Origin of the sequence: Janthinobacterium sp. Mn2066, assembly GCF_049319705.1 — a bacterium.
In the GTDB taxonomy this organism is placed as follows: domain Bacteria; phylum Pseudomonadota; class Gammaproteobacteria; order Burkholderiales; family Burkholderiaceae_D; genus Janthinobacterium.
Map to the genome: position 1 here is coordinate 228,889 of NZ_JBMOUF010000009.1, position 48,920 is coordinate 277,808.

39 protein-coding genes (1 of these 39 running past the window's edge) are annotated in these 48,920 nt (G+C 60.2%); 23 read left to right on the top strand and 16 right to left on the bottom strand.

What is annotated here, in order from left to right; all coding sequences use genetic code 11:
* Positions 1-536, top strand: partial view of a methionine synthase gene (locus ACL9RI_RS19175; protein WP_422728088.1) — the 3' portion only. 493 nt of this gene lie to the left of the window's left edge; the window shows 536 of its 1,029 coding nt (coding positions 494-1,029); the start codon falls outside the window, past its left edge; the stop codon is at positions 534-536.
* A 93-nt stretch (positions 537-629) separates the two neighbouring features.
* Here ACL9RI_RS19175 and ACL9RI_RS19180 read toward each other — a convergent pair whose 3' ends face one another.
* On the bottom strand, positions 630-2,834 hold the full coding sequence (locus tag ACL9RI_RS19180) for an OsmC domain/YcaO domain-containing protein (protein WP_422728089.1): 2,205 nt from the start codon (positions 2,832-2,834) through the stop codon (positions 630-632).
* A 207-nt stretch (positions 2,835-3,041) separates the two neighbouring features.
* Between ACL9RI_RS19180 and ACL9RI_RS19185 the strand changes: the two genes are divergently transcribed.
* The 5 genes from ACL9RI_RS19185 to ACL9RI_RS19205 all read left to right on the top strand — a co-directional run bounded on the left by ACL9RI_RS19185 (position 3,042) and on the right by ACL9RI_RS19205 (position 7,530).
* Complete coding sequence (locus tag ACL9RI_RS19185; protein ID WP_422728090.1) at positions 3,042-3,452, top strand: DUF2141 domain-containing protein; 411 nt, start codon at positions 3,042-3,044, stop codon at positions 3,450-3,452.
* 12 nt (positions 3,453-3,464) lie between these two features.
* Entirely contained in the window at positions 3,465-4,934 is a 1,470-nt protein-coding gene (locus ACL9RI_RS19190; protein ID WP_422728091.1) for a carotenoid oxygenase family protein, read from the top strand.
* Between the two features lie 57 nt (positions 4,935-4,991).
* A complete protein-coding gene (locus ACL9RI_RS19195; protein WP_422728092.1) occupies positions 4,992-6,146 on the top strand; it encodes a sensor histidine kinase in 1,155 nt (384 codons plus the stop codon).
* Between the two features lie 4 nt (positions 6,147-6,150).
* Positions 6,151-6,918 carry a LytR/AlgR family response regulator transcription factor gene (locus ACL9RI_RS19200; protein WP_422728093.1) on the top strand — a complete coding sequence of 256 codons (768 nt, stop codon included), beginning with the start codon at positions 6,151-6,153 and terminating at the stop codon, positions 6,916-6,918.
* Between the two features lie 309 nt (positions 6,919-7,227).
* Positions 7,228-7,530: a helix-turn-helix domain-containing protein gene (locus tag ACL9RI_RS19205; RefSeq protein ID WP_422728094.1), complete on the top strand. Its 303-nt coding sequence runs from the start codon at positions 7,228-7,230 to the stop codon at positions 7,528-7,530.
* Between the two features lie 14 nt (positions 7,531-7,544).
* Here the strand turns inward: ACL9RI_RS19205 and ACL9RI_RS19210 are convergent, their stop codons facing one another.
* From ACL9RI_RS19210 to ACL9RI_RS19220, 3 genes are all read right to left on the bottom strand, one after another.
* On the bottom strand, positions 7,545-7,889 hold the full coding sequence (locus ACL9RI_RS19210) for an immunity protein Imm33 domain-containing protein (protein ID WP_422728095.1): 345 nt from the start codon (positions 7,887-7,889) through the stop codon (positions 7,545-7,547).
* 16 nt (positions 7,890-7,905) lie between these two features.
* Complete coding sequence (locus ACL9RI_RS19215) at positions 7,906-8,424, bottom strand: phospholipase D family protein (RefSeq protein ID WP_422728096.1); 519 nt, start codon at positions 8,422-8,424, stop codon at positions 7,906-7,908.
* A 106-nt stretch (positions 8,425-8,530) separates the two neighbouring features.
* Positions 8,531-9,451, bottom strand: a complete 921-nt coding sequence (locus ACL9RI_RS19220) for a LysR substrate-binding domain-containing protein (protein ID WP_422728097.1) — start codon at positions 9,449-9,451, stop codon at positions 8,531-8,533.
* A gap of 104 nt (positions 9,452-9,555) precedes the next feature.
* Between ACL9RI_RS19220 and ACL9RI_RS19225 the strand changes: the two genes are divergently transcribed.
* Together ACL9RI_RS19225 and ACL9RI_RS19230 are read left to right on the top strand one after the other, a co-directional pair.
* Positions 9,556-10,191: an NAD(P)H oxidoreductase gene (locus ACL9RI_RS19225; protein ID WP_422728098.1), complete on the top strand. Its 636-nt coding sequence runs from the start codon at positions 9,556-9,558 to the stop codon at positions 10,189-10,191.
* A gap of 97 nt (positions 10,192-10,288) precedes the next feature.
* A complete protein-coding gene (locus ACL9RI_RS19230) occupies positions 10,289-12,739 on the top strand; it encodes a DUF3772 domain-containing protein (protein ID WP_422728099.1) in 2,451 nt (816 codons plus the stop codon).
* A gap of 6 nt (positions 12,740-12,745) precedes the next feature.
* On the opposite strand, the gene ACL9RI_RS19235 is transcribed toward ACL9RI_RS19230, so the two are convergent.
* On the bottom strand, positions 12,746-13,243 hold the full coding sequence (locus ACL9RI_RS19235) for a DUF2938 domain-containing protein (protein WP_422728100.1): 498 nt from the start codon (positions 13,241-13,243) through the stop codon (positions 12,746-12,748).
* A 64-nt stretch (positions 13,244-13,307) separates the two neighbouring features.
* Here ACL9RI_RS19235 and ACL9RI_RS19240 point away from each other — a divergent pair, with 64 nt between their 5' ends.
* The 4 genes from ACL9RI_RS19240 to ACL9RI_RS19255 all read left to right on the top strand — a co-directional run bounded on the left by ACL9RI_RS19240 (position 13,308) and on the right by ACL9RI_RS19255 (position 17,958).
* Positions 13,308-13,949 (top strand): ArsR/SmtB family transcription factor, encoded by a 642-nt coding sequence (locus ACL9RI_RS19240; RefSeq protein ID WP_422728101.1) that lies wholly within the window; start codon positions 13,308-13,310, stop codon positions 13,947-13,949.
* A gap of 229 nt (positions 13,950-14,178) precedes the next feature.
* Positions 14,179-15,108, top strand: a complete 930-nt coding sequence (locus tag ACL9RI_RS19245; protein ID WP_422728132.1) for an alpha/beta fold hydrolase — start codon at positions 14,179-14,181, stop codon at positions 15,106-15,108.
* Positions 15,109-15,208: 100 nt separating this feature from the next.
* Positions 15,209-16,924 (top strand): NAD+ synthase, encoded by a 1,716-nt coding sequence (locus ACL9RI_RS19250; RefSeq protein ID WP_422728102.1) that lies wholly within the window; start codon positions 15,209-15,211, stop codon positions 16,922-16,924.
* A complete protein-coding gene (locus ACL9RI_RS19255; protein ID WP_422728103.1) occupies positions 16,921-17,958 on the top strand; it encodes a bifunctional nicotinamide-nucleotide adenylyltransferase/Nudix hydroxylase in 1,038 nt (345 codons plus the stop codon). Before ACL9RI_RS19250 ends, ACL9RI_RS19255 begins: the two co-directional genes overlap by 4 nt.
* 2 nt (positions 17,959-17,960) lie before the next feature.
* Here the strand turns inward: ACL9RI_RS19255 and ACL9RI_RS19260 are convergent, their stop codons facing one another.
* The 4 genes from ACL9RI_RS19260 to ACL9RI_RS19275 form a co-directional block, all read right to left on the bottom strand.
* Positions 17,961-18,851, bottom strand: coding sequence for a hypothetical protein (locus ACL9RI_RS19260; RefSeq protein WP_422728104.1), 891 nt, complete (start codon positions 18,849-18,851; stop codon positions 17,961-17,963).
* A gap of 161 nt (positions 18,852-19,012) precedes the next feature.
* Entirely contained in the window at positions 19,013-19,903 is an 891-nt protein-coding gene (locus ACL9RI_RS19265; protein WP_422728105.1) for an alpha/beta fold hydrolase, read from the bottom strand.
* Between the two features lie 125 nt (positions 19,904-20,028).
* On the bottom strand, positions 20,029-20,946 hold the full coding sequence (gcvA, locus tag ACL9RI_RS19270; protein WP_422728106.1) for a transcriptional regulator GcvA: 918 nt from the start codon (positions 20,944-20,946) through the stop codon (positions 20,029-20,031).
* Between the two features lie 64 nt (positions 20,947-21,010).
* The gene (locus tag ACL9RI_RS19275) at positions 21,011-21,925 is read right to left on the bottom strand and encodes a LysR family transcriptional regulator (RefSeq protein ID WP_422728107.1); all 915 of its coding nucleotides are present in this window, start codon (positions 21,923-21,925) and stop codon (positions 21,011-21,013) included.
* A 115-nt stretch (positions 21,926-22,040) separates the two neighbouring features.
* On the opposite strand from ACL9RI_RS19275, the gene ACL9RI_RS19280 reads away from it, so the two are divergent.
* Positions 22,041-23,450, top strand: coding sequence for an MFS transporter (locus tag ACL9RI_RS19280; RefSeq protein ID WP_422728108.1), 1,410 nt, complete (start codon positions 22,041-22,043; stop codon positions 23,448-23,450).
* A complete protein-coding gene (locus ACL9RI_RS19285; RefSeq protein WP_422728109.1) occupies positions 23,447-23,845 on the top strand; it encodes a DUF4440 domain-containing protein in 399 nt (132 codons plus the stop codon). The genes ACL9RI_RS19280 and ACL9RI_RS19285 overlap by 4 nt, the downstream gene beginning before the upstream one ends.
* A 16-nt stretch (positions 23,846-23,861) precedes the next feature.
* On the opposite strand, the gene ACL9RI_RS19290 is transcribed toward ACL9RI_RS19285, so the two are convergent.
* Genes ACL9RI_RS19290 through ACL9RI_RS19305 form a run of 4 tightly spaced genes read right to left on the bottom strand, consistent with a single transcriptional unit; the run spans position 23,862 to position 29,964 of the window.
* Positions 23,862-25,244, bottom strand: a complete 1,383-nt coding sequence (locus ACL9RI_RS19290) for an efflux transporter outer membrane subunit (RefSeq protein ID WP_422728110.1) — start codon at positions 25,242-25,244, stop codon at positions 23,862-23,864.
* A gap of 9 nt (positions 25,245-25,253) precedes the next feature.
* Positions 25,254-28,355, bottom strand: a complete 3,102-nt coding sequence (locus tag ACL9RI_RS19295) for a MexW/MexI family multidrug efflux RND transporter permease subunit (protein ID WP_422728111.1) — start codon at positions 28,353-28,355, stop codon at positions 25,254-25,256.
* 12 nt (positions 28,356-28,367) lie between these two features.
* Complete coding sequence (locus ACL9RI_RS19300) at positions 28,368-29,474, bottom strand: efflux RND transporter periplasmic adaptor subunit (protein ID WP_422728112.1); 1,107 nt, start codon at positions 29,472-29,474, stop codon at positions 28,368-28,370.
* A 16-nt stretch (positions 29,475-29,490) separates the two neighbouring features.
* Positions 29,491-29,964 (bottom strand): DUF2165 family protein, encoded by a 474-nt coding sequence (locus ACL9RI_RS19305; RefSeq protein WP_422728113.1) that lies wholly within the window; start codon positions 29,962-29,964, stop codon positions 29,491-29,493.
* A gap of 124 nt (positions 29,965-30,088) precedes the next feature.
* Here ACL9RI_RS19305 and ACL9RI_RS19310 point away from each other — a divergent pair, with 124 nt between their 5' ends.
* The gene (locus ACL9RI_RS19310) at positions 30,089-30,748 is read left to right on the top strand and encodes a helix-turn-helix transcriptional regulator (RefSeq protein WP_422728114.1); all 660 of its coding nucleotides are present in this window, start codon (positions 30,089-30,091) and stop codon (positions 30,746-30,748) included.
* Here the strand turns inward: ACL9RI_RS19310 and ACL9RI_RS19315 are convergent.
* Positions 30,745-32,004, bottom strand: coding sequence for an MFS transporter (locus ACL9RI_RS19315; RefSeq protein ID WP_422728115.1), 1,260 nt, complete (start codon positions 32,002-32,004; stop codon positions 30,745-30,747). The two genes, ACL9RI_RS19310 and ACL9RI_RS19315, sit on opposite strands and share 4 nt — an antisense overlap.
* Positions 32,005-32,121: 117 nt before the next feature.
* Here ACL9RI_RS19315 and ACL9RI_RS19320 point away from each other — a divergent pair, with 117 nt between their 5' ends.
* Positions 32,122-33,015, top strand: coding sequence for a LysR substrate-binding domain-containing protein (locus tag ACL9RI_RS19320; RefSeq protein ID WP_422728116.1), 894 nt, complete (start codon positions 32,122-32,124; stop codon positions 33,013-33,015).
* Here ACL9RI_RS19320 and ACL9RI_RS19325 read toward each other — a convergent pair.
* Positions 33,012-33,755: an SDR family oxidoreductase gene (locus tag ACL9RI_RS19325; RefSeq protein ID WP_422728117.1), complete on the bottom strand. Its 744-nt coding sequence runs from the start codon at positions 33,753-33,755 to the stop codon at positions 33,012-33,014. The genes ACL9RI_RS19320 and ACL9RI_RS19325 overlap by 4 nt on opposite strands.
* A gap of 138 nt (positions 33,756-33,893) precedes the next feature.
* On the opposite strand from ACL9RI_RS19325, the gene ACL9RI_RS19330 reads away from it, so the two are divergent.
* Entirely contained in the window at positions 33,894-34,793 is a 900-nt protein-coding gene (locus ACL9RI_RS19330; RefSeq protein ID WP_422728118.1) for a LysR family transcriptional regulator, read from the top strand.
* Here the strand turns inward: ACL9RI_RS19330 and ACL9RI_RS19335 are convergent.
* Positions 34,790-37,660, bottom strand: a complete 2,871-nt coding sequence (locus tag ACL9RI_RS19335) for an insulinase family protein (RefSeq protein ID WP_422728119.1) — start codon at positions 37,658-37,660, stop codon at positions 34,790-34,792. The two genes, ACL9RI_RS19330 and ACL9RI_RS19335, sit on opposite strands and share 4 nt — an antisense overlap.
* Before the next feature lie 288 nt (positions 37,661-37,948).
* Here ACL9RI_RS19335 and ACL9RI_RS19340 point away from each other — a divergent pair, with 288 nt between their 5' ends.
* The 6 genes from ACL9RI_RS19340 (at position 37,949) to ACL9RI_RS19365 (ending at position 47,411) form a co-directional block, all read left to right on the top strand.
* A complete protein-coding gene (locus ACL9RI_RS19340; protein WP_422728120.1) occupies positions 37,949-39,361 on the top strand; it encodes a HAMP domain-containing sensor histidine kinase in 1,413 nt (470 codons plus the stop codon).
* Positions 39,358-39,897, top strand: coding sequence for a hypothetical protein (locus tag ACL9RI_RS19345; RefSeq protein WP_422728121.1), 540 nt, complete (start codon positions 39,358-39,360; stop codon positions 39,895-39,897). Before ACL9RI_RS19340 ends, ACL9RI_RS19345 begins: the two co-directional genes overlap by 4 nt.
* Positions 39,894-41,261: a sigma 54-interacting transcriptional regulator gene (locus ACL9RI_RS19350; RefSeq protein ID WP_422728122.1), complete on the top strand. Its 1,368-nt coding sequence runs from the start codon at positions 39,894-39,896 to the stop codon at positions 41,259-41,261. Before ACL9RI_RS19345 ends, ACL9RI_RS19350 begins: the two co-directional genes overlap by 4 nt.
* 240 nt (positions 41,262-41,501) lie before the next feature.
* On the top strand, positions 41,502-41,861 hold the full coding sequence (locus ACL9RI_RS19355; RefSeq protein ID WP_422728123.1) for a BON domain-containing protein: 360 nt from the start codon (positions 41,502-41,504) through the stop codon (positions 41,859-41,861).
* Between the two features lie 210 nt (positions 41,862-42,071).
* Positions 42,072-43,085 (top strand): bile acid:sodium symporter family protein, encoded by a 1,014-nt coding sequence (locus tag ACL9RI_RS19360; RefSeq protein ID WP_422728124.1) that lies wholly within the window; start codon positions 42,072-42,074, stop codon positions 43,083-43,085.
* 303 nt (positions 43,086-43,388) lie between these two features.
* On the top strand, positions 43,389-47,411 hold the full coding sequence (locus ACL9RI_RS19365; protein WP_422728125.1) for an RHS repeat-associated core domain-containing protein: 4,023 nt from the start codon (positions 43,389-43,391) through the stop codon (positions 47,409-47,411).
* Positions 47,412-48,920: the final 1,509 nt, after the last annotated feature.

The following is a 48,920-nucleotide window of genomic DNA, read 5'->3' on the forward strand; positions in this document are numbered from 1 at the left end:
GCGAACTGGAAGCGGCCGGCGTCGATATCATCCAGTTTGACGAACCCGCATTCAATGTCTTCTTTGATGAAGTGAATGACTGGGGCGTTGCCAGCCTGGAACGGGCGATTGAAGGCCTGAAATGCGAAACCGCCGTACATATTTGCTATGGTTACGGCATCAAAGCCAATACGGACTGGAAAAATACGCTGGGCTCCGAGTGGCGTCAATATGAGGAATCGTTCCCCAAGCTGCAGCAATCGAATATCGATATCATCTCGCTGGAATGCCACAATTCGCATGTGCCGATCGACCTGATTGAACTGATTCGCGGCAAAAAAGTGATGGTCGGCGCGATTGACGTGGCCAGCAATATCATTGAAACGCCAGAGGAAGTCGCCAACACCCTGCGCAAGGCGCTGCAGTTTGTCGATGCCGACAAGCTCTACCCTTCCACCAACTGTGGCATGGCGCCGCTGGCGCGCGCCGTTGCAAGAGGCAAATTGCATGCCCTGAGTGCCGGCGCAGAAATCATCCGCAGGGAACTGTCGGCCTGATAGGTGCGAGGGGCAGTACTGCTCCCCCGGCATCAAATATGCATTTTCGCCGGGGGAACTCCCTCATTGCCGATCCGGCGCTAGCCCGTCAGCCTAGCTGGCTTTAGCCGCCGCCCTCGCCCGCGCCGCATGCAATTTCTTGTAGCTGTCGAGCAGGCGTTGGTGGCGTTCCAGGCCTTCCAGTGTCATGCTGGTGGGCGTCAGGCCGAAGAAGCGCACGCTGCCATCGACGGAGCCTGTCACGGCGTCCATGCGCGCATCGCCATACATGCGGCGGAAGTTGACGATGTAGTCGTCCAGTTCCAGTTCGTCGTCGAGCAGCACTTCCAGCACCACGTTCATGGCTTGATAGAACAGGCGGCGCTCGACCGTGTTGTCGTTGTATTGCAGGAAGGCGCCGACCAGCTCATGCGCTTCTTCGAATTGCTGCAAGGCCAGCTGGATCAGCAGTTTCAGTTCCAGCACGGTGAGCTGGCCCCATTCCGTATTTTCATCAAATTCGATGCCGATCAGGGTGGCGATGTCGCCGTATTCGTCCAGCTCGCTATTTTCCAGGCGGTCGAGCAAGGCTTCCAGGCTGGCATTGTCCAGGCGGTGCAAGTTCAAGATGTCGGAGCGGAACAGCAAGGCTTTGTTGGTGTTGTCCCAGATCAAATCTTCGACGGGATACACTTCCGAATAACCGGGCACCAGGATGCGGCAGGCGGTCGCGCCCAGCTGGTCGTATACGGCCGTGTAGACTTCCTTGCCCATGTCGGCGAGGATGCCGAACAGGGTGGCGGCTTCTTCGGCATTCGAGTTTTCTCCCTGGCCGGAAAAATCCCATTCGACAAAATCGTAGTCCGCCCTGGCACTGAAGAAGCGCCACGAGACGATGCCGCTCGAATCGATGAAGTGTTCGACGAAGTTATTCGGTTCGGTGACGGCTTCGCTGGCAAAGGTGGGTTGCGGCAAGTCGTTCAAGCCTTCGAAGCTGCGGCCTTGCAGCAATTCCGTCAGGCTGCGTTCCAGCGCCACTTCGAAACTTGGGTGCGCGCCGAACGAGGCGAATACGCCGCCCGTGCGCGGGTTCATCAGGGTGACGCACATCACGGGGTAAATGCCGCCCAGCGAGGCATCTTTGACCAGCACGGGGAAGCCCTGCTCTTCCAGTCCGGCGATACCGGCCAGGATGCCTGGGTATTTCGCCAGTACTTCCTGCGGTACGTCGGGCAAGGCGATTTCGCCTTCGAGGATTTCGCGTTTCACTGCCCGTTCGAAAATTTCCGACAGACATTGCACCTGCGCTTCGGCCAGCGTATTGCCGGCGCTCATGCCATTGCTGACGTACAGGTTTTCGATCAGGTTCGATGGGAAATACACGGTCGCGCCATCGGACTGGCGCACATACGGCAGCGAGCAGATGCCACGTTCTGTATTGCCGGAATTGGTGTCGATCAGGTGCGAAGCACGCAGCTCGCCATCGGGGTTGTAGATGTCCAGGCAGTAGTCATCGAGTATCTCTTTCGGCAGTGCATCCTTGCGGCCAGGCTTGAACCAGCGTTCGTTCGGGTAATGCACGAACTCGGCGTTGGCGATGTCTTCACCCCAGTACGCACCGGCATAAAAATGGTTGTTGCTGATGCGCTCGATATACTCGCCCAGGGCCGACGCCAGCGCGCTTTCCTTGGTCGAGCCCTTGCCATTGGTAAAGCACATCGGCGAGTGCGCATCGCGGATATGCAGCGACCAGACGTTGGGGATGATGTTGCGCCACGAAGCGATTTCGATCTTGATGCCCAGGCCAGCCAGCAGGCCCGACATATTGGCGATGGTTTGTTCCAGCGGCAGGTCTTTGCCAGCGATAAAAGTGCTGGCGCCAGGCGCAGCATTCAGGGTCAGCAAGGCTTGCGCATCGGCGTCCAGGTTGTCCACTTCTTCGATCACGAACTCGGGGCCCGTCTGCACCACTTTTTTCACCGTGCAACGGTCGATCGAGCGCAGGATGCCCTGGCGGTCCTTGGCCGAGATATCGGCTGGCAACTCGACCTGGATCTTGAAGATTTGCTGGTAGCGGTTTTCCGGATCGACGATATTGTTTTGCGACAAACGGATATGTTCGGTCGGAATATTGCGTGTTTCGCAATATAACTTCACAAAATAAGCCGCGCACAAGGCCGATGACGCCAGAAAGTAATCGAAGGGACCCGGCGCCGAACCATCGCCCTTGTAGCGGATGGGCTGATCGGCGATGACCGTGAAATCATCGAACTTGGCTTCAAGACGAAGCTTATCGAGGAAGTTGACCTTAATTTCCATGAGAGTAATCCAAAATAGTGCCAAAAATGAGTTAGCCGCCATTATCCGTTCTTTTGGCGGACAGCGGTTCGAATGATCAATTCACGAACGCCACAGGCGATTCGCGCCGTCTGGAAGTTGTTTCGTCTCAAGCCCAAGCACCGCCCTGGTTTGCGCGGCAAGATGTGTTTATCGCAATGTGCGATGCCATCACCGAGAGGAGTTGCCGTGAAACTGCTATCTGTATTTGCCGCCGCGCTGGCCATCAGTAACCTGGCCCAGGCCGCCGACCTGAATGTCGAAGTCGCTGGCCTGAAGCAGGCCAAGGGCAAGGTATTCGTTGCCGTGTATAACCGTGCCGAAGACTTCCTGAAGCAGCCCATGCGCACGGCAACTGCCGATGCGCAGCCAGGCAAAGTGACGCTGTTGATCGCCGGCTTGCCGCCTGGCGACTATGCACTCAGCGTTTTCCACGATGAAAACGCCAATGGCAAGCTCGACACGAACCTGATCGGCATGCCTGTCGAGCCTTATGGATTCAGCAACGATGCGTCCGGCAACTATGGACCACCGAGCTTCAAGCAGTCGCTTTTGCATGTGCCTGAAGCCGGTGCCACGGCCACGGTCAATCTGCGCTGACGGGGGCCTGCCATGCAACGACGTGATTTTCTGCGTGGAGCAGCTGTGGGTGGTGCAATGCTGGCTTTGCCGGGATGGGCATATGCCGACGTCACCAGGGATAGCTATTGGAAGAAGCTGTCCGGCCAGCCGCGCCTGGCGGCATTGCAGGGGTGTGCGACTGATAGTCTGAGTGGCACGGCCAGCATCACAGGGCGCTGGCCGACAGAAATCAAAGGCACGTTTTATCGCAATGGTCCGGCACGGTTCGAGCTTGGCGGCGAGCGTTATCAGCACTGGTTCGATGGCGATGGCATGCTTCACGCCTGGTCCATCGATGCCGGCCAGGTCCGGCACGCAGCGAGTTTTGTACGTACGCAAAAATATGTGGAAGAGTCGGCTGCCGGCCAGTTTCTGTATCCCGCCTTTGCTACCGACATCATGCGCCGGCCGGTGCGCAACAACGATACGGTCAATACCGCCAATACCAATGCCGTGCCGCATGCAGGCAAGCTGTATGCGTTGTGGGAAGCCGGCTCGGCAACGGAGATGGATCCAGCCAGCCTGGCCACGCGCGGTATCCGCACCTGGCGCGATGATCTTGCCGCCCTGCCCTTTTCTGCCCATCCAAAAATCACGCCCGATGGCGTGTTGTGGAATTTCGGCGTGGTGCCCGGCGCCAACAAGCTGGCCTTATGGCGTATCGATGCCGATGGCAGCCTGGGCAAGTTCGGCATGATCCAGGTGCCGCAACTGGCCATGGTGCATGATTTCGTCGTCACGGCGCGCTATATGGTGTTCCTGGTGCCGCCCTTTGACATGCGAAGCGAGCCGCCTGGCAGTTATCTGGACATGCATGTGTGGAATAGTCAGCGGCCGCTGCGCGCAGTGGTGGTCAATCGCAACGATTTCACCCTGCAACGCATCCTGGAAATGCCTGCCGGTATGGTCTTCCATTTAGGCAATGGCTGGGACGAGGGCGATATATTGCGCCTGGATGCCTGCATGGCAGCCGACAATAGCACTCTGCTGTCCTTGAAGGGCGTGATGCGCGGCGAGTATGGACACGCATCGCGCGCGGACAGCGTGCTGCTCACGCTGGACTTGAAGCGGGGCATGGTAGGCAGCGAAATACTGTTGCGCGGAACCGAATTTCCCCGCGTCGCCAGCGCAGACGTCGGTAGCCGCTACCGTCAGCTGTTTGTGACCACCAGCCACAGCACGCAAGAGTTCGGCATGAGCGGCGTGGCGAGTATCGATGTCGACAGTGGCCGGGTAGACCGCTATGAATATGGTTCTGACTGGATCGTGGAAGAGCATATACCGCTGCCCAAAGCCTCGGCTCAGGGCCAGTGGCTGGTTGGCGTGGCTTACCATGTGCGTCAGAAACAAACCGTGCTGGCTGTATTTGATGGCGAGCAATTGTCGCAAGGCCCGGTGGCGCGGGCGCGTTTGCCCTATGCGGCGCCGCTGTGTTTTCACGGTAATTTTTTGGCGGCCTGAGTTGACCATGCACGCCTTGTTTCGCTTGCCGACCTGCCGCATAATTGATTATTCATCATGAAACCAAGTTCTACCGTGGCCAGCGACCATCCGCTTGAACTGATTCCTTTTTTTCGCCGCTGGCAGCGGGGACTGCTGCGTGATTTGATCTATACCCTGGTCTTGGGCATGGGCTTTTGCCTGCTGTTTTTTGGTTTGTATGCCTATAACTTGCCGCGCCACCGGCTACTTCCGCAACTGTGGAATGATTTCGTGATTGCGACAGCGATTGCCTACAGCATTCACGGCCTGTATGCGCTCGGCAATATGGTGCTAGCACCATGGTTAAATACCATGCGCGGTTGGCCACGTGCCGCTTATCACGTGGCCTTGCCTACGGTCGGCGTGTTTAGCGGTTACTTTATCGGCATCTTGCTGCTTAATCCGGCTGCCTTGCGTCACGTCATCTTTACGCCAGGAATTATTTTAAGCTTCGCGATTGTGTCGGTGCTGATCTCGGTAGTACTGCTGTTTCTGTACTGGATGCGTGAGCGCGAACTGCTGGCCAGGGAACATCTGGCGGCTGAGCAGCGGCGGACGCTGGAAGCCAATGGCCGCGCGCTGGAAGCGCAACTGCGCATGTTGCAGGCGCAGATAGAGCCGCATTTTTTGTATAACACCCTGGCCAATGCCGTGGGCCTGATCCAGCCTGCACCGGAGCGTGCGCGTTTGTTGCTGGAACGCCTGATCGATTACCTGCGCGTCACCCTGGCGGCCAGCCGCGATAGCAACGCACCCTTGCAAAGGGAAATCGACGCCATCACTGCCTATCTGGAATTGATGAAGCTGCGCATGGGTGAGCGCCTGCGCTATCGCATCGCTTTAATGGATGAGGTTACCAGCCTGCCTTTGCCACCGATGCTGCTGCAACCTATCGTGGAGAATGCAATCAGTCATGGCCTGGAGCCGAAAATTGACGGCGGGGAAATCGTGCTGACGGCGAACATTGAACCGGGGTACTTGCATATCCTGATCAGCGATACGGGTGTGGGTTTCCGTGCGAGCATATCGGGCAAGCTGGGCGGTGGCGTGGGCTTGTCTAATCTGCGCGAACGGATGCTGGCCTTGTACGGCAAGGATGGCAAGCTGAACATCACCACGAATGCGGCGGGCGGTGTCAGCGTGAGCTTGTTTATTCCACTTTATCCACATCCCCTTGCTGAAAGCGTGTAGCAATATGGTGACTGCACTGATCGCCGACGACGAAGCCGTGCTCGTCGATTTTCTCAAGGATGAACTGGCGGTACTGTGGCCAGAGCTGAATATCGTTGGCGTGGCCAGCAATGGGATTGAGGCTTTGCGGCTGATAGACGAATTGTCGCCTGCTATCGCTTTTCTCGATATCCGCATGCCGGGCTTGAGCGGGCTGGAAGTGGCACAACGCCTGCAAACGTTGACCGCTGCGCCGCGCGTGGTGTTCGTCACCGCGCATGACCAGTATGCGGTCGATGCGTTTGAGCGTGAAGCGCTCGATTACCTGCTCAAGCCGCCAACGCGCGAACGTCTTGCCCGTGCCGTGGAAAGGCTCAAGCGGCAACTGGCGGGCAGCGAGGTTGCACCGCCCGCTGCCGATCTGCTGGCCAGGCTAGCCGCTGCACTACCCGCGCCCGCGGCGACGCCCGCGCTGGACTGGATACTGGCGGCGCACGGCAATGAAACGCGCATGATTGCTCTCGATGAAGTAATTTACTTTGAAGCCACCGACAAATATGTATCGGTATTTACGGAAGACGGCGTGTCGCTGATCCGCACGCCGCTAGCGGAATTAATTGATGGACTCGATGCCCGGCAATTCTGGCAAGTCCATCGTGGCACGGTGGTGGCGGTCAAGTATGTGGCGGGCACCAAGCGCGATTTCCGTGGCCGCACCTTGATCAAGCTCAAGCGGCGGTCTGAGGAGTTGCTCGTCAGCCGTGCTTATCTGCATTTGTTTAAGCAGCGATAAGGGACGCTTATCGTGTGGCTTGATACTGGCAGAGCTTGATTAAATTTAAATACGATCAGGATAGCGCCCTTAAATACACATTAAACCATCATAAATGTACGCTTTACTTATCTTAAATGTGATATTGAACTGTGTTTATGGCTACAGAATGCACACTACAAGTTTTTATCGATAGCGCTTGGCGTGATATGGCAAGGTCAAGCCTATGCACAGGAAAGCGTTGCTTCCGTTTGTGGGTTGAGCCAGTTTGGCGAGGTCCCTAGTACGCCTGACGATTGAGAATAATTTGCAGCAGTTAAGGAAGCTCTGATGGACAAACGTTATGCCACTTTGACTGCCTCAGAGCAAAACCAGTTGCGTCGCGAGTTGATGGAGCGGCTGGCGGCTACGCCAGAGTTGCCGATTCCCCAGGTGATACGCGATATCCACAAGACCTTGCGTTTCACGATACCCGAATATGCAAAGATCTGCGGTGTTTCCGCACGTACCTTGCAAGATATCGAGCGCGGCGTCTCCAGTCCCACGCTCGATACGGTAGACAAGCTGCTGCGGCCGATGGGCATGCGGGCCGGCGCCGTATTGGCGGTGCAGCCGCCTAAAAGCGCGGCCTGAGTTCAGCGGGCCGATCAGCCTTCCCGCGGACCGTTCAAGAACTGCTCGTCAAACCAGACATCTTCATAATCCGGCGCCAGGATCACGCACCATCCTGGCGGCAAGGCCAGGTAGGGCAGGATGCTGGGGCAAACTTCTTGCAGGTGCGCCGTGTGCAAGGACTGATAAAAATCGGAATCGGCCGAGTAATCGCCGCCGTAGATATACCAGCCGCAGGTGCCGTTTTCCGGCGGTATCCGGGTCGCATACAGCGGCAGTTTATCCAGCGTAGCGAGGGCGATGCCGACCTTCTGTTCCGGCTCGGGCGGCAGGTATTCCGTTTCAAAGCGTTGGCAGATAGCGCGTTGCTTGTCAGACATAATCATGGGCTCGATTTCAGCGGGAGGCATAATTGACGCCCTTGCCCCAGCGGTCTTCCCAGTGTTGCAGAAACGATGCCGCCAGCGTCGGCTGGTTCCATAGCACGATCACATTTTCGCTATTCGAGGTGGCTGCGTCCCTGCTGTAATTGAAGCTGCCATTTTGCACTGTACGCTGATCGGCAACGATGTATTTATCGTGGTGCATGGCGTACACGGCGATGGTCCTGACGGGGATGCCGGCTTGCACCAGCGAATTGAGCGCGGCCATGCTGTTGCTGCGCTGGTTGCGCTTGGCATCGACCAGCACCTTGATATCCACACCGCGTTTTTTTGCATCGAGCAAGGCGGCCACGATGGCGGGCGAATTGAACGAATAGGCGGCCAGGCGGATGCTGGAAACGGAAGTGTTGATCACCTTCAATACCAATGCTTCGGCGCCATCATCGGGGGAAAACGCATGTTCTATCGACGCCGCGTCTATCGCTGTGGTGACTTCGCGCGCATTGGCCGCCTGCGCGGACCATGCGGGCAAGGCCGTTGCCGCCGCAACGCACAGCGTGAAGCAACTTAGTAGTTTTCTGATGGACATCAGCATGGCCCGTGCAGGTAAGAAGATGCAGGAATTATAAGCTGAAGCTTCAGGCTGGCTGCGGTAGCGAGGCAGAACGATTCTGCTTGTCGCGTAAAAAATCCAGGAAGGCGCGGAAGCCGAACGATGGGTTGCGGATGCGGGGGTAATACAGGAAGAAGCCCGATTTTGATGGTAGCCAGTCTTCCAGCACCAGCGCCAGGCGGCCGTCGGCCACATGTTCGCGGATTTGCTCATGGTACAGATAAGCCAGGCCGCCGCCGTGCAGCACCACGTCATGCAGCACGTCCATGTCGTCCACGGAAAAGCGTGCATTGACGCCGATTTCCAGTGCTTGCCCGTCTTGCTCGAACTCCCAGGCATACGGCCGTTCCTGGGTGGGAAAGCGGTAGGCCACACAGTCGTGTTCCAGCAAGTCGTGCGGATGCCGGGGCGGTGCATGGTCGCGGAAGTACGCTGGCGCACCGGCCACGGCAAAGCGGACCTTGCCCGACAGCGGCACGGCCACCATGCTGTCGGACACGAACTCTCCCAGGCGCACGCCGGCGTCAAAACTGTCTTCCACCAGGTTGGCCAGGCGGTCTTCGGCGTGGATTTCAATCCGCATGCACGGGTGCAGCCGCAGGAATTCAGCCACCAGCGGCGCCAGCGCCAGGCGCGCACCCTGGCGTGCGGCACTGATGCGCAAGGTGCCCACGGCCTGGTCGCGAAACGGCTGCACCGATTCCACGGCGTGGTCGATCTGGCTGATCACCGTGTCCAGCTGCGCATGCAATTGTCTGCCCGCTTCCGTCAGCGAGACGCTGCGCGTGGTGCGGTTGACCAGCTTGAGCCCCAGCCGCGATTCCAGCTGGCACAAGGCATGGCTGACGGCCGAGGGCGAGACGCCCAGCTCGACGCTGGCCTGCTTGAAACTGCGGTGCCGGGCGATGGAGACAAAGGTGGCCAGGTCGGCGAGGCTGGGTTTCATTGTTGAGTATCATTCATGTATGAAAACAAATTATCGGTCTTATCAATACAATCCTCAAGCGCTATTCTGCAGCTTCTCCGTGATTGCATTGAAAGGAAAGCACTATGTCATCCACCCAAGATAGCCCGAAAAAAAAGTCCCGCGCCTACCTGATCTGGACCCATCCGCGCGCCGATTCGCTCACTGCTCAAGTGGTGGCCGGCATCAAGCAAGAGTTGCAGCACCGTGATGTGGAGGTGCAGGAACTCGACCTGTACCGTCACGGCTTCAATCCCGTGCTGGGTGTCGAGGACGAGCCGGATTGGAGCAACCCTGACAAGCGCTACAGCGGGGAAGTGATGGAACTGGCCGCTGCGCTGCAGGGTTCGGATTTCGGCATCGTCGTGTTTCCCCTGTGGTGGTACGGCATGCCGGCCATGCTCAAGGGATATCTGGACCGCGTCTGGAACTATGGCCTGACGTATGGCGCCGGGCGTACCTTGCCGTTTTCAAAATTGCGCTGGATCACCCTGGTCGGTGGTGGGCAGCAAGAATTCGAAGGCTGGGGCAATCCTGACAATATGCGCCATTTGCTCAATGGTTCGATTGCCGGCTATGGCGGCGTCAAGGATGCCGAGATCGAATTTATCTACAACACCATCGGACCGGAAGAAGGTGTCGATGCTGCCGAGCATTATGCTGCACTGATCGCCCAGGCCCGCACGGCCATGGCGCGCATGCTGGCGCCAGTTGAAGACTAGGGACTAGAGAGTCTGGAAAGATTGCCGCACGAAAATCTCTATCGTGTGAGACAGGAGTGCGCTAGTCTCTCGCTTATTGATCTGGCGATAGAACTGCATGATTTCTTTCCGTACCCCCCCTTCCCACTCCCCTGGTGCGCGCTGCCTCTGGCGCGGCGCGCTGCTGCCCCTGATGTTGTCGCTGCTGCTGGCCTTGGCGGCCCCGCCTGGCTGGGCGCAGCCGACGGATGACGCCGCCTCGGCCGACCAGAGTCTCGATGTCTTGCGCAAGCAGATTACGACGATCCAGAAAACCCTCGATGGCGATGCCGACGTGCCCGATGCGGCCCTGTCGCAAATGAAGGCCGATGCACTGGCGGCCAGCGCCGAGGCCGATAAGCTGGCCGCCTCGCTGGCGCCCGACCTGGCCAGCGTGAAGGCGCGCCTGGCCGAGCTGGGCACGCCGGCGGCGGGCACCAAGGATGCGCCCGACGTGGCGGCGCAGCGCAGCCAGCTGGACAAGGCCAGCAGCGCACTCGATGCGCAGGTGAAACTGGCGCGGCTGCTGTCGGTCGAGGCCACGCAGGCATCGGAGCAAGTATCGACCGTGCGCCGCGCGCAATTGCAGGCGCGCCTGGGCGAGCGCACGGCGTCGATACTGGCCGGTTCTTTCTGGAAACAGCTGCACGGGGAATTGCCGCAGAATTTGCAGCGTTTGCAAACCCTGGGCAAGGAATTGAGCGATGCGGCACGCCAGACGCCGCTGTCCGCCTGGGGCGGCATCCTGGCCGGCATGGCGCTGGTGATCGCTGCCAGCCTGTGGACTTCGCGTTATCTGCTGGTGGTGACGGCCACCCGCGTGCCGCATGGCCGCCTGCGCCGCTCGCTGCATGCGCTGGCCGTGATTTTACTGGCACTGGCCACGCCAGGCCTGATCGCCGAATTGCTGGCGCTGGGCTTGCGCTGGGATGACAACCTGTCCGACAAGACGAACGCCTTCTTGAGCAGCCTGATCGGCATTATCTGTTTTGCCGGTTTCACGGCTGGGCTGGGCCACGCGCTGCTGTCCGCCAAGCGCGCTTCGTGGCGCCTGTTGCCGCTGTCCGATGCGCTGGCGCTGCGCATGCGCCGCTATCCGGGCGTGTTTGCCTTCGTGGTGGTGATCGTCTGGGCCACGGAACGCATCACCATCGTCATCAATGCCGGGCTGTCGACGGCGGTGGCCGTCAATTGCATCGTGGCCCTGCTGCTGGGCCTGACGGTGGCGTTCGGCTTGCTGCGCGCCGAGCGCTGCTGGCGCCGCGTGCAGGCGGCCGACCCCGCTGCACCCGTCACGCCGTTGTGGCTGCGCGGCGTGGTGCTGCTGTTGTGGCTGACCCTGGCAGCTAGCCTGATCAGCCTGCTGGTCGGTTATGTGGCGTTCGGCAGCTTTGTCGCCAAGCAAATCGCCTGGGTCATCGTGGTGGTTTGCAGTACCTATCTGCTGACGGTGCTGATCGACGATATCTGCATGTTGCTGGCGTCCACTCCGCCACCGCCGGACGCCGAGCATCCCGTGCTGGCCACGCCCAAGGCGCGCGACCAGGCGGCAGTGTTGTTGTCGGGCATAGGCCGCGCCATCACCGTGCTGCTGGCGCTGATGCTGTTGCTGGCGCCATTTGGCGAAGGACCGGGCGAACTGTTCCATCGCGTGGGCAAGCTGCAGGATGGCCTGGCCATCGGCGAAGTGGCGATCCGTCCTGCCGCCGTGATCCAGGCGCTGCTGGTGCTGGTGCTGGCGTATGTCGGCATCGGCCTGTTCAAGCGCTGGCTGCAAAACAGTTATTTGCCGACCACCAGCCTCGATGCGGGCATGCAAGTGTCCTTTTTGACCCTGTTCGGTTATGCCGGTGGCGTGACGGCCGTGGCGCTGGCCCTGTCGGCGGCCGGCATCGGCCTGGAACGCATCGCATGGGTGGCGTCGGCCTTGTCGGTGGGGATCGGTTTTGGCTTGCAGGCGGTGGTGCAAAACTTTGTCTCGGGCTTGATTCTGCTGGCCGAGCGGCCCGTGAAAGTGGGCGACTGGGTTTCGCTGGGCGGCGTGGAAGGCGATATCCGCCGCATCAATGTGCGCGCCACGGAAATCCAGATGGGCGACCGTTCCACGGTGATCGTGCCGAACTCGGAATTCATCACGAAAACGGTGCGTAACGTGACGCTGGCCAGCCCGCTGGGCCTGGTGCAAATCAAGCTGCCCTTGCCGCTGTCTACCGATGCGGAAGCGGCGCGCGCGCTGATCCTGGCGACCTTTGTCGATCACCCCGACATACTCGATACGCCGGCGCCCAGCGTGCAGCTGGACGGCATCGACAATAGCTATCTGACCTTCAACGCGACCGGCTACGCCGCCTCGCCGCGCTTGAGCTACGGCATCCGCAGCAGCCTGCTGTTCGAGCTGCTCAAGCGTCTGCGCGCGGCGGACATGCCGATTTCCAAGCCCAGCACCATGGTGCTCAGTACCGTGCCTGCCACCTCGGCCGTTGCGCCGGAGCCTGTGCCAGCTCCTCCCGTGCCACCTTTGACCAGCTAATTGACCCTAGCGCACGGTCGCCCACAGCGTTGCCGCCAGGTACAGGCCGATGCCGAAGGCGGCGTGCGACATCAGGCTGCGCAGGCGGGCGGCGCCCGGATGGGGCGTCTTGCTGGCGGCGATGCCGGCGCCCATGCCGGGCTGCAGGATCAAAAACGGCGCCGCCACGCTGAGCACGCCCATCAGCAGCGCCGGGACCAGGCTGGGCTGCTCCGCCCAGCCATTGCCGACCAGCGCCAGCAGGATCGCCGCAAACAGCACGCCGATGGCGTAATGGGCCGTCCAGCCCAGCACGGCTTCATCGCGCACCGGTGCGGCCTGGGCGATCGATGCATGGGTGAAAGTGCCATGCGGCAGGTGACCCAGCCAGCGGCCCACCATTGCATAGTTCAGCGAAGGCAGGCACCAGAAACGTTTTAACGCCGCCGCCCACAGATCCATCACGATGGTTGCGCCGATACCGATTGCCAGCGCATCGGCTGTCAGTTGCCATCCAGTTTGCATGTGTGATCCACCTATAACATTCAAGAGATTGCTTGAATGTTATAGGGGTGCTAGCATTGTGTCAATGAAGAATGCCGATACCGAATTGCTGACCACCCCTGCCGACTTTGCCCGTATCCTGGGCAGTCCCCCGCGCCTGCTGCTGCTCGACCATCTCCGCCAGGGAGAATATGCGGTGGAGCAATTGGTGGAATTATCAAGCCTGTCCGTGGCGAATGCTTCGCAGCATTTGCAGCAGCTGCGCAAGGCGGGTTTTGTACAGGCGCGGCGCGACGGCAAGCGCGTGCTGTACCGCCTGGGCAGCGGTCCCATCGTGCCCTTGCTCAATGCCTTGAGCCTGTATGCCCAGCATCAGCAGGGCGAAATCGAGGCCTTGAAGCGGGGCGATCATGTGGAAGCGATCGCCCGCGACGAGCTGCTCGAACGCATACGCGAAGCCAGCATCACCGTGCTCGACGTGCGTCCCGCAGATGAATTTGCCGCCGGCCATGTGCCTGGCGCGATCAATATCCCGGCTGACGAATTGCAGCGCCGCCTGGCCGAACTGCCGCCAGACCAGGATATCGCCGCGTATTGCCGCGGTCCCTATTGCGTCTTGTCCGTGCAGGCGGTGGCGGCCCTGCGCCAGCATGGCTTGACCGCGCGCCGGCTCGACAGCGGTTTTGATGGCTGGCAGGCGTCGGGCTTGCCCGTGGCACAGGCATGAATTTCGCGGAAGGTTTCACGTGGAACCTTCAGGGGAAATTGATTACATCGTGTAATACCAGTAATGCGGGAAGCGGTCTTTATCAGCCGCCAGGGTAGACGTAGAGTGACGGGTTCACATTGCACCGGGACTTCATGCAAGACCGGATCTCACTGAAACCTATCCTTGGGAATTCACCATGCACCTGCAGCAAAACACATCGTCGCCCTCTGCACGGGCGGGCCTGCGTATGTTGAACCGATTCAAGCGCGCCGTGTGCGCCAGCCTGATCGCCACTGCCGCCCTGAGCGCCAGCATGCCGGCGCTGGCCCAGCCGATTCCTTATCCGGCCAGCTTCAAGACCGAGATCGTCAACGCCGATGGCGCCAGGCTGTATGTGCGCGTCGGCGGCAGCGGACCGGCCGTCGTGCTGATCCACGGCTTTGGCGATACGGGCGACATGTGGACGCCGCTGGCGGTTGCACTGGCGAAAGACCATCGGGTGATCGTGCCGGACCTGCGCGGCATGGGCCTGTCGTCCAAGCCAGCCGGCGGCTATGACAAGAAGACGCAGGCAGGCGATATCCGCGCCATCCTCGACCAGCTGGGCGTCGACCAGGCCGAGATCGTGGGCCACGACATCGGCACCATGGTCGCGTATGCGTATGCGGCCCGCTATCCCGGCAAGACCACGAAACTGGTGGTGATCGATGGTCCCGTGCCCGGCATCCCGCCCTGGAATGACATCGTGCGCCTGCCCGTGCTGTGGCATTTTGATTTCGGCGGTAAGGATGCGCTGCGCCTGGTGCATGGCCGCGAACGCATCTACCTGGACCGTTTCTGGAATGATTTTGCTGGCGATCCCCGCAAGATCGATGAAGGCACGCGCGCGCACTATGCGAAGCTGTACGCCCGTCCGGGCGCCATGCAGGCTGCTTTCGCCCAATTCCAGTCGGTGCGCAAGGATACGGAAGACAATGCGCAATGGATGAAGACCAAGCTGGCGATGCCCGTGCTGGCCGTGGGGGCGGAGAAATCCTTTGGGGCCAGCCAGGCGATTCAGATGCGCAACGCCGCAAGCGATGTCACGGAAGTGATCATTCCCGGCGCCGGCCACTGGCTGATGGAAGAGGCGCCTGCCGAAACCGTGAAGGCGGTGCAAGCTTTCCTGTCACCCTGACGCCAGAAGCCGCGAAGGCATTGCACGATTGCATCATCACGCGCATGGCGTTTTTCAGGCAGGATAGCAACTTGTGCCATTCGCTGAAGAAGGAAACACCATGCCCCATATCGCCATCGCCCAACTGAATTTCACGGTGGGCGATTTTGACGGCAACGCCGCCGCCATCATCGACCGCATGGGCCGCGCCAGCAAGGGCGGCGCGCAGATGGTGGTGTTTTCCGAGTTGTCGCTGTGCGCGTATTACCCGGGCGACCTGTTCGAAGATGCGGCCTTCCTGTACGGGCTGGAACAGGCGCTCGACACTGTGCTGCAGGCATCCAAACGCTGGCCGGCGCTGGTGACGGTGCTGGGCACGGCGCGCCGCAACCACGGTCCCGGCAAGCCGCTGCATAATGCGCTGCTGGCGATCCAGGACGGGCGCATCGTGGCCGAATACTACAAGCAGCTGCTGCCCACCTACGGCATCTTCGACGAAGGCCGCCATTTCGAACCGGGGCCAGCGACTGCCTGCACCTTGGACGTGGCCGGCACCAGAGTCGGCTTCATGATTTGCGAAGATGGCTGGAATGACAGCGGCCGCGATTACACCGTCAACCCGTTTGAAGCCTTGCACGCGGCGCGCCCGGACCTGATCGTCAGCATCAACGCCAGCCCGTCGGACATCGGCAAGCGGGCCTTGCGCCACGCCGTGTTTGGCGCCGCCTGCGCGCACCAGGACTTGCCGCTGCTGTTCGTCAACCAGGTGGGCGGCCAGGACCAGCTGGTGTTCGACGGCGCCTCGTTCGCCATCTCGCCGCAACAGGGGCTGCAGTTTGAAGCGGCCCGTTTCGTCGAAGACTTCCAGCTGCTGCGTTTTGACGGCGGCCGGTTTACCCGCACCGATGGCCAGCCGTTTCCCGTGCCCGATCCGGCTGGCATCCCCGCCGTGGAATTTGCCCGCCGCCAGATCGTGCTGGGTTTGCGCGACTATGCGCGCCGCTGCGGTTTCAAAAAGGTGGTCGTCGGCTGCTCGGGCGGCATCGATTCGGCCCTGACCCTGGCGCTGGCCGCCGAAGCGCTGGGCGCCGAGAACGTGGTGGGCATCACCATGCCGTCCGTGTTTTCCAGCGCCGGCTCCGTCACCGATTCCGTGGCCCTGTGCGCCAACCTGGGCATCACGCTTTACACCCACCCGATCCGCGACATCGTGGCCCAGTATGAAGCCGGTTATGCGGCCGCCTTCGATGGCAAGCTGCAGGGGCTGCCGCTGGAAAACCTGCAGGCACGCGTGCGCGGTACCATCCTGATGGAGTACTCGAATGCGTTTGGCGCGCTGCTGCTGACCACCGGCAACAAGAGTGAAATCTCGGTGGGCTACTGCACCCTGTATGGCGACACGAATGGCGGCCTGGGACTGATCGGCGACCTGTACAAGACGGAAGTGTTTACCCTGTCGCGCCATCTGAATGCCAGCGCCGGGCGCGAACTGATCCCCGTCGCCGTGCTGGACAAGCCGCCATCGGCCGAACTGGCGCCGGGCCAGCGCGACACCGACAGCTTGCCGCCCTACCCCGTGCTCGATGAAATTTTAAAATGGCATATCGAGGGCAAGCGCCTGCCGGCCGCCGAAAGCGGGCAAGCGCTGTGCTTTGTCGACCAGCTGCGCGAAACGGAAGATGGCCGGCGCCTGGTGACGCGTATACTGGGCCTGGTGGCGCGCAATGAATACAAGCGGCGCCAGGCGGCACCCATCATCCGCGTGCGTTCGCGCGCTTTCGGCAGCGGCCGGCAAATGCCGATCGCCGCCCACTACCCGACGGGAGACGAAGCATGAAAGACGCTTTTGATGCAGCCATCCTGATCGGCCGTTTTCAGCCGTTTCACAATGGCCATGCGGGTTTGCTGCGGGCGGCGCTGGCCACCGCGCCCACGGTGGTGGTGGTACTGGGCTCGGCCTTCCATGCGCGCAGTCCGAAGAATCCGTTCACCTGGCAGGAACGCGCCGCCATGATTGCCGCGACATTACCCGAAGCGCAGCGCGAGCGCGTGCGCTACGTGGCCGTGCGCGATTATTACGACGATACCTTGTGGGCCGATGCCGTGCGGCGTGCCGTGGCGGGCGCCGTGCCGAAGGTCCAGCGCGTGACCCTGGTGGCCTGCTTCAAGGACGCCACCAGCTATTATCTGCGCCACTTTCCCCAATGGCAGTTGCTGAACCAGGAAGTCGATGCGGGCGTGCCGATCGGTGCGACGGCCATCCGCAACGTGCTGTTCGAGGCGGAAAATATCGATGTCTCGCTGGGCGCCGTGGCGCAGCTGCTGCCACCGGCCATCAGCCAGTACCTGCGCGCCTGGACTTTGTTGCCGTGGTACCCGCCGCTGGTGCTGGAACACCGCGCCATCGAAGCGTATAAAACGCGCTGGAAGAGCGCGCCATATGCGCCCATCTTTTGCACCGTGGATGCGCTGGTGCAGACGGCGGGCCACGTGCTGCTGGTGCGGCGTGGCGGTTATCCGGGCAAGGATTTATGGGCCTTGCCCGGCGGTTTCCTGGAACCGCGTGAACGCCTGTTGCAGGGTGCGCTGCGCGAACTGGCCGAAGAAACCCAGCTGGGCGTGCTGGCGCCCACCCTGATCGAGGCGCTGGTGGGCGTGGCCGTGTTCGACCACCCCGACCGCAGCCAGCGCGGGCGCACCATCACCCATGCGCATTACTTCGATCTGCAGACTACGCAGCTGCCTTCCGTGACGGCGGCCGACGATGCGGCGCTGGCGCAATGGGTGCCGGTGGCTTCGCTGCTGGCGATGGAAGAGCAGTTCTTCGAGGACCATTTTCATATCCTCAACCACTTCCTGCAGCTGACCTAGGCTCAGGAAGTTACCCTTTCCCAGCCATGGCGCACGGCGGCCTTGAAGTTTTCCCAGGTGGACAGTGGATAGGTATGTTCCCACGTGGAACGTAATTCGGGTTCCACCTCGTCCCACCGCCGGCCCCGGTAGCTGTCGCTGCCCGCCATCGAGTGGCCGTAACGGTAGGCGGGGTCGTAGTCTTCAAAGCGGGCGCCGGTGTCCACATACGCCAGGTCCCAGTGGCGGCGGTAATACTGTTCATCGTCGTCATTGCTGCCAGGCAGATTGTCCGCGCGCGGATAGCTGCGCACGTTGCCTGTACGCAGATTGTCCGATGCGCCACCCCTTATGCCGGTATCGTCGCGGGCAAATTGCTGTGATGCACCGCTCAGATTGCCTTCCTGGGGAGCGGTGCCCAGCGGTGTCGTTTGCTGCAACCGGTCGCCGGACAGCGAGGATTGCTGGCTGCTGCTACCCCAGCCGCTGCTCAGATTGCTGCCGAGGTTGTCACTTCGGCCGCCGCCCACTTCGCCACCGGCGCGCCACCGTTCACCGTGTTCATCGATATTGATGGGGCCGAAGTCTTCCACGATATCGCTGGCGCGGTCGATCTCGGCGTCGCTGGCGCCAGACAGGGTCAGCACCACGTGGCCGCGTGCAATGGCTTCCGCATACACGTGGCGGTCTTCATGGCTGCCGAACATATCTGTAAAGAAATGCTTGATGCTGGCGACAAAACCGTCATCGTTACGGCTGGTATCGATGGCGCCGGCCGAGGCCGCTCCGCTGTAGTCGCTGCTGCTATCGTTGAGGCGGATCTTGTCGCCGGCATAGCCTGAAATGATGAGTTTCTGGCGCGCCTTTTCAGCCGCTTCCCGGTTGTCGAATACTGCCGCTAGTGTATGTGCCATGATGGTCTCCGATCGGTGAAGGATTGAGCTACAAACATCATTCGCTGAGGCCGCAGCCTGCCCGCCACGCACGGTGGCGTGGCGGGCAAAGCTGGCGGTTCATGGCCTTAGTCTAGGACGACAAACGCCTGTCTGTCGTTCGTTTGCCCTGGGAAATCGTTTCAGTTGTCTAGCACTGTTTCATGTGACAAGGCTTTATCGAGCAGGACCAGCATGGCTGCACCGATCTCTTGCGCATGGGTTTCCAGCGCGAAATGTCCCGTATCGAGCAGGCGCACTTCGGCCTGCGGATTGTCGCGCTGATAGGCATGCGCGCCGGGCGGAATGAAGAAGGGATCGTGGCGGCCCCAGATCACCAGGGTGGGCGGCTGCCAGTCGCGGAAAAACTGCTGGAAGCGCGGATACAGGTCCAGGTTGGATGCATAGTCGAGGAACAGGTCGAGCTGGATTTCGGCGTTGCCCGGCCGCGCCATCAGGGCCGCATCGAGGTGATACGCTTCCGGCGCCACCTGGCTGGCGTCCGGCGCGCCATGCGTGTATTGCCAGCGGGTGGCTTCCAGTTCCAGGAAGGGGCGGATGGCGTCGCGGTTGGCCACACTGGGATCGGCCCAGTAGCGGCGGATCGGCTCCCAGGCATCGCCCAGCCCTTCCAGGTAGGCATTGCCGTTCTGCGACACGAACGCCGTCACGCGCTGCGGCGCGTTCGCTGCCAGGCGCAAGCCCACGGGCGCGCCGTAATCGAAGACGTACAGCGCGTAACTGCTCAGCGACAGCGCCTGCACGAACGCTTCCATGGTGGCCGCCAGCGCGTCGAAGCGGTAGACATACCCGCGCTCGACGGGCACGCTGGTAAAGCCAAAACCGGGCAAGTCGGGCGCGATCACGCGGTAGCGCGTGGCCAGTTGCGGGATCAGCTCGCGGTACATATGCGAGGACGAGGGAAAGCCGTGCAGCAGCAGGACGACTGGCGCGTCTAGCGGGCCGGCGGCGCGGTAAAAGACATCGACGCCATCGGCGCGGATAGTGTGAAAGCTGACTTGGGTAGTGGACATGGTGTGTTCCGGAGTGGCGGCGGCGCGGCTGCGCTGCCCATGCACACACTATCGCTGCCCGGGAGGGCGCCGGCAAACCAGATGATGTGCGCCGCAGCCATAGAAAAACTATGCCGGTATCAGTATCAGGCAGGCGCTGCTTCGGCCAGCAGCCAGTCGCGGAAGGCGGCGATGGCCGGCCGCTGGAAGGTCTCGGCGCGGGCCACGATGTAGTAGGCGAATGCGCAGGGCAGCGCAGGACCGAACGGACGCACCAGGCGGCCATCGGCCAGGTCTTTTTCCACCAGCATGCTGCGCCCCAGCGCCACGCCGCTGCCAGCGATGGCCGCCTGCATGACGGCGGCCGAATCGTTGATCTGCAGTCCGCGCTCGGCGTCGATACTGTGGCTGTTCACGCCCGCATACGCCAGCCAGCTGCGCCAGCTGGGGTAGACGGGATGGCCGCGCATCGAGACGTCGTGGATCAGCGCGTGGTGGCGCAGGTCGGCCACGCTGCGCAGCGGATGTTCGCCGTTCAGCAGGGTTGGGCTGCAGATGGGGAAGAAGTCGTCGCCGGCCAGGCGCGTGGCCACCAGGCCGTCCCAGTGCCCGCTGCCATAGCGGATGCCGACATCGACCTGGCCATGGTTGAAATCGACCAGGCGGCCATTCGTGTCGACCAGCAGATCGTACTGTGGATAACTGGCCTGGAAGCGTTCCAGCCTGGCCAGCAGCCATTTGTCGGCAAAGGACGGCGGCACCGTCAGTGCGATGCTGCCATGTTCGCCATTGTGTTTGACGCGGGCGACGGCGGCCGACAGCAAGTCGAAGCCCGCCTGCAAATCGGGCAGCATCAGGCTGGCCTGCGGCGTCAGTTCCAGGCGCGCGGCCCCGCTTTGCGAACGCAAGAACAATGGCGTGCCCAGCGCCTGTTCCAGGCTGCGCACCAGCTGGCCCACGGCGGCTGGCGTGACGTGCAATTCCTCGGCTGCCCGCACATAACTGCGGTGGCGGGCCGCCGCTTCAAAGGCGCGCAAGGCGTTCAGGTGATTCGGTGCGCGCATGGTGTATGGCTGGCGTGATGACGGTCTGGAGATCTGGCGATGATGGCAGTTGGCCGGGACAGCGTCAACCGCCCTCGCCTGCCGGCTCACCGACGAAGGCGCGCAAAAAGTCGATAAAGGCGCGCACCTTCTCAGGGATATGCTGGGTGTTCGGATACACGGCGTACACGCCCTGCTGCGGAAACACCACGTCGGGCAGCAGATGGCGCAGCCGGCCGGCCCGCACCTCGCCCGCCACTTGCCAGTCGGGCAGCAGCGCCACGCCGCAGCCGCCCAGCGCAAAGCCCAGCAGCGCCGAGGCGGAATCCGATTGCATCAGCGCTTCTTCCTGCGCGGCGAAGGTGGCAGGACCGGTGGGCGTCTGCACGTCCCAGCGCAAGGGGGATGGCAACCGGCTGTGCGCCAGCCAGCGCGCCTGCTGCAACTCGTCGAGGGTGGCGATGGCCCGGCCGGGGCGGCTGGCCAGATAGGCGGGCGAGGCGACGGGCCAGATCGCGTAATGCTCCACCAGCGAAGCGCGGTAGCTCGAATCGTTCAATGAACCCATGCGGATGGCCACGTCGTAGCGCCCGGAAATCAGGTCTTCATGCGAGGAGGATGAAGAATGCTGGATCTGCAGTTGCGGGTGGGCGGCGGCAAACGCAATCAGCGCGGGCACCACGGTGCGGCTGCCGTATTCGACGGTGGTCGTGATGCGCAGGGTGCCACGCAAGCCCTGGTGGCCCTGGCGCGCCGTTTCGATGGCGCCGTGCGCTTCGCCCAGCACGCGCTGGCAATCTTCATAAAAGCGCCGCCCCACGTCGGTCAGGGCCAGGCTGCGCGTGCTGCGGGTCAGCAGCGACACCCCCAGTTCCGCTTCCAGCTGTTTTAAATTGAAGCTGACTACGGCCTTGCTCTGGCCCAGCACGGCGGCGGCGGCTGTGAGCGAACCGGCATCCACGATGGCGATAAAAATGGCAAGGCGGTCGAGACTGATCATGGCGGAAGTAAGTCGTCTGGCGTTTGTCAAAATATTTTTGACAGTGTAATCGGGGCTGGCACCTTACGCAAATGCTGTGTGGCGCTTAAGCTGGGTCTTTGCCATCGGAAGCATCATGGAGTATCGCAAAAAGGTTGCAGCCATCTATCTGCTGGGTTTTTTCGTCGACCTGGTCAATATGTTCATCACCACTGTCGCCTATCCCGGCATCGGCCATGCATTCGGCGCATCGGTGGCGCAACTGGCCTGGATCAGCACCGCCTACATCCTCGGCCTGACCATCGTGATCCCCGCCAGCGCATGGCTTGCTGCTTATTATGGCAGCAAAACCGTGTTTATAAGCTCCTTGCTGATCTTTTTGTGCGCCAGTGCCGGCGCCGGCCTGGCGCAGTCCATCGAAGCGCTGATCGCCTGGCGTTTGCTGCAGGGACTGGGTGGCGGTTTGCTGATCCCGCTGGGACAAAGCATGACGTATCAACTGTATGCACCCGCCGAGCGCCCCGGCCTGTCGTCCGTCATCATGCTGGTGGGCTTGCTGGCCCCTGCCCTGTCGCCAGCCCTGGGCGGCCTGATCGTCGACAGCCTGTCCTGGCGCGCCATCTTTTATCTGAACCTGCCGTTTGCCGCGCTGGCCTTGCTGCTGGCGGCCCGCTGGCTGCGCGCCGATCCGCCGCGTACCGCACCGCCCCCGCTGGACCTGGCTGGCCTGCTGGCAGGCAGCGCGGCGATCAGCTTGCTGTTGCTGGGCCTGAGCATGCTGGGGTCTCCTGGTGACGTGACCACAGGTGCCGCAGTGCTGGCGCTGGGGGCCGTGTGCGCCGTCGTCTATGTGCGCGGTGCCTTGAAAAAACCGGCGCCGCTGCTTAATCTGCGGCTGGTGGCCGAACCGCTGCTGCGCATTTCCATGCTGATGTATCTGCTGGTGCCCGGTGTCTTCATGGGCGTGAGCCTGCTGGCCATGCTGTATTTGCAGGGCGTGCTGGGCATGACGGCGTCGATGGCGGGTAGCCTGATGCTGCCGTGGGCGATCGCTTCCTTTGCTGCCATTTCGCTGACGGGGAAAAGTTATCGCAGGGTGGGGCCACGGCCCCTGTTTATCGCTGGCGCGCTGCTGCAAGCGGCGGGCATGCTGATGTTATTGCGCGTCGATGCCGCCAGCCAGATGGCGTGGCTGGCCGGCGCCTATGCGGTGATGGGTTTTGGCGGCGCCCTGTGCAGCAGCACGGCGCAAAGCACGGCATTTTTACGCATCGTCGATAGTCAATTAAGCCAGGCCAGCGCCGTGTGGAATATCAACCGCCAGCTGGGTTTTTGCCTCGGTGTCGCCGTGCTGGGCCTGCTGCTCAATTTGCTGCTGGCGCTGCACGGTATCGGCAGCCCGGAAGACCCTCGCGCAAGCATCGTTTTTCACTGGTGTTTTGCACTGGCCGCCGCCTCCTGCGTGCTGCCTTTGCTGCTGTGTGCGCGCATCGATAATCGCGCTGTATTACACCTTGTATTTCAACCTCAGGAAAGTAAAAAATGAACGATAACAATCCGTATTTCGATGACGTGATCGCGACCCATGTCCTGATCCGCCAGTGGCTCGGTGGCGAGGTCGCCGACCCTGCATTGTGCACCGATCTACTGGCCCGATTTTCACCCGATTATTCGATGGTGACTACCAGCGGCAAGCTGCTCGATCACGCCAGCCTGACGGCGTTTTTCAGTGGCGCTGGCGGCAGCCGTCCAGGCTTGAAAATCGAGATCGCCGACCAGCGTTTGATACAGCAAAGTGCGGCTGGTGCGACCGTGTCTTACCGCGAAATACAGTCGCTGCCCGGTGCGGAAATCACCGAGCGATTTTCAACGGTCGTGTATCAAAAAACGGCAGATGGCGCGCTGCTGTGGCGCCATCTGCACGAGACCTGGGCAGTGTAAATCAGGTACAAAAACACTACATGGTTTGCCCCCATCCCAGCGCCTTGTACAGGGCAATCGCATCGATGTATGACGCCGTTTCTGCCTGCAGCGCATCGCGGCGAATATCGTACAAGGCGCGCTGGTTTTCCAGCACTGCCTGGTAGCTGCCGGCGCCGCCCTGGTAGCGCGTGCTGGCGATATCCAGCGCCGCGCTGCCGTGGCGCGCCGATTGCAGCAGCGAGGCTAGCCGCGACTGGTTTTCCACCAGTTGCGTAACGGCGTTTTCCACGTCTTCCTGGGCCAGTAAAATCGTTTGTTCGTAGCGGGCCAGCGCCCCTCGTGCCAGCGCTTGCGTGCCGCGTACCCTGGCCCGGGCGCTGCCCAGGCGGAAGGCAGGATAATTGACGGTAGGCGCCAGCGCGAAAGCGTGCGCGCCGCCGTCCAATACGCTGCTGCCGCGCAGCGCAAAAAAGCCCAGGAATCCGCCGAGGCTGATTCGCGGATACAGCTCGGCCGTGGCTGCGCCCACGTCTTCGCTGGAAGCGGCCAGCAAGCGTTCGGCGCGCACCACGTCGGGCCGGTTCCTGATCAGCTGGTTCACGTCGCCCAAGGGCAGCTGGCCCGCCAGCGGCGCCTGCTGGCGCACGGTCGTCGCCAGCGCAATGGCGCCCGGCGCCTGGCCGCTCAGCACATCGAGCCGGTACTGCGCCTGGCGCAAGGCGGCTTGCAGCGGCGGCAGCGCCGCTTCGCTGCGGGCCAGGTTGGCCAGCGCATTTTGCCGCTCTTCCGGCAAGCCGCTGCCGGCGCGGATGCGCGCATCGATCAGCGCCACCGTATCGCGCCAGCTTTGCACCTGCGCCTGCGTCAAGGCGAGGTTTTGCTGGTGGCCCAGCGCCTCGTAATAATTGCGCGCCACGTCGGCCGTTATCGTCAGTTGCAGCTGCCGCAGATCGGCCTGCGCGGCATCGGCCTGCGCCTGCGCCGAGCGCGTGACATGGGCCAGGCGGCCGAACAGGTCGAGCTCCCATTGCGCATCGAAACCGGCGCGCGTGCTGCTGCTGGAAGCGCGGCTGCCTGGCGTATCCTGCTGCAGCGTGCGCTGCCATCCCGCCTGGGCCGTGACGCTGGGCAGCTCGTCGAGCCGGCGCTCGTCGAAGACGGCGCGCGCGGCCAGCAGATTGGCTTGCGCCTGGGCGATATCTCGGTTGTGTGCCAGGGCGCTGGCGATCAGTTGCGACAGGCGCGGGTCGTCAAAAAACGTCCACCAGCTGTCGCTCTTGGCGATGGCTGAAAACTGCGTTTGCTGGGGGCTGGCCAGCGTGATGGCCGGCGTGGCTGGCGTGACATAGGCGGGCGTGACGGCGCAGCCAGCCAGCAGCACGGGCACGCAAGATAAAAAGTAACGGTAATTTTTCATGGTGGTTCCTTACTGCGTTTCGGCTTGCGCCAGCGCTTGCGACAAATCCTGCGCGCGCGGCGTGCTCTGGTCGGCCGCATGGCTGCGGGCCACGAACGAGTACACGGTGGGCAGCACGAAGAGGGTGAAGAAAGTCCCGACCAGCATGCCCGAGACGATCACCAGGCCCAGGCCGAAGCGGCTGTTGGCGCCGGCGCCGGTAGCGAACAGCAGCGGCACCAGGCCGACCACCATGGCGGCCGTCGTCATCAGGATGGGGCGCAGGCGGATTTGCGCCGCCTTGCGGATCGCGCTCGCGCGATCCAGCTGTTCATGCACCTGCAGCTCATTGGCAAATTCCACCATCAGGATACCGTGCTTGCTGATCAAGCCGATCAGGGTCACCAGGCCGATCTGCGTGTAGATATTGACGGTGGCGTAGCCCAGCGCCAGCGGTATCAGCGCGCCGCAGATCGACAGCGGCACCGTGATCAGGATGATCAGCGGATCGGTCAGGCTTTCGTACTGGGCTGCCAGCACCAGGTAGATCACCACCACGGCGGCCAAAAAGGCCATCAGCAGCGCATTGCCTTCGGTGGCGAACTGGCGCGCATCGGATTGCCAGTCGTAGCTGAAGCCGGCCGGCAAGGTCTTGGCCACGCCATCGAGGAAAGCCACGGCGTCGCCCAGGGTCACGCCGGGAGCAGGCACGCCCTGGAAGGTGGCCGCATTTTGCTGGTTGAACTGGGTCAGCTGGTTCGGTTCCGTTTTTTCCGTGATCGATACCACGCTAGCGAGCGGCAGCAGGCTGCCATCGTCGCTGCGTACGTACTGCTGCGCCAGCGCTTGCGGCGTCAAGCGCTGCTCACGGGGACTTTGCGCGATCACGTCGTAGGCGCGGCCATCCATGCCGAAGCGGTTCAGGTAATTTTCGCCGACCAGCACGGCCAGCGATTCGGCTATGTCCTGCATGCGCAGGCCCAGGCTGGCGGCTTTCGAGCGGTCCACGCGTACCTGCACCACGGGGTTGTTGTAATCGAGGTCGCTATCGACCACGGCGAACAGGCCGCTGTCGCGTGCGCGCTGCTTGACATCTTCCATGGTGCGGAACAGGGTGGCGTAATCCTGCGCGCTGCGCAAGACCATTTGCACGGGCAAGCCGCCGCTCGATCCGGGCAGGGGCGCATCCTGGAAGGCGAAGATGCTCATGCCTTCCACGTCGCCCACGGCCTGCTGCAATTCCGCTTGTACTTCGGAGGCATTGCGCTTGCGTTTTTCCCATGACGACAGATTGATGCCGCCGAAGCTGTTGGCCGGGCCATCGGTGCCGTTGATGATCCAGCGCGACTCGGTTTCGGGCGAGCGCTGGTAGACTTCATCGAGTTTTTTCGAGAAGCGCTCCACGTAATCGAGGTTGGCGTGCTGCGGCGCCTTGATGGCCGTCTGCACGCTGGCCTTGTCTTCCACCGGCGCCAGTTCGCGCTGCGGCATCAGGTACAAAAATGGCAGGCTGGCCATGACCAGCAGGGCAAAGCCGCCGCTGATCCAGCGATGCTGCAGCGAGCGGTCCAGCAGCCGTGCATAGCTGCTGGTGAGGCCGGCAAAAAAGTGTTCGGCGGCGCGCGCCATGCGGCCTTCCGACTGCTTCGATTGCAGCAGGAAGGAACTCATCACGGGCGACAAGGTCAGCGCCACCACGCCCGACACCACCACCGCGCCGGCCAGGGTCAGCGCGAATTCCTTGAACAGCGCGCCCGTCAGGCCGCCCATCATGCCGATCGGCGCATACACGGCGGCCAGGGTGATGGTCATGGCGATCACGGGACCGGCCACTTCGCGCGCGCCGATCAGCGCGGCCGCCACCGGCGTCTTGCCGTCTTCGATATGGCGGTGCACGTTTTCCACCACCACGATGGCGTCGTCGACCACCAGGCCCACGGCCAGCACCACTGCCAGCAAGGTCAGCAAATTGATGCTGAAGCCGAAGGCCAGCATCAGCGCGGCCGCACCCAGCATCGACAGCGGTATCGTCACGACGGGGATCAGCACCGAGCGCAAGGAACCCATGCACAGGTAGATGACCAGCACCACGATCACCAGCGCCTCGAACAGGGTGTGCACCACCTCGCTGATGGAGGCGTTGATGAAGCGCGCCGTCTCGAACGCCAGTTCGACTTTGACGCCAGGCGGCAGGGTCTTTTTGATTTCAGGCAGCAGCTTATTGATGGCAGCCACGATCACCAGCGGATTGCCGCCCGGGGTGGCGGACAAGCCCAGATGCACGGCCGGCACGCCGTCCATGGTGGCGCTGGTGTCCGTGGCGGCCGCGCCCAGTTCCACCGTGCCGACATCCTTCAGGCGCACCAGCGAGGCGCTGTCTTTTTCGCTGCCCTTGCGGATCACCATCTCGCGAAATTCGGCCACGCTGACCAGGTCGGTATTGACGCTGATATTCGAGACGACGAATTGCCCCTTGATCTTGCCGGGCGCCGCCTGGTAGTTATTGCGCCGCACGGCGTCGGCCACGTCGGCGGCAGTCAAGCCGCGCGCAGCCAGTCTGGCCGGATCGATCCACAAGCGCATGGCCAGCTGCTGGCCGCCGAAGACGGTGATCTTGGCCACGCCATCGATGGTGGAAAACATCGGCTGCACCACGCGCGCCAGGTAATCGGTCAGCTGCGCGGCCGGCACGCTGTCGCTGGCAAACCCCACATAGGCAACGGCCGAAGTGTCGCCTGCCGAGCGCTCGATGACGGGATCGAACGCGCCTTCGGGCAGCTTGTAGCGTATCTGGTTGACCTTGGCCATCACTTCAGTGAGCGCCTGCGTGGAGTCGCGGTTCAGCTCCATGCGCACGGTGACCTTGCTGCTGCCCTGCACCGACGAGGAGGTCAGGTAATCGATGCCTTCCACCGATGACACGGCTTGCGCAATCGGCTGCGTGACAAAACCCTGCATCAGTTCCGCCGAGGCGCCGGGATAGGTGGTGGCAATGGTGATGGTGGACGATTCGAGCAGCGGATATTCGCGGATCGGCAACTGCTTGATGGCGAACAGGCCCAGCATCAGGATCAGGGTGCTGATCACCAGCGCCAGCACGGGGCGGCGCACGAACAGATCGGTAAATTTCATGGTTGATTTTCCTTAGCTGCCGGCGTGGCCTGATGCGCGTGGCGCTTCGTCCAGCGTATTGGGCACCGCCTGCACGGCCATGCCATCGGCCAGCCGCAACTGGCCCGAGGCGACCACGCGCTGGCCTGCCTGCAATCCCCTGGCGATCACCACCTTGCCGTCTGCCCGTTCACCCAGGGTGACGGCCACGCGCTTGACGGTCAGCCCCTGTTTGCCATCCTGCTGCGCGACAAAGACAGTGTCGCCATACGCGCTGTAGGTGACGGCCGTTTCCGGCACCGTCAGCTGCGTGGTCTTGTCAGGCTTGCGCGCCACTTTGACATTGGCATACATGCCGGCCTTCAGGGCGCCGGCCGGATTGTCCAGCGCCGCCTGCACCTGCACCATGCGCGAGCGGGCGATCAGCGGGTCGATGGCCTTGATTTTCGCCGTGAAGCTGCGTCCGGGATACGCATCGACCAGCACTTGCACGGCTTGCCCTGGCGTCAGCGCCGCGCTGCTTTGTTCATCGAGCGCGAAGTTCACCAGCAGCGACTGGGTGTCGATCAGGCTGGCGACAGTATCAGCGGGATTGAGGTACTGGCCCGCATGCACGCGGCGGATGCCCAGCTGTCCCGCAAAGGGTGCGCGGATGCTCTTTTGCGCGATCAGCGCTTCCGTCTGGCGCATTTCGCCCAGCGCCGCATCGCGCGTGGCCAGCGCAGCGTCCAGCTGCTCCTGCGTGGCGACCTTGTCGGCCAGCAGCTGGCGCGTGCGGACATAGCTGCTTTCCGCGTTTTTCAGCTGTGCGCGCAGGCGCAGCAGCGCTGCCTGTTCGGGGGCGTCATTGAGCTGCACCAGCACGGCGCCGGCAGCCACTTTTTGTCCCGATTCAAATGCGATGTGCGTGACTCTTCCGCCCGTCTCGGCCGCCACCTGTACCTGGCGTGCCGCCTCCAGTTCGCCGACGCCGGTGAAAAAACGCTCTTGCGTGCCGGCGACGACAGGCACCAGCGCCACCTTGGTGGCGGGGTTGGCAGCGGTATCGGCTGCATGCGATTCTGTTCGTGGGTACAGCGTGACGCCAGCGATGGCGAGTGTGATGAGCAGCGCAGAGGCGCCGGCGATTTTCGTATGCATGGTGAAGTCTTTCAGGTCAAAAATTAAAGACGGCGAACAGCGCCATGGTCCATAGCAGCAGTACCAGCTGCGTGGTCTGCAAGCCTTCCTGCGCGATCCAGTAGGCGAACCACAGTCCGGCCAAATGCATCAGCAGCAAAAAAGCCGCCATGGCGCACAGGGCCAGGTTTAGCCAGGGCAGCGCAGCGGGCAGGCCGCCGGTAAAAAAGAAGATCACGCCGGCCCAGGCGGCGATGCCGGCTGCCAGTTGCAAGAGCAGCACCACGACCAGCGCCAGGCGGTGCAAGGCCAGTGATGTGAGGGCGCGGCGCAGCAGCGGACTTTGCAGGGTCGGGTCTTGCCGCAATGGGTCCATGCGCATGGTGTTGCCGATGGCCCAGACGGCACCGTGGAAGCCGTGCAGGTTGTTGATGGCGGCCAAGGTCAGCCAGGCTGCCAGGCCGCAGCCGAGGATGGCGTGAAACAGCCAGATGGAGTGCTGCAATTGCATGAGGTCCCCGTCAAAAAGAAGTTCTTGCCAGCGTGCAGGCGTGGAAATTCCTCGACAGCGGGGAGCTACCGGCCTATTATGCAAGCAATTAGTTGGTTAACTAGGCCCATGATAGTTGAGTGAAATGAATTACACAAGTAAACGTTTGGATAATGCCGAGGCTCCGCAAACCACGGAGCGCATCCTGTATTTCATCAAGACCAAGGGACCCGTCTCCACGGCAGCCCTGGCGAAGACCCTGGAAATGACGGGCGAGGCGGCGCGCCAGCAAGTGCAAAAGCTGGTGTCGGCAGGCTTGATCGAGGGGCGGCAGGAACCGCAAGCGGGCGCTGGCCGGCCGCGCCAGAACTGGATCTTGACGGAGGCAGGCAATGCGCGTTTTCCCGACACGCATGCGCAGCTGACGATCAAGCTGATCGGCTCCGTGCGCGAATTGTTTGGCGAGGCGGGACTCGATAAATTGATCGGCCAGCGCGAAGAGGAAAGCCGCGCCGCGTATGCGCAGGCGTGCAAGGCTGCTGACTTGCCGACGCGCTTGCAGCAGCTGGCGGCGATCCGCGATGAAGAGGGGTATATGGCCCGGGTGGAAGCCGATGGCGACGACTGGCTGCTGATCGAAGACCATTGCCCGATCTGCGCCGCCGCCCGCACTTGCCAGGGATTTTGCCGCTCCGAATTGCAGCTGTTCCAGGAAGTGGTGGGACCGGCAGCCAGCGTCGTGCGCGAACAGCATTTATTGAGCGACGCGATGCGCTGTGTCTACCGTATCAAAGCTGTGATCTAACGTTTGGGAAACAGCGGCCACGCCGCCAGCGCCACTACGGCCGAGATGCACCACACGCCGCGCCAGGCGACCAGATCCAGCAGATGGGGAATCAGCACGGGCGTGAGGAAAAAGCTCACGTACACGGCCGTGTTGGCCATGCCCAGCGCCGTTCCCGCATGATTGCTGCCGGCGACAGTCGCCAGTTCCGTGTAGCCGACGCCATGCCAGGAGGAGACGGCAATGCCGGCCAGCACGATGGCCGTCATCAGCAGCCAGCCCGGTCCATCGACCCAGGCGACCAGGCCCAATAGCAGGAAGGCGGCAGTTGCCACCAGCACGCAGCCGCGCAGATAGGCGGGGCGGTTGGCGTGGCGGTCCGTGTGGCGCCCGCTCCAGATGCGCATCACCATGGCGCCCGCCTGCAGCGACACCATGACCGTGGTGACGGCCACCAGGCCCAGCTTGCCCTGGTCATGCAAAAAAATGGTGGCGTAGCTGAGGATCGCCGATTGCGGCGCGCACAGCAGTGCGATGGCGCCCACCATGCGCCAGATGCGGCCATTGCGCAACGGCGGCGCCTCTTGTGCCGATAATAGCCCCGCAGAGACGTTTTGCGGGCCCTTGGCGGCCTCGACAGAAAAATCCGGCCCATGCATCCATCTCCAGGCGAACGCGGCCGAGAGGGCGCATGCGAGCGCCAGCGCGCCGAACACCATCGCAAAGCCATACCGGGCCGCCAGGGTAGGCAGGATCAGCGCGCCCAGTGCGCCACCGAGCGGCACGGCTGTCTGGCGGATGCTCATGGCGAAACCCCGTTCGCCGGCGCCAAACCAGCGCATCACGGCGCGCCCGCTGGACCCGTTGACGCTGCCGCCCAGCACACCGACCAGCGCCAGGCCCGCCGCCAGCGAGAACAGGGAGGGCACGGCGCCATGCGCGGGTGTTATCCACAGCAGTAAGGTCAGCAGCGACAGCATGGTGCCCAGCAGCCCCCACAGCAATACGGGCCGGTCGCCCCAGCGGTCGGTCGCCATGCCCCAGGGCAGTTCCGACAAGGCCACGCCCAGGCCCATGGCGCCCAGGGCGACCCCCAGTTCGGCATTGCTCAACTGATAGCCGCTGCGCAGCCAGATGGCGGTGGTGGGCAAGCCGGCGGCGGCGGCTGAAAAGCTGGCGTTGGCGGCCACGCCGACGCCTAGCACCTTCCAACGGTGGCCGGCACCCCGGACAGGACTTTCAAGGGGAAGGGAAACAGGCGTGCAAGAGGTGGACATGGTAGCTGCAGGTTGTGGTTGACCTGCACAGTGTTGCGCAGTACGATCGTTCTGAATATCAGAAAGTATTGAAGCTATCGTCCTGAAAAACAGGATGGTCAACCAGGAAGCAGACAAATGAATTTCGATATCGCCTTCTTGCGCAGCTATGTGGCCGGCGTGGACCTGGGCAGTTATGCCCGTGCGGCCGACAAGGTGGGTCGTTCCACTTCGGCCGTCAGTGCGCAGTTGAAAAAGCTGGAAGAGCAGGCGGGACTGCCCCTGTTCCGCAAGGATGGGCGGGGCCTGGCGCTGACCGATGGCGGGGCCGTCTTGCTGTCGTATGCGCGCCGCATGGTTGAGCTGAACGATGAAGCCTTTGTCGCCTTGCACGGCGTGGAACTGGAAGGCTGGGTCAAGCTGGGTTTGCAGGAGGATTTTGGCGAAGTGCTGCTGCCCGATGTGCTGGGACGCTTTACCCGCGCCCATCCGAAAGTGCGCATCGAAGCGCATGTGGCGCGCAACACCGACTTGCTGGAACGCTTGTCCACCGGCCAGCTGGACCTGGCCCTGCTGTGGGGCGGCGCGGCCCTGCCCGACACCCTGGCTTGGCCCGCCGCCCAACGTCAGACCCTGGCTGCCCCCGCCATGCGCTGGATCGCCTCGTCCAGCCTGGCATGGCAGCCGGAGTCGGGCGAACCGTTGCCCTTGATTACGTTTGACCGCGAATGCCTGTTCCAGCGCTGCGCCACGCAGGCGCTGGACCGGGCCGGCATCGCCTGGCGCACGGCGTTTACCAGTCCCAGCCTGTCCGGCTTGTGGGCGGCTGCTGCTGCCGGGTTGGGCGTGACGGTGCGCACCTGTTATGGCTTGCCCGCTTCCGTGTCTGCGCTCGATGCGCAGGCGGCCGGCTTGCCCGCCCTGCCGACCTTGTCGCTGGAATTGCTGCAGGGCGCCTCGACGGCCAGGCCGCCCGTCGACCGTCTGGCGGGCCTGATCGCCGAATCGCTGCAGGCGAAGGTGATTGCTTAAAAATCCTGCAAGGTAGGGCGCAGCACGATTTCATTGAGGTCCACGCCGTCCGGCTGTTCGATGGCATACGCGATGGCGCGCGCCACGGTCTCGGCCGGGATGGCGATCTTGTAAAACTCTTTCAGGTGGGCGGCGCTTTGTGCATGGCTGCTGCCGGACTGCAATTCCGTATCCACCGCGCCCGGCGAAATGACGGTGGTGCGGATGGCGCCGCCTACTTCATGGCGCAAGCCTTCCGAGATGGCGCTGACGGCAAACTTGGTGCCGCTGTAGACGGTGCCGCCCGGGCTGATGACTTTATGGCCGGCCACCGACGACACATTGATGAAGTGGCCGCTGCCCTGTGTCCGGAAATGCGGCAAGGCGGCGGCGATGCCGTACAGCACGCCCTTGATGTTGATGTCGATCATGCGTTCCCACTCGTCCACTTTCAGCGCGTCCAGCGGGGCGATGGCCATCAGGCCCGCGTTATTGATCAGCACATCGACCTTGCCGTAGGTGGTGATCGCCGTGTCGACCAGGCGCTGCACCTCGGTCGCTACGGTAACGTCGGTCTGCACCACGGTAGCTTTGCCGCCAGCGGCCGTGATGTCGGCGGCGATGCGATTGAGTTGTTCGGTGCGGCGCGCGCCGAGCACCACGGACGCGCCCAGTGCGCCCAGGTGGCGGGCGGTGGCGGCGCCCAGGCCGCTGCTGGCACCGGTAATGACGACGACTTTTCCTGCGATAGCTTGTGACATGATGGTTTCCTTGTGTGGGCAGCACCGTGCTGCCGATGAAACCAGTATCGGGGCGTTGACACTGCCAAACAATGGAAATGATACGATTTCAAAATTCCAAAATATGGAATAAATATTGAAATTGCAAAAGGACATCGCATGTTGAACCGACTCGAAATGCTGCGCATTTTTTGCACTGCCGCCAAACTGGGCAGTTTCAAGGATGCGGCGACGCGGCTGGGTATCTCGCCGCAAGCCGTCACGCGCGCGGTGCAGGAACTGGAACGGCTGCAAGGTGAATTGCTGTTTCACCGCAATACGCGGCATGTGCAACTGAGTGAGTTTGGCGCCGCCCTGGCCGAGCGTGCTCAGTTGGCCGTGGAGCAGATCGATACCGTGTTCGAGCACGGGGAAAACGATGATGCCGAGGAAGCAGCGGGCCTGGTGCGCCTGACGGCGCCGGCCGCCCTGTCGCGCACGGTGATCTTGCCGGCGCTGACGGCGATTGCCAGCCGTTATCCGAAAATCGATATCGATCTGCGCCTCAGCGATGCGCTGGCTGACGTGGTCAATGAAAAAATCGATATCGGCGTGCGGATCGGCTTGCCGCGCGATAACCGTTTCGTGGTGCGCAAGGTGGCCAGGACGCAGCTGTTCGTGGTGGCGACGCCGGACTGCATCGCGCAGCATGGCGAGCCCGTCAGTTTTGACGATTTGCACCGCTTGCCGACCACCGCCATGTATGACGGCAGCACCGGCCGCGCCTGGCCATGGATGTTTGCCGATGGCCAGCGCGTGTACCCGGCAGGCGCGCGCTTCATGTGCAATGATGCCGAAGCGGAATTGTCGGCCGTGCTGGCGGGCCTGGCGTATGGCCAGGTGCCGGACTTCCTGGCCCGCGAACACCTGGCCAGCGGCCGCCTGGTGGCCGTCATGCGCGACGCCGAGGCGAGCCCGTGGGACATTTACATCTACCGCCCCCAGCGTGGCCCGCTGGCGCGTCGCTTTCGTGTCGTCTACGACGCACTGGGCGATGCGCTGGCGCAGCTGCCCGTTTAAGACGCCAGCGCCAGCAGGTCGACCACTTCCAGGCCCGCCAGGTCTTGCGTGGTATTGCCCGCAAACGCGGCGCGGCTAGGCTGGCCCTCTTTCAGCCAGGTGCGCGTGACGGCCTTGATCTGCGCCAGAGTGCAGTTCAGCACGCCGCTGCGGAATTGCTGGCGCACGGCTTCCGTCGTGCCACGCTGTTGCATATTCCACGCCGTCAGCGCTTCCGCGTATGGCGAGTGCGGCTTGTCGAGTCCCTTGATCACGCAGATGATGGCTTCTTCCACTTGCTCTTGCGAGAAGTCGCCATCGAGGATCTGTTCCAGGGTGATGCCGAAGTCGGCATAGGTGCCGGCCAGGCGCGGATCGCGGTAAGAGCTCAAGGTAAACGTGCCGGCACCGGCTGCATAGCTGGCGCTGCCGCCATACGCGCCGCCTTTTTCGCGCAGGGCCGTATGCAGCACCTGGTTGGTCATCAGTTCGGCGGCCACGGCCAGCGCTGCCGCGTCCGTGTGATGCACGCCAGGCACGGGCCAGGCCACGTAGCAGTGGTTGATCTGGCTGGTGGCATGCAGGGCCGCATTGGCCAGCGGCAACGCTGCGGCCGCAGGCGCCGTAGCGGCAGTTGCTGCGCTTGCCGATGCGGCTGGCAAATCGAGCAAGCCGGCCAGGGTCAGGCCATCCTGTTCCAGGCCGGCGCACAGCACGGTCGGTACCTGGGCAATGATTTGCGTGTGCAGGCTATCGAGTTCACGGGCGATTTCCTGCAAGCCCGCCGAGGTCTTGCTCAATTGCTGCAAACGGCGGTAGAACGGCAAGGCCGATGGGCCGCCGACGATGTCGTCGAAGCGGCGCATCGGCGACAGCGGCGCGGCTGCGGCCAGCATGGCGTAGCGGCCGCCCGACTCCGCCAGGCTGCTCAATTTGTCTTGCACCAGGCTTTCGATCAGGAACGCCAGACGCTCTTCTTCATCGAAGCGGGGCTTGGCGATCCAGGCCGACAGCACGGCGGCAATCGCCGCATGTTCTTCACGCAAGCCGCTGGCCGAGAATGACAATTCCACGCGCATCGCCTGTTGTGGACGGGGAATCGCTTCCAGGCCGATATGGAACGAGGGCACCATGCTCTGGCGCCAGGCGCTGGCGTCGTCGAACGACAGTTCACCCACGCCCAGTTCCGGCGCCAGGTCGGTGTACAAACGCAGCCATGGCCAGGCCGCTTCCGGCAAGTGCGACACGTCGTACAGCACATTGGCGTAGCTGATGCCGTTCGAGGCGATGGAAAACGCCACCGCGCCATTCACGGCGGCAGGAATCGGCAGGGCTGGACGCGGATGGGCGCTGACGTCGCCAGGGCGGATGCGCGGCAAGACTTCCGAATTCGATGGCAATTGCTGGTGCGCTTCCAGCGCGGCCGATTCGGCCACGATGTGTTCGCGCTGCGCATCCGTCAGGCTCGCCTGCAGGGCTGCCAGCTTGGCCTCTTCCTGGGCAGCGCGGTCCGTAAAGAAGGCGCTGTCGGGCACTACGCGGGTGGTCAAACGGGTCGGGTTGGCGATCAGGTCGCGCACCAGTTGCTTGAAGAATGCCGGATCGTCGACTTGTTTTTCCAGGGTTTCCAGGATGGCTGCATTGTCGAAAGCATGCATGACGTCGCCGCCATACATGGCCAGTGGCAAGGCGTGCAACAAGCGGCCCAGGCCGTAAGGCATGCGGCCGCTGCTGATTTCGCGCTGGCTGTATTTGATATCGCGCAAGGCGGCGTGCAATACGGCGGCCGGAATGCCCTCTTTGGCCGTTTCTTCCAGCGCGCTCCAGATGCGGGTGTGCGCATCGGCGATCTGTTCTTGCGTCAAGCCTTCCATCCCGATGTGGAATACCATCTGGCGCGTGCCGGCGTCGCGGCCATTCATGTCCGATGGGCGGCCATAACCGGCCGATTCCATGGCGCGCATGACGGGCGCCGACGATTCGCCGAGCAAGCCTGCCGACAGCAGGTGGGCGTGGTAAAACGCCAGCGGATCGGACGATTCGCCCAGCAGCCAGGCAAACTGCAAGCCGAACTCATCGTCGCGCGCTTCCTGCGAAGGAATCTTGACGGTGTTTTCCTGTGGTGCATTCCAGGCGGGCGCCAGTTGCGGCAAACGGCGCGGGCTGAAACCGCTGAGTTTGGACAATACGCGCTCGGCCACCTGCTCTTGCACGGCCGATGCTTCGATATTGCCGGCCGTCATGATGATCGCTTGCGACGGATGATAGTGGCTGGCGTGGAATTCTTTCAGCATCTCGTGCGTCAGGTCCGGGATGTCCAGCGGATCGCCGCCCGACTCCACCTCATACGTCGTGCCTTTGAGCAAGGTGCTGGCGATGCCGCTGTCGAGCGCGCGCATGGGGCTATTGAACGCGCCCTTCATTTCATTGAAGACGATGCCCTGGTACACCAGCTTGTCGCCTTCGAACGCATGGCGCCAGCCTTCCTGGCGGAAATTCAAGTAATCGAGATTCGGGAAGAAGGCTGCATCGAGGTACACGTCGAGCAAATTGAAAAAATCCTTGCGGTCGGTGCTGGCGAACGGGTACACGGTGCGGTCCGGGTAGGTCATCGCATTCATGAAGGTGGCCGTCGAGCGGCGCAGCATCGAAAAGAACGGGTCGCGCACCGGGTAGCGGGAAGAACCGCACAGGGCCAGGTGCTCGAGGATGTGGGCGCGGCCATCGCTGACCTCGGGCACCGTGGGAAAAGCCACCAGGAACACCATCTCAGCCTGCTCGGTATGCATATGGATATGGCGCATGCCCGATGCGGGTTCGACGTATTGCTCAATGGTCGCCTGCAAGACTGGAATGAAGTTACTGCTGACTTTTTCAAATGTGCTCATGCGGTATGGGATCTCTGCGGTAGGTGATTCGGGAATTCGGTGACGTGCATCATAGTTGGGGACAAAGCGGGGAAAAGCCAGTACTAGCGGGCTACTTTGATGCCTGTATGAAGTTTTTCCCTATTGTACTAGGACTATCCGCCGCCCGCGCTGGCCCGCCCCGACTTGATTCCTGCTGAGGTGCAATCCAGCAACGTTGTTATTTTGATTGCTCCAGGGTAGGCGGCGTCTTCCATTGGGCGCTTAGCGTACCATGCGCTTTTTCCCATCGCCGAACAAGGTCGCCGCGTGTCCAGACTTTCCTTTCGCCAATTATTGTTTGCCGCCTTCATCCTGACGGCAGGCATCTTGACGGCCACTTCCGTGCAAGCCCTGCTGACCCTGGAACACCTGGCGCGGCTGGGCCGTGAAACGGCGGCGCAGGCGATCACCCTGACGGAACAGTCGCAGCGGCTGTCCGAACGCACCCTGGCCATGGAGCGCAGCGCGCGCCAGTTCCTGGTGCTGGACGACCCCGTGTTCCGCGACCGCTACGCCAGCGCGCGTGTCGAAGCGGCGGCTTCGCTGCAAGTCCTGAACCGCGCCACGCCCGGTTTTGCGCAGCAATTGGCCGACGAGTGGACGGCGCAGGCGGAAGCCGCCTGGCAAGTGTTGCAGGCGGGCAAGCGCCGCAAGCGCGATGGCCACGCCGTGGTCTACCGCGCATTTGCCCGCATGGCGCAAATCAATGACAGCCTGGCGCGCGATAGCAAGACGGAAATCGGCAGCCGCAACGATGCGCTGCTGGTGGAACTGGAACGCCAGCGCCGGCTGCTGGGGGCGCTGGTGATCGGCGCCGTGCTGCTGGCCGCCGTGCTGGCCACCTGCTTCGGTTTTCTGCTGTCGCGCCCGCTGCGCCGCATCGAAACGGCCATCGAACGGCTCGGCGATAAACGTTATGACCAGCCCATCGTGGTGGGCGGCCCGGCCGATACGCGCCGCCTGGGCCTGCAGCTCGACTGGCTGCGCCAGCGCCTGCACGATCTGGATGCCGACAAGGAGCGTTTCCTACGCCATATCTCGCATGAATTGAAAACGCCGTTGGCCGCGCTGCGCGAAGGCGTGGCCCTGCTGGAAGATGAGGTGGCGGGTAAGCTCAGCGATGGCCAGCGCGAAATTGCCGGCATCCTGCAGCAAAATACGGCTTCCTTGCAAAACCAGATCGAAGACCTGCTGCGCTACAATACCGCCGCCTTTGACGCCCAGCGCCTGGCCTGCAGCAAGGTCGATTTGCTGGCGCTGTTGCAGGTCGTGGTGGCGGATCAGCGGCTGCAATGGCAGGCGCGCCGTTTGACGGTAGACGTGCAGGGCGAGTCCTTGATCGTGCAGGCGGACCGCGACAAGCTGGCCACGGCCCTGGCCAATATCCTGTCGAACGCCGTGCGCTTCAGCCCGGAAGGCGGTACTGTGCAATTTACTTTGGCGAGCGACGGCCAGCGCGCCCGCATCGACTGTATCGATGAGGGCAGCGGCGTGGCGCCGGAAGACGTGGAGCGCATCTTTGAACCGTTTTACCAGGGAGTGCGCCAGGCGGCCAGCGCGCGCAATGGCAATGGCATCGGCCTGTCCATCGTGCGCGAATATATTGCCGCCCATGAAGGCAGTGTCGCTCTTTTACCGCGCCCGGCCGGCGCCCATTTTCGGATAGAACTGCCCTTATGATGAATTCTCTTGCTACCCGGACCACCGTCGTGCTGAGCGCCATGCTGCTGGCCGCCTGCGCCGCCACGCCCGTGAAACAGACACCCGTGCTGGTGCAGACGCCACCGCGCGTGATCGTCGTGCCCGACCCCAGCGTGGCTGAGTTGCTGGCTTACTACAGCAGCGTGCGTTTGATGACGCCATCCGAACTGGCCAAGGCCCAGCAAGACATGGCCAAGGCAGACGCGTCCGCCAAAAACAATCTGCGCCGCGCCATGCTGGCCGCTACCGTGCACGGCACGGGCGACCTGGCGCGCGCGCTGGCGCTGCTCGAACCGATCGCCCAAAGCACGGACGAGCCTGCCCTGGCGCCGCTGGCGCAATTGCTGGCCTTTCATTTTGCGGAAACGCGGCGCCAGGATGATGCTATCGAGAAACTCAATGGCCAGGTGCGCGACGCCCAGCGCCGTAATGACCAGTTGAATGAAAAACTCGAAGGCTTGAAGAACATCGAGCGCAGCCTGTCCGTGCGCCCCGCCGCGGGAGCGCCGAAATGACGGATCAAGCACACATCCTGTTGGTTGACGACGATCCCGACCTGCTGCGCCTGCTGACGATACGTTTAAAAGCGGGCAATTACCGCGTCACGGCCGTGGGCAGCGCAGAAGCGGCGCTGGCCCGGCTGGCCGTTGAATTGCCGGCGCTGGTGATTACCGACGTGCAATTGCCGGGCCGCGATGGCCTGGCGCTGTTCGACGATATCCGCCGCCAGCATTCCGCCCTGCCCGTCATTTTGCTGACTGCCCACGGCACGATTCCCGACGCGGTCGACGCTACCGCGCGCGGCGCGTTTGCCTACCTGACGAAACCGTTCGACGGTAAATTGCTGATGGAAAAGGTGGCTTACGCCGTCAACCTGTCCACCGTCATGCCGACTCCTGCATCGAGCGATGAAAGCTGGCGTGCCGAGCTGATCAGCCGCAGCGCACCGATGGCCGAATTGCTGGCCGAGGCACGGCTGGTGGCCGGTTCCGACGCCAGCATTCTGATCCGTGGCGCCAGCGGCACCGGCAAGGAATTGCTGGCCCGCGCGCTGCACAATGCCAGCCGCCGCGCCAAGGCGCCGTTTATCGCCGTCAACTGCGGCGCGATCCCCGAGCAATTGCTGGAATCGGAATTGTTTGGCCACGTGAAAGGATCATTCACGGGCGCGGTGGCCAACCGCGAAGGCTTGTTCCAGGCAGCCGATGGCGGCACCTTGTTCCTGGATGAGATTGGCGACATGCCGCTGCCGCTGCAAGTCAAATTGCTGCGCGTGTTGCAAGAGCGGGCCGTGCGTCCCGTCGGCGCCGACCGCACGCAGCCGGTCGATGTGCGGCTGCTGTCGGCCACGCACCGCGACCTCGATACCGCCATGGCTGAAGGGCAATTCCGCGAAGACTTGTATTACCGCCTGAACGTGGTGACCCTGGTCTTGCCGCCGCTGGCCGAGCGCCGCGAAGATATCGCCCTGCTGGCGAACCACTTCCTGCAAAAAGTAGCTGCCAAGTATCAAAAGCCCTTGAACGGTTTCGCGCCCGACGCCTTGACGGCGCTGGTGGGGGCGCCCTGGCCCGGCAATGTGCGCCAGCTGTTCAATGTGGTGGAGCAAGTGTGCGCGCTGGCGACGGCGCCGCTGGTGCCCTTGAGCCTGGTGCAGCGCGCCTTGCGCGTGCCCTCGCTGGAAGCGCTCAGCTACAACGAAGCCAAGCAGCGTTTCGAGCGCGATTATCTGGTCCAGTTGTTGCGCCTGACTGATGGCAACGTGGCCGATGCCGCCCGCCTGGCCGACCGCAACCGCACGGAGTTTTACCGTTTGCTGCAGAAATACGAGCTGACGCCAGCCTTGTTCCGGGGCGATGGCGAGCCTGTCGCTGATTAGCGACAAGAATAAGTACTTTAGAATCAGTGACTTGGCGTGAAACATTGATCGTATTGCCATAAGCTGTCGCTGGCAGGCGACAAAAAGCCCGTTTTTTCAGGCCATGCCAGGCCGGAAAAATCGGTTCATATTTTAAGTATTTGATTTATAAGGGTTTATAAAAGCTGGCACGGCCTTTGCTGTATGGGTAGATGTGACGCTTCAAAGTGTTGCTTTAACTTCATATTGAGAGGAACTACCATGCAAACATCGAAACTGTTCAATACTCTGGTTGCCGCCGCCCTGCTGTCGGGTGCTTCGATTACCGCTTCGCATGCAGCTGACTCCGCACCAAAAGCACCAGCTGCCGACACCGTCGTCGCTGCCAACGCCGCTGCCGCCGTGCCTGATGAAACCATCACTTCCTCGGCCAAAGCCGCCCTGAGCGCCGACGCGCAAGCCGCAGCCCTGCCAGTCAACGTAGCGACCAAGCAAGGCGTGGTCGTGCTGTCGGGCGACGTGCCGAGCGCCGAAGCCGGTGACCGCGTGGTCCAGATCGTCGCTTCCGTGAGCGGCGTGAAAGAAATCAAGAACGAACTGAAAGTCAAAGCCGCCGGCTAATCGCCGTTCGTGCTGTCACACTCCGGGTCGCCCTGTCTGCGGACAGGGCATTTTTTTGCCCGCAGACTTTAGCCTGTAGGCGCATCGTGACCAAACCGTCACGCAGGGAGCTGGGCAATGAGCGTAAAATAGTCTGCAACGGCGCCACTTCTGGCGCTTTTGTCATCCCTGGCACAGTGTTGCAAGGCTGTGCCGCTACCAGGCTATCGCATGTCCTCTTCCTCTCCCCTGGCGCTGTTGCGCAAGCTGAAACCCGATAACTTCACCATTGCCCTGCTGTGTACCGTGGCGCTGGCCAGCTTCCTGCCCTGCACGGGCACGACGGCCGTGGTCTTCGGCAACATCACCACCGTCGCCATCGGCGCCCTGTTCTTTTTGCACGGTGCCAAGCTGTCCAAGGAAGCCGTGATGGCGGGCGTGATGCACTGGCGCTTGCACTTGCTGGTACTGGCCAGCACCTTTGTCATGTTCCCCCTGCTGGGCCTGGCGTTGCGTCCGCTGGCGCTGACCTTCCTCACGCCTGAGCTGTACGTGGGCATCCTGTTCCTGTGCGCACTGCCATCGACCGTGCAATCGTCGATCGCCATGACCGCCATGGCGCGCGGCAACGTACCCGCCGCCATCTGCAGCGCCTCGGCCTCGAACTTTATCGGCATCTTCCTCGCCCCCATCCTGGTAGGCTTGCTGGTGGCCAAAGGCGCGGCCAGCAAATCATCGCTGGACGCCGTCTTGTCGATCGTCATGCAACTGCTGCTGCCCTTCCTGGCCGGCCAATTCCTGCGCCGCTGGATAGGCCGCTGGGTCGACCGCAACAAGGCCGTGCTGAAATACGTCGACCAGGGCTCGATCTTGCTGGTGGTCTACACCGCCTTCAGCGAAGCCGTCGGCGAAGGCCTGTGGCACACCATCTCGGTAGAAACCCTGGTCGCCCTGGCCCTGATCAATTTACTGCTGCTGGCGCTGGTGCTGGGTATAGGCTCATTCGTCAGCCGCCGCCTGGGCTTTTCCAAGGAAGATGAAATCACCATCGTCTTTTGCGGCTCCAAGAAAAGCCTGGCCAGCGGCGTGCCGATGGCCAAGGTGCTGTTCTCCGCCCGTGAACTGGGCATGGTGATCCTGCCGCTGATGCTGTTCCATCAGATCCAGCTGATGATCTGCGCCGTGATCGCGCAACGCTATGCGCGGCGCACTGAGGCGCAGGATGTGCCGGTGACGACGGCTTGAGCAATTAGCTTTTCCTCGACAAGATTAATACCGCGCCTGGCGCGGTATTTTTTTGCCGGTTGGAAATGCAGCAGCTGTAGCAGGGGCTCGTCAAAAAACGAGAATGCCTTCAAATTTGACGGTGATGCATCGATTACTTCCGGACATAGGCCTGCGCGATCAGGTTAACTAAAAACTCGTTCATAACTATCAAGCAATTTTGATGAGATCTAGCTGATTATAAAAATTTCCCAAAAGAAATTATTGTGTTATAGTAATTAAATTAAAAACATCATTGCTATATTCAGGGACAAGGTATCGTTAATGTTAAATATAAAGTCTGTAAATTTTCTTTTCCTTTCTTTGCTACTATTCTTTGCATGTATCAACTCTGGACTCGGCGAAGAGCAAACGATGCCGGGTATAACCATTACTGCCGATTCAGACATGTATTTTCCGGATGGCGTGGGAGGCGGAGGGGTATTTAGTTCATATGTGTCAAAAGGAGGCGCTGGTAGAAGTCCGCAAGAACCTCCGTCTCGCGACAATAGCAAAGTATTGAAATGTCCTGATGATGGAGAGCCTAATTCTAATGTCAGTAAATATCCTGTTCTGATACCAACAGGAGAAAAAATCAAGGTTGAAGAAGATATTGATGGGCGCGGTGAGTATGCATTGAGTTTGAGCCGTACTTATCGCAGTATGAAAGCCAGTGGAAAAATGTTTGGTCCAAACTGGTTATCCAACCTCGATATACCAAGGCTGATTATTCCTGCAAAATATAGTTGCCCTGTTCTGGAGACCGGCTATTGTGTACCCCCTAATGTCACTCTGGTGGATGCAGGTGGTGCGCGATACGTCTATCAATTGCCAAATACAGGTAGCGATGAGTTTGTAAATACCTATACGGTAGATGGATCGGCGGCCGCAGGTGAAATGGAATACCTGAACGGGATTGGCTGGCGTCTTACCAAAAGCAAAATGATATATACCTATGATCATGATGGCTATATTCAGACCATCAGCGATATGTCAGGTGCCGTCACATTTTTCTCTTACAATGGTGATCGCCTGGCCTCTGTTTCAAATGCACAAAACCAGATGATACGTTTCACGTGGGGTCCCAATGGGCGAGTAGCCAGTGTGATTGATATGGCAGGGAACACCTGGCGTTATGACTACAATGATGGCGGCATGCTAGTCAAGGTTACTGCACCGGGATCCAATCCCGACATTCGTGAATATCATTATGAAAATGTAGATACTTCCTTGTTAACCGGTATTACGATTAATGGTGTTCGTTATAGCCAGTATCGATATTATCCTGACCGGCGTGTGAGCGAAAGTTCCTTAATGGGGGGCGAGGAAAGCGATAAATTTACATATGGTAATCGTCAAACAACCATTACTGATGCCCGTGGCCAGTCGACTACGTATTTGCTCGCACCCGTTCAAGGCGAGATGAAGATTGCCGATATATCAAGGGCAAGTAGTTCGACTTGCCCAAGCGCGAACGCAAAAAATGTTTATGATGCAAATGGCTATCTGAAATATACAGTGGATTGGAATGGAAGTAAAAAATTCTATGATTATGACAATGCCGGGCGCTTGAAAAAAAAATGGACAGATGCCGCAGCACTGAATGCTACAACAGTTTCTTATACATGGGACTGGGACAGGGTTAGCGAAGAGACATATCGAGGTGCTAATAATCAAGCTTACTTACGCGTCAACTATACCTATAATATTTTTGGCCCGGCAATGGGGCGGCTGGCAAACGTCATCCGTACGGATTTGACGACTGGCGTGCAGCAGGCAATTAGTTACGACTATACCTTTCATCCGAATAATACGATTGCCAGTTTGACGAGGTCGGAGGCGTTGCCAGATGGCATAGCAACTCAGGTCATTCATTATGACGCCAATGGAAACATCACATCGGTAGTCAACCCCCTTGGCCAGACCAGTACCTGGTCTGACTACAACGGTCTGGGCCGGCCCAGTACTTATGTCGATATCAATGGCGTGACGACCAATTATACCTACGATGCGCGTGGCAGTTTGCTGTCGCAGACCACGAATGGCCGTACTACCACTTATACCTACAACCATGATCGCCAGGTCAGCACCATCAGCTATCCAGATGGCAGCGGGACACGCTATCAATATAATCCTGCTGGTCGCCTGGAGTATGTCGGCAATGCGGTCGGTGAATACGCGCGGATGGCCGTGGATGTGCCTGGCAACAGTGTGCGCGCCAGTTCGCCCCGGCACTATGCCGAAATCAATGGCACGGTGCCGATCGCTGTCGGCACAACGGAATTTAGTAGTACCAGCGTGCTCGATTCCCTAGGGCGTCCCTACACTGAGTTGGGCAATAACGGCCAGCGGGTCGAGAAGCGCTACGATAACAATGGCAACTTGAAGAGCAGTACCGATGCACAGGGACGTGTCAGCCTGTATACATACGATACCGACAATCGCCTCGCGACCAGTACCGCGCCCGATGGTGGCGTGACGGTCCTGGCATACGATGCGCGGGGCAACCTTGCATCGGTAACTGATCCACGGCAGATACAAACGCGTTATACCTATAACGGTTTTGGCCAGGTTATCAGCATTATCAGTCCTGATACCGGGACGACCACGTTTGGCTATGACAGTGCTGGCCGCTTGAATGCCGAGGCCAAGGCGGATGGCAAGACGATTTTGTATTACTGGGATAGCCTGGGCCGCAAGCGTGCGCGGGTAAGTAGCGGCGTCACAGAAACCTATAACTATGACGAGGGAGAGTATGGCAAGGGACGCCTGACCAGCTTTACGGATGCAACCGGAGAGACGAAATATGCCTACAATGCCAACGGCGACCTGGTTTCGCAAGTCAACAATGTTTGGGGAAATTTTTTCACGACGAGCTGGGGCTACGATACGGCGGGCCGCCTGACCAGCATGAGCTACCCAGTCGGCCTGGTCCTCAACTATAGCTATGATGGTATCGGCCGACTGTCCAAAGTAACGAGCAATCTCGGCGGTACATGGTCAACTATCGCTGATTCGTTCTTGTACCAGCCAGCAGGAGGGGCTCGCTATGCATGGCGCTTCGGTAATAATTTGCCGCGCTTTGTCCGGGTCGATGCGGATGCGCAGATTATTCAGGTGTTCGGAAGTGTTCATAACACCACATATGCCTACTCCAACGTGGGGCAGGTAGAAGTCATGACTGACTATGTCAATCCTGTATTGTCGCAGTCCATTAATTACGATGGAGTCGATCGGGTAGCGGGCATTTCACGGAGTGGCGATGCGCAAAGCTTTTCATGGGATCAGGCGGGCAACCGTACAGGGCATAGTCGAAAAGGAATCTATTACAGTTTTGTAGCTGACCAATATAGCAACCGGCTTGCCTCATGGAACGGGAATGGTCAGTTTCGTCAGTTTACATACGATGCAGTAGGTAATGTCGCAAGCGAAACGAGGCATGACGGCACTCGTACATATTCATATGATGTGTTTAATCGTCTTACGGGGATTAGCCACAATGGTGTAGTAATAGGAACTTATTACTACAATGCTTTGAACCAGCGCATTGCGAGGGGAACGCAAGCGGGTGGGGGACTGTCGCTTTACGGCCCAAATGGGGAGCTGTTGTTGCAAGAAGCCTTTAGCATGAACACAAGCTATATCTGGCTTGATGGGGAAATGCTTGGTTTGTTTCGTGATGGTCAGTTCTACGCCAGCCACAACGACAAGCTGGGCCGCCCGGAAGTGCTGACCAACGCCAACGGCACCATCGCCTGGCGTGCCGCCAACGCGGCATTCGACCGCACCGTTATCGTCGATAATATTGGCGGCATGCATATCGGCTTTCCAGGGCAATATTACGATAACGAGTCGGGGTTGTGGTACAACTGGCACCGTTATTATGATGCGTCGCTGGGACGGTATTTGCAGAGTGATCCGATTGGGTTGGCGGGTGGACTAAATACGTATACTTATGTTGATGGAAATCCGCTAAACGACATTGATCCTTTAGGACTAATGTCAGGAAATGCTAGACAACGTAGGACCGAAAGCCGTCAAACGTCTGTAAGCCCCAATTTCTCGCGTGATGAACAACGCCATCAATTGCTTGATGATATTACGTCTGTGTTATCCCCATCCAATTTAAATTGGGGGGCTGAATTACCAGGTCCACCTCGAATTTCTATTCCCGGATTTTGCAAATTAGTTTGTTCTTCGCCAAATTCATGTTCTGCTAAGGCGGAAGGGGGGCTGCCCATGAGAAGTACAACCGGTGAACAATGTACGCAAGTATGTATGTCTGGTCCAATAGCGATCTCACGATAGTTTTGGTTGATTTATATTTTATTTATATTGATAATATTATGCCAATATATTTTAATTTAATAAATAAATTTCAATGTATTGATTATTTTTGAAGTTAAAGAAAATTAAAATTTCCATGAAAACTATCAATCAATTTATGTTTTTGTTTGGTATTTTCATGGAACTTATTGATTTATATTATGGTGAAATTTCGAATTATTATTAATTAATCATTGCTTAGGACTAGGTTGATTGTCCGCAAGCGCTAATTCGTATCGACTGCAATATGGCGCTTGTGGTCACTGAGTTTCTTTTTGGTTTCATAGTTTTTCGCTCACGCTCCTGATGCTTTAACTTTGGCTGTCAATAAATAGCGGCAATGGGACGTACCTCTATTACACAAGAGATCCAGTATCAATGCCAGATTTTGAATGGTGCGAAATAGTATGCTGGCGCATTAACTGTAGGAGCAGTAATAAATAGTTGGATACGAAAATTTTTGTAGGTGTTTTTAAAGTTTCACATATTTATATGTTAATAATTATATGAGATGAAGAAAATTATTTTGATAACCGGATGGGTTTTAATTGGGCTAACATTCATTTGTGCAGCCTTGGTAGGATTAATCTCAATTCGTGTAGGGCAAGTGGCTCCTATAGTATATTCTGCCAATGGCCGAGAATTAGTCTTTTTTCCTGGAATACATCTACTGATTGTATTATTTGCGTTGATAGTGGGGGTGGTTTACTTAATTCGCAAATTAATTAAATTTTTCAATTGAATGGGAATTTATTTCTCACCTTATTTTTCTGCAGATTTTTATTTTCCATTCATATAATATTTTTCTAGGAAAATAATTGAAATTATTGCACCCTCACAAAGCGTTTGGAGTGTATCAACGAAAGAGTCTGCAGCAGAAAGAATATTAGGCCCGGCAAAAATGTTTAAAACATTTATGGTAAATTCAATGGTGAGAAAAAATATGAATATTATTTTATTAGGTTTCCATAGGGAAATGCACAGTAAAATTTTCATATAGGTGAGAAAAATTATTGCTTTATCTAATTTTTCGAATAGTGGTTTATCAATTAATAATTCAGCCTCGCGGATAATGTTCGGAATGCTGTCTGGAGTAATTATAAACCAAATAGCGCAAATTAAATATGTAACAATTAGAATTCTCAGAAATATTAGTGGGATGGTGATATTATTGTATTTCATATGTGATATTTTATTGTGGTAATTATAAAATGCATATTATATTTATATTTATATTTTAAAATATGTTTATTTTTATTTTTGTATAAATAATTGATGATGTGTAATTCAGGGAAATATATTATTTAATATATGTAATAAAAATTCTTTCCATTAAGAGTCGTTGTGCAAATTGCCTTGCCAGATGCTTTCTTAAATTATAAGCTCTATTTCAAAATAATGTATATTAAAGTAGGGGCAGTAGGGTCAGTTCTGCCATTCAGACACAAGCTCTTCCTTAGCTTTATCGTTCGCATACTTACGCTGACAGTT

Coding starts and splice junctions, on each gene's coding strand:
- ACL9RI_RS19220 (WP_422728097.1), bottom strand. CDS start 9,451: ATGAAACCCAGCCTCGCCGACCTGGCCACCTTTGTCTCCATCGCCCGG.
- ACL9RI_RS19355 (WP_422728123.1), top strand. CDS start 41,502: ATGCAAACATCGAAACTGTTCAATACTCTGGTTGCCGCCGCCCTGCTG.
- ACL9RI_RS19210 (WP_422728095.1), bottom strand. CDS start 7,889: ATGTCTGACAAGCAACGCGCTATCTGCCAACGCTTTGAAACGGAATAC.
- ACL9RI_RS19315 (WP_422728115.1), bottom strand. CDS start 32,004: ATGTCCACCTCTTGCACGCCTGTTTCCCTTCCCCTTGAAAGTCCTGTC.
- ACL9RI_RS19310 (WP_422728114.1), top strand. CDS start 30,089: ATGAATTACACAAGTAAACGTTTGGATAATGCCGAGGCTCCGCAAACC.
- ACL9RI_RS19345 (WP_422728121.1), top strand. CDS start 39,358: ATGATGAATTCTCTTGCTACCCGGACCACCGTCGTGCTGAGCGCCATG.
- ACL9RI_RS19290 (WP_422728110.1), bottom strand. CDS start 25,244: ATGAAAAATTACCGTTACTTTTTATCTTGCGTGCCCGTGCTGCTGGCT.
- ACL9RI_RS19280 (WP_422728108.1), top strand. CDS start 22,041: ATGGAGTATCGCAAAAAGGTTGCAGCCATCTATCTGCTGGGTTTTTTC.
- ACL9RI_RS19365 (WP_422728125.1), top strand. CDS start 43,389: ATGTTAAATATAAAGTCTGTAAATTTTCTTTTCCTTTCTTTGCTACTA.
- ACL9RI_RS19285 (WP_422728109.1), top strand. CDS start 23,447: ATGAACGATAACAATCCGTATTTCGATGACGTGATCGCGACCCATGTC.
- ACL9RI_RS19240 (WP_422728101.1), top strand. CDS start 13,308: ATGAAGAATGCCGATACCGAATTGCTGACCACCCCTGCCGACTTTGCC.
- ACL9RI_RS19205 (WP_422728094.1), top strand. CDS start 7,228: ATGGACAAACGTTATGCCACTTTGACTGCCTCAGAGCAAAACCAGTTG.
- ACL9RI_RS19225 (WP_422728098.1), top strand. CDS start 9,556: ATGTCATCCACCCAAGATAGCCCGAAAAAAAAGTCCCGCGCCTACCTG.
- ACL9RI_RS19245 (WP_422728132.1), top strand. CDS start 14,179: ATGTTGAACCGATTCAAGCGCGCCGTGTGCGCCAGCCTGATCGCCACT.
- ACL9RI_RS19180 (WP_422728089.1), bottom strand. CDS start 2,834: ATGGAAATTAAGGTCAACTTCCTCGATAAGCTTCGTCTTGAAGCCAAG.
- ACL9RI_RS19235 (WP_422728100.1), bottom strand. CDS start 13,243: ATGCAAACTGGATGGCAACTGACAGCCGATGCGCTGGCAATCGGTATC.
- ACL9RI_RS19250 (WP_422728102.1), top strand. CDS start 15,209: ATGCCCCATATCGCCATCGCCCAACTGAATTTCACGGTGGGCGATTTT.
- ACL9RI_RS19275 (WP_422728107.1), bottom strand. CDS start 21,925: ATGATCAGTCTCGACCGCCTTGCCATTTTTATCGCCATCGTGGATGCC.
- ACL9RI_RS19330 (WP_422728118.1), top strand. CDS start 33,894: ATGTTGAACCGACTCGAAATGCTGCGCATTTTTTGCACTGCCGCCAAA.
- ACL9RI_RS19320 (WP_422728116.1), top strand. CDS start 32,122: ATGAATTTCGATATCGCCTTCTTGCGCAGCTATGTGGCCGGCGTGGAC.
- ACL9RI_RS19300 (WP_422728112.1), bottom strand. CDS start 29,474: ATGCATACGAAAATCGCCGGCGCCTCTGCGCTGCTCATCACACTCGCC.
- gcvA (WP_422728106.1), bottom strand. CDS start 20,946: ATGCGCGCACCGAATCACCTGAACGCCTTGCGCGCCTTTGAAGCGGCG.
- ACL9RI_RS19190 (WP_422728091.1), top strand. CDS start 3,465: ATGCAACGACGTGATTTTCTGCGTGGAGCAGCTGTGGGTGGTGCAATG.
- ACL9RI_RS19230 (WP_422728099.1), top strand. CDS start 10,289: ATGATTTCTTTCCGTACCCCCCCTTCCCACTCCCCTGGTGCGCGCTGC.
- ACL9RI_RS19260 (WP_422728104.1), bottom strand. CDS start 18,851: ATGGCACATACACTAGCGGCAGTATTCGACAACCGGGAAGCGGCTGAA.
- ACL9RI_RS19305 (WP_422728113.1), bottom strand. CDS start 29,964: ATGCAATTGCAGCACTCCATCTGGCTGTTTCACGCCATCCTCGGCTGC.
- ACL9RI_RS19360 (WP_422728124.1), top strand. CDS start 42,072: ATGTCCTCTTCCTCTCCCCTGGCGCTGTTGCGCAAGCTGAAACCCGAT.
- ACL9RI_RS19265 (WP_422728105.1), bottom strand. CDS start 19,903: ATGTCCACTACCCAAGTCAGCTTTCACACTATCCGCGCCGATGGCGTC.
- ACL9RI_RS19255 (WP_422728103.1), top strand. CDS start 16,921: ATGAAAGACGCTTTTGATGCAGCCATCCTGATCGGCCGTTTTCAGCCG.
- ACL9RI_RS19200 (WP_422728093.1), top strand. CDS start 6,151: ATGGTGACTGCACTGATCGCCGACGACGAAGCCGTGCTCGTCGATTTT.
- ACL9RI_RS19335 (WP_422728119.1), bottom strand. CDS start 37,660: ATGAGCACATTTGAAAAAGTCAGCAGTAACTTCATTCCAGTCTTGCAG.
- ACL9RI_RS19295 (WP_422728111.1), bottom strand. CDS start 28,355: ATGAAATTTACCGATCTGTTCGTGCGCCGCCCCGTGCTGGCGCTGGTG.
- ACL9RI_RS19350 (WP_422728122.1), top strand. CDS start 39,894: ATGACGGATCAAGCACACATCCTGTTGGTTGACGACGATCCCGACCTG.
- ACL9RI_RS19325 (WP_422728117.1), bottom strand. CDS start 33,755: ATGTCACAAGCTATCGCAGGAAAAGTCGTCGTCATTACCGGTGCCAGC.
- ACL9RI_RS19195 (WP_422728092.1), top strand. CDS start 4,992: ATGAAACCAAGTTCTACCGTGGCCAGCGACCATCCGCTTGAACTGATT.